This is a genomic window from Pseudomonas sp. W15Feb34 (assembly GCF_023127765.1).
GTDB lineage: Bacteria > Pseudomonadota > Gammaproteobacteria > Pseudomonadales > Pseudomonadaceae > Aquipseudomonas > Aquipseudomonas synxantha_A.
Genome location: NZ_SPKN01000029.1, coordinates 367,303 through 417,707 on the forward strand (window position 1 = coordinate 367,303; position 50,405 = coordinate 417,707).

43 protein-coding genes and 2 tRNA genes (1 of these 45 running past the window's edge) are annotated in these 50,405 nt (G+C 59.1%); 28 read left to right on the forward strand and 17 right to left on the reverse strand.

The window, feature by feature from the left end:
* From folP to E4O97_RS15450, 14 genes are all read left to right on the forward strand, one after another.
* A protein-coding gene (gene folP, locus E4O97_RS15385) for a dihydropteroate synthase (RefSeq protein WP_032879443.1) crosses the window boundary here: on the forward strand, positions 1–758 show its 3' portion. It extends 94 nt beyond the left edge of the window; 758 of the gene's 852 nt are visible here — the last part of the coding sequence; its start codon lies beyond the left edge, outside the window; it ends in the stop codon at positions 756–758.
* A 16-nt stretch (positions 759–774) separates the two neighbouring features.
* On the forward strand, positions 775–2,112 hold the full coding sequence (gene glmM / locus E4O97_RS15390; RefSeq protein ID WP_005791485.1) for a phosphoglucosamine mutase: 1,338 nt from the start codon (positions 775–777) through the stop codon (positions 2,110–2,112).
* 66 nt (positions 2,113–2,178) lie between these two features.
* Positions 2,179–2,934 (forward strand): triose-phosphate isomerase, encoded by a 756-nt coding sequence (tpiA, locus tag E4O97_RS15395; RefSeq protein WP_005791483.1) that lies wholly within the window; start codon positions 2,179–2,181, stop codon positions 2,932–2,934.
* Positions 2,935–2,938: 4 nt separating this feature from the next.
* A complete protein-coding gene (gene secG, locus E4O97_RS15400; protein WP_003194191.1) occupies positions 2,939–3,322 on the forward strand; it encodes a preprotein translocase subunit SecG in 384 nt (127 codons plus the stop codon).
* A gap of 22 nt (positions 3,323–3,344) precedes the next feature.
* Positions 3,345–3,430: transfer RNA gene (locus E4O97_RS15405), tRNA-Leu, on the forward strand.
* Between the two features lie 96 nt (positions 3,431–3,526).
* Positions 3,527–3,603, forward strand: a tRNA-Met gene (locus E4O97_RS15410).
* A gap of 140 nt (positions 3,604–3,743) precedes the next feature.
* Positions 3,744–4,202, forward strand: coding sequence for a ribosome maturation factor RimP (rimP, locus tag E4O97_RS15415; RefSeq protein WP_003235029.1), 459 nt, complete (start codon positions 3,744–3,746; stop codon positions 4,200–4,202).
* Positions 4,203–4,249: 47 nt separating this feature from the next.
* Complete coding sequence (gene nusA / locus E4O97_RS15420; protein ID WP_005791481.1) at positions 4,250–5,731, forward strand: transcription termination factor NusA; 1,482 nt, start codon at positions 4,250–4,252, stop codon at positions 5,729–5,731.
* Positions 5,732–5,758: 27 nt separating this feature from the next.
* Positions 5,759–8,275: a translation initiation factor IF-2 gene (gene infB / locus E4O97_RS15425; protein ID WP_005791478.1), complete on the forward strand. Its 2,517-nt coding sequence runs from the start codon at positions 5,759–5,761 to the stop codon at positions 8,273–8,275.
* A 159-nt stretch (positions 8,276–8,434) separates the two neighbouring features.
* Entirely contained in the window at positions 8,435–8,830 is a 396-nt protein-coding gene (rbfA, locus tag E4O97_RS15430) for a 30S ribosome-binding factor RbfA (RefSeq protein WP_003176137.1), read from the forward strand.
* Positions 8,831–8,833: 3 nt separating this feature from the next.
* A complete protein-coding gene (gene truB, locus E4O97_RS15435; RefSeq protein WP_005791476.1) occupies positions 8,834–9,751 on the forward strand; it encodes a tRNA pseudouridine(55) synthase TruB in 918 nt (305 codons plus the stop codon).
* A gap of 115 nt (positions 9,752–9,866) precedes the next feature.
* Positions 9,867–10,136, forward strand: coding sequence for a 30S ribosomal protein S15 (gene rpsO / locus E4O97_RS15440; RefSeq protein WP_003177875.1), 270 nt, complete (start codon positions 9,867–9,869; stop codon positions 10,134–10,136).
* 195 nt (positions 10,137–10,331) lie between these two features.
* Positions 10,332–12,437, forward strand: a complete 2,106-nt coding sequence (gene pnp / locus E4O97_RS15445; RefSeq protein WP_005791474.1) for a polyribonucleotide nucleotidyltransferase — start codon at positions 10,332–10,334, stop codon at positions 12,435–12,437.
* Between the two features lie 295 nt (positions 12,438–12,732).
* Complete coding sequence (locus E4O97_RS15450) at positions 12,733–13,353, forward strand: BON domain-containing protein (RefSeq protein WP_032879445.1); 621 nt, start codon at positions 12,733–12,735, stop codon at positions 13,351–13,353.
* Between the two features lie 293 nt (positions 13,354–13,646).
* On the opposite strand, the gene E4O97_RS15455 is transcribed toward E4O97_RS15450, so the two are convergent.
* From E4O97_RS15455 to dksA, 13 genes are all read right to left on the reverse strand, one after another.
* The gene (locus E4O97_RS15455; RefSeq protein WP_216092108.1) at positions 13,647–16,574 is read right to left on the reverse strand and encodes a DUF748 domain-containing protein; all 2,928 of its coding nucleotides are present in this window, start codon (positions 16,572–16,574) and stop codon (positions 13,647–13,649) included.
* Between the two features lie 87 nt (positions 16,575–16,661).
* Positions 16,662–17,678, reverse strand: coding sequence for a class I SAM-dependent methyltransferase (locus tag E4O97_RS15460; protein WP_078822319.1), 1,017 nt, complete (start codon positions 17,676–17,678; stop codon positions 16,662–16,664).
* Between the two features lie 93 nt (positions 17,679–17,771).
* Entirely contained in the window at positions 17,772–19,709 is a 1,938-nt protein-coding gene (gene acs, locus E4O97_RS15465; RefSeq protein ID WP_248161639.1) for an acetate--CoA ligase, read from the reverse strand.
* Between the two features lie 105 nt (positions 19,710–19,814).
* Positions 19,815–21,479 carry a glucose-6-phosphate isomerase gene (pgi, locus tag E4O97_RS15470; RefSeq protein WP_032879450.1) on the reverse strand — a complete coding sequence of 555 codons (1,665 nt, stop codon included), beginning with the start codon at positions 21,477–21,479 and terminating at the stop codon, positions 19,815–19,817.
* A 223-nt stretch (positions 21,480–21,702) separates the two neighbouring features.
* On the reverse strand, positions 21,703–22,554 hold the full coding sequence (panC, locus tag E4O97_RS15475; RefSeq protein WP_248161641.1) for a pantoate--beta-alanine ligase: 852 nt from the start codon (positions 22,552–22,554) through the stop codon (positions 21,703–21,705).
* The gene (panB, locus tag E4O97_RS15480) at positions 22,551–23,351 is read right to left on the reverse strand and encodes a 3-methyl-2-oxobutanoate hydroxymethyltransferase (RefSeq protein ID WP_032879452.1); all 801 of its coding nucleotides are present in this window, start codon (positions 23,349–23,351) and stop codon (positions 22,551–22,553) included. The genes panC and panB overlap by 4 nt, the downstream gene beginning before the upstream one ends.
* A 362-nt stretch (positions 23,352–23,713) precedes the next feature.
* Positions 23,714–24,199, reverse strand: coding sequence for a 2-amino-4-hydroxy-6-hydroxymethyldihydropteridine diphosphokinase (gene folK / locus E4O97_RS15485; RefSeq protein ID WP_032879453.1), 486 nt, complete (start codon positions 24,197–24,199; stop codon positions 23,714–23,716).
* Between the two features lie 2 nt (positions 24,200–24,201).
* Entirely contained in the window at positions 24,202–25,605 is a 1,404-nt protein-coding gene (locus E4O97_RS15490; RefSeq protein ID WP_032879455.1) for a polynucleotide adenylyltransferase PcnB, read from the reverse strand.
* Between the two features lie 696 nt (positions 25,606–26,301).
* Positions 26,302–27,741, reverse strand: a complete 1,440-nt coding sequence (locus E4O97_RS15495) for a sigma-54 dependent transcriptional regulator (protein WP_005791455.1) — start codon at positions 27,739–27,741, stop codon at positions 26,302–26,304.
* A 22-nt stretch (positions 27,742–27,763) separates the two neighbouring features.
* Positions 27,764–30,718 carry a sensor histidine kinase gene (locus tag E4O97_RS15500; protein WP_005791453.1) on the reverse strand — a complete coding sequence of 985 codons (2,955 nt, stop codon included), beginning with the start codon at positions 30,716–30,718 and terminating at the stop codon, positions 27,764–27,766.
* The gene (locus E4O97_RS15505) at positions 30,702–30,878 is read right to left on the reverse strand and encodes a hypothetical protein (RefSeq protein WP_003176118.1); all 177 of its coding nucleotides are present in this window, start codon (positions 30,876–30,878) and stop codon (positions 30,702–30,704) included. The genes E4O97_RS15500 and E4O97_RS15505 overlap by 17 nt, the downstream gene beginning before the upstream one ends.
* Positions 30,879–30,940: 62 nt before the next feature.
* Positions 30,941–31,828 (reverse strand): tRNA glutamyl-Q(34) synthetase GluQRS, encoded by an 888-nt coding sequence (gene gluQRS / locus E4O97_RS15510; protein ID WP_248161643.1) that lies wholly within the window; start codon positions 31,826–31,828, stop codon positions 30,941–30,943.
* 82 nt (positions 31,829–31,910) lie between these two features.
* Positions 31,911–32,345 (reverse strand): RNA polymerase-binding protein DksA, encoded by a 435-nt coding sequence (gene dksA, locus E4O97_RS15515; protein ID WP_005791430.1) that lies wholly within the window; start codon positions 32,343–32,345, stop codon positions 31,911–31,913.
* A gap of 319 nt (positions 32,346–32,664) precedes the next feature.
* Between dksA and E4O97_RS15520 the strand changes: the two genes are divergently transcribed.
* Positions 32,665–33,837, forward strand: coding sequence for a pyridoxal phosphate-dependent aminotransferase (locus E4O97_RS15520; RefSeq protein ID WP_005791428.1), 1,173 nt, complete (start codon positions 32,665–32,667; stop codon positions 33,835–33,837).
* Positions 33,837–34,550 carry a DNA/RNA nuclease SfsA gene (gene sfsA / locus E4O97_RS15525; RefSeq protein WP_248161645.1) on the forward strand — a complete coding sequence of 238 codons (714 nt, stop codon included), beginning with the start codon at positions 33,837–33,839 and terminating at the stop codon, positions 34,548–34,550. Before E4O97_RS15520 ends, sfsA begins: the two co-directional genes overlap by 1 nt.
* Here the strand turns inward: sfsA and E4O97_RS15530 are convergent.
* Positions 34,547–34,864: a Rieske (2Fe-2S) protein gene (locus E4O97_RS15530; protein WP_005791425.1), complete on the reverse strand. Its 318-nt coding sequence runs from the start codon at positions 34,862–34,864 to the stop codon at positions 34,547–34,549. The two genes, sfsA and E4O97_RS15530, sit on opposite strands and share 4 nt — an antisense overlap.
* Before the next feature lie 156 nt (positions 34,865–35,020).
* On the opposite strand from E4O97_RS15530, the gene E4O97_RS15535 reads away from it, so the two are divergent.
* From E4O97_RS15535 to E4O97_RS15545, 3 genes are read left to right on the forward strand one after another with little or no spacing between them, the layout of a single operon-like run.
* The gene (locus E4O97_RS15535; protein ID WP_103734794.1) at positions 35,021–35,899 is read left to right on the forward strand and encodes an ABC transporter substrate-binding protein; all 879 of its coding nucleotides are present in this window, start codon (positions 35,021–35,023) and stop codon (positions 35,897–35,899) included.
* A 50-nt stretch (positions 35,900–35,949) separates the two neighbouring features.
* A complete protein-coding gene (locus tag E4O97_RS15540) occupies positions 35,950–36,933 on the forward strand; it encodes an iron ABC transporter permease (RefSeq protein ID WP_177327434.1) in 984 nt (327 codons plus the stop codon).
* Positions 36,933–37,700: a heme ABC transporter ATP-binding protein gene (locus tag E4O97_RS15545; RefSeq protein ID WP_078822315.1), complete on the forward strand. Its 768-nt coding sequence runs from the start codon at positions 36,933–36,935 to the stop codon at positions 37,698–37,700. Before E4O97_RS15540 ends, E4O97_RS15545 begins: the two co-directional genes overlap by 1 nt.
* A 243-nt stretch (positions 37,701–37,943) precedes the next feature.
* On the opposite strand, the gene E4O97_RS15550 is transcribed toward E4O97_RS15545, so the two are convergent.
* The 3 genes from E4O97_RS15550 to E4O97_RS15560 form a co-directional block, all read right to left on the reverse strand.
* Positions 37,944–38,216, reverse strand: coding sequence for a TfoX/Sxy family protein (locus E4O97_RS15550; RefSeq protein WP_005791418.1), 273 nt, complete (start codon positions 38,214–38,216; stop codon positions 37,944–37,946).
* A 202-nt stretch (positions 38,217–38,418) separates the two neighbouring features.
* Positions 38,419–38,763, reverse strand: a complete 345-nt coding sequence (locus tag E4O97_RS15555) for a pentapeptide repeat-containing protein (protein ID WP_032879466.1) — start codon at positions 38,761–38,763, stop codon at positions 38,419–38,421.
* Between the two features lie 90 nt (positions 38,764–38,853).
* Positions 38,854–40,410, reverse strand: coding sequence for a bifunctional aminoglycoside phosphotransferase/ATP-binding protein (locus E4O97_RS15560; RefSeq protein WP_078822314.1), 1,557 nt, complete (start codon positions 40,408–40,410; stop codon positions 38,854–38,856).
* 118 nt (positions 40,411–40,528) lie between these two features.
* On the opposite strand from E4O97_RS15560, the gene mrcB reads away from it, so the two are divergent.
* From mrcB to msrQ, 9 genes are all read left to right on the forward strand, one after another.
* Complete coding sequence (gene mrcB, locus E4O97_RS15565; protein ID WP_005791412.1) at positions 40,529–42,853, forward strand: penicillin-binding protein 1B; 2,325 nt, start codon at positions 40,529–40,531, stop codon at positions 42,851–42,853.
* Between the two features lie 16 nt (positions 42,854–42,869).
* On the forward strand, positions 42,870–43,604 hold the full coding sequence (locus tag E4O97_RS15570; protein ID WP_005791411.1) for a tetratricopeptide repeat protein: 735 nt from the start codon (positions 42,870–42,872) through the stop codon (positions 43,602–43,604).
* Positions 43,604–43,933, forward strand: coding sequence for a YqcC family protein (locus E4O97_RS15575; RefSeq protein WP_248161647.1), 330 nt, complete (start codon positions 43,604–43,606; stop codon positions 43,931–43,933). Before E4O97_RS15570 ends, E4O97_RS15575 begins: the two co-directional genes overlap by 1 nt.
* Before the next feature lie 431 nt (positions 43,934–44,364).
* Entirely contained in the window at positions 44,365–46,089 is a 1,725-nt protein-coding gene (locus E4O97_RS15580; RefSeq protein WP_005791407.1) for an acetolactate synthase 3 large subunit, read from the forward strand.
* Positions 46,090–46,091: 2 nt separating this feature from the next.
* Complete coding sequence (gene ilvN / locus E4O97_RS15585; protein ID WP_003176102.1) at positions 46,092–46,583, forward strand: acetolactate synthase small subunit; 492 nt, start codon at positions 46,092–46,094, stop codon at positions 46,581–46,583.
* A 47-nt stretch (positions 46,584–46,630) separates the two neighbouring features.
* Positions 46,631–47,647, forward strand: a complete 1,017-nt coding sequence (gene ilvC / locus E4O97_RS15590) for a ketol-acid reductoisomerase (protein ID WP_003194132.1) — start codon at positions 46,631–46,633, stop codon at positions 47,645–47,647.
* A 144-nt stretch (positions 47,648–47,791) separates the two neighbouring features.
* A complete protein-coding gene (pssA, locus tag E4O97_RS15595) occupies positions 47,792–48,649 on the forward strand; it encodes a CDP-diacylglycerol--serine O-phosphatidyltransferase (protein WP_005791399.1) in 858 nt (285 codons plus the stop codon).
* Between the two features lie 63 nt (positions 48,650–48,712).
* A complete protein-coding gene (msrP, locus tag E4O97_RS15600; RefSeq protein WP_248161649.1) occupies positions 48,713–49,726 on the forward strand; it encodes a protein-methionine-sulfoxide reductase catalytic subunit MsrP in 1,014 nt (337 codons plus the stop codon).
* Positions 49,726–50,346: a protein-methionine-sulfoxide reductase heme-binding subunit MsrQ gene (msrQ, locus tag E4O97_RS15605; protein WP_032879472.1), complete on the forward strand. Its 621-nt coding sequence runs from the start codon at positions 49,726–49,728 to the stop codon at positions 50,344–50,346. The genes msrP and msrQ overlap by 1 nt, the downstream gene beginning before the upstream one ends.
* Positions 50,347–50,405: the final 59 nt, after the last annotated feature.

Below are 50,405 nucleotides of genomic sequence, written 5' to 3' on the forward strand. Positions count from 1 at the left end.
CTGATTCCTTTTCCGATGGTGGCCGTTTCAGCCAGCTGGATGCCGCGTTGCGTCATGCCGAGGCGATGGTGGCTGCCGGCGCGACCTTGATTGATGTGGGCGGCGAGTCCACTCGGCCTGGGGCTCGTGTGGTATCCCCGTTGGAAGAGCTTGAGCGGGTAGCGCCCATTGTCGAGCGTATCGCCCGTGAGCTGGATGTGATCATTTCTGTGGACACTTCAACTCCCGCGGTAATGCGTGAAACCGCGCGTCTGGGGGCGGGGCTCATCAATGATGTGCGTTCGTTGCGGCGTGACGGTGCTCTCGATGCAGCTGCAGCGACCGGCCTGCCGGTGTGCCTGATGCACATGCTGGGTGAGCCCGGTAACATGCAGGACAGTCCTCACTACGACAACCTGGTCGGTGAGGTCACTGGGTTCCTGGCAGACAGGATCGCTCAGTGTGTCGAGGTGGGCATCGCGTGCGAAAAGATCATCCTTGACCCGGGGTTTGGCTTTGCCAAGACCCTGCAACATAATTTAAGCCTGTTCAAGCATATGGAGGCGCTGCATGCCCTTGGTCGGCCGCTGCTGGTCGGTGTGTCGCGCAAGAGCATGATAGGGCTGGCCTTGAATCGCCCGGTGGGTGAGCGCTTGTACGGCGGCCTCGCCCTTGCAGCGCTTGCCGTGACCAAGGGCGCTCGTATTTTGCGTGTGCATGATGTCGCCGAGACGGTGGATGTGGTGCGCATGATTGCCGCTGTAGAATCAGCCGAATAAGAATGATGGAGCACTTATGACTAAAAAATACTTTGGCACCGACGGCATCCGTGGTCGGGTTGGCGAGTTTCCGATTACCCCTGATTTCATGCTCAAGTTGGGTTGGGCGGCAGGCATGGCGTTCCGCAGCATGGGGGCGTGCCGGATCCTGGTTGGCAAGGACACCCGTATTTCGGGTTATATGTTTGAATCCGCGCTTGAGGCAGGCTTATCTGCTGCCGGCGCCGACGTAATGCTGTTGGGGCCCATGCCGACGCCAGCGATCGCTTACCTGACGCGTACCTTTCACGCTGAAGCCGGTATTGTGATCAGTGCGTCGCACAACCCGCATGACGACAATGGCATCAAGTTCTTCTCGGGGCAGGGCACCAAGTTGCCTGACGAGATCGAGTTGATGATCGAAGAGCTGCTGGATGCGCCGATGACGGTGGTCGAATCCAGCAAGCTGGGCAAGGTGTCGCGTATCAATGATGCGTCCGGCCGTTATATCGAATTCTGCAAAAGCAGCGTGCCGAGCAGTACCAATTTTGCCGGGCTGAAGATCGTTGTCGATTGCGCCCATGGTGCGACCTACAAGGTAGCGCCAAGTGTTTTCAAGGAGCTGGGAGCGCAGGTCACTGTACTATCGGCTCAGCCTAACGGCTTGAACATCAACGACAACTGCGGCTCCACGCATATGGAGCAACTGCAGGCGGCGGTTCTGGCCGAACATGCGGACCTGGGTATCGCGTTCGATGGCGACGGTGATCGTGTGCTGATGGTGGATCACACCGGCATGATTGTGGATGGTGATGATTTGCTGTTCATCATTGCCCGTGATCTGCATGAGCGTAACAAGCTGCAGGGCGGCGTCGTGGGTACCCTCATGAGCAACCTGGGGCTTGAGTTGGCATTGGCGGAGTTGGGTATTCCGTTTATCCGCGCCAATGTCGGCGACCGTTATGTGATCGCCGAGCTTCTGGAGCGTAACTGGCTGGTAGGCGGCGAGAACTCGGGACACGTCGTATGCTTCCAGCATACGACTACGGGCGACGCCATCATCGCTGCGCTGCAGGTGCTTCTGGCCTTGCGTCGTCGTGACGAGAGCCTGGCGCAGGCGCGTCAGGCCCTGCGCAAGTGTCCGCAGGTGCTGCTCAATGTGCGTTTTGCCGGTGGTGAAAATCCGATCGAGCACCCTGCCGTCAAAGAGGCTTGTGAGCGTGTTACCCAGGCAATGGCTGGGCGTGGGCGTGTGTTGTTGCGCAAGTCGGGCACTGAGCCTCTGGTGCGTGTCATGGTCGAAGGCGAGGACGAAACCCAGGTTCGCGGCCATGCCGAAGACCTGGCAAAACTGGTAACTGAAGTTTGCGCCTGAATTCGGCTTGCCAGTGATGGTGTGGTTGGGTAACATCTGCGCCCACTTTGACCGACGGGGTACAGCATGCGTCGCACTATGGTAGCTGGTAACTGGAAGATGCACGGTACCCGCGCCAGTGTCGCTGAGCTGATCAATGGCCTTCGTCACTTGGCCTTGCCTAGCGGTGTTGATGTCGCGGTTTTCCCACCTTGCTTGCATATCAACCAAGTGGTTGATGGCTTGAAGGGCAAGTCGATCCAGGTCGGCGCGCAGAATTCTGCGGTGGAGCCTATGCAAGGCGCATTGACCGGTGAGATTTCGCCGAGTCAGTTGGTTGATGCGGGTTGTGCCTATGTACTCGTTGGGCACTCCGAGCGCCGTCAGATGATGGGCGAGCGGGATGCGACGCTCAATCGCAAGTTCGCCGCGGCACAGGCTTGTGGCTTGGTTCCGGTGTTGTGCATAGGGGAGACCCTTGAGCAGCGCGAATCGGGCAAGACTCTTGAAGTTGTCTCGCGTCAGCTGGGCAGCATCATCGAGGAGCTGGGTGTTGGTGCGTTTGCAAAGGCGGTTATTGCTTACGAGCCGGTCTGGGCCATTGGCACCGGACTGACTGCTACACCGCAACAGGCGCAGGATGTGCATGCAGCCATCCGCGCGCAGTTGGCGGCAGAGAATTCTGAAGTCGCGCAAGGTGTGCGGCTTCTATACGGCGGCAGCGTGAAGGCGGCCAATGCGGTCGAACTGTTCGGCATGCCGGATATCGATGGGGGGCTCATTGGTGGAGCTTCCCTGAATGCAGATGAGTTCGGTGCGATCTGTCGCGCCGCGGGAAACTGAAAAAATGCTGGAAACAGTCGTAGTCGTTTTTCATCTGTTGGCTGCCCTGAGCGTAGTTGCTCTGGTTTTGTTGCAACAGGGTAAAGGTGCGGATGCTGGTGCGTCTTTCGGTGCAGGTGCTTCAAATACTGTGTTCGGAAGCCAAGGTTCCTCTACCTTTCTTAGTAAGTTTACTGCTATACTTGCCGCAGGTTTCTTCATAACCAGCTTAGGGTTAGGTTACTTTGCTAAAGAGAAAGCTCATGTGCTGACTCAGGTAGGTTTGCCAAACCCAGCAGTGTTGGAAGTTCCAAAAGCAAAACCGGCTTCTGATGATGTCCCGGTGCTTCAAGAGCAAAAGTCGGCTACTCCAGCGACTGACGTACCTCCAGCTCAAGAGCAGAAGTAAGAAGGGTTGTAAGCGCTGTATTGCCGAGGTGGTGGAATTGGTAGACACGCAACCTTGAGGTGGTTGTGCCCATAGGGTGTAGGGGTTCGAGTCCCCTTCTCGGTACCAATTATCAGGAGAGCCCGCTGTTGCGGGCTTTCTTGTAGGTGGAAGGTTACATTGACCCTGTAAGGGATCGGTCGTATACTTCCGCCCCAGCTTTGTCGCGGGGTGGAGCAGTCTGGTAGCTCGTCGGGCTCATAACCCGAAGGTCGTCGGTTCAAATCCGGCCCCCGCAACCAGTTTTAGCGGAGCCCCTTTTAAGGGGCTTTTTGTTAGCTGGACACTTTCAACGCCGCTGTTCGACGGCGTTTCAAGGATGGGCGTTTCGCCCATTTTTTTATTTTGCACAGCATGCACATACATGCACGAGGGGGTTCAGGTGTCGAGCAAGCTAGAAGAGTTGCAGGCCTTGCTGGCCCCGGTGGTCGTGGCCCTAGGCTATGAATGCTGGGGTATTGAGTTTTCGGCTCAAGGTCGCCACTCAATGTTGCGCGTTTATATCGATAAAGAGGGCGGCGTGCTGGTGGACGATTGTGCCATTGTCAGCCGTCAGATCAGCGGTGTGCTGGATGTTGAAGATCCGATTTCCGTTGAGTACACCCTTGAAGTTTCCTCGCCAGGCATGGAACGCCCACTGTTCACTATTGATCAGTTTGCAAAATTTGCCGGTGAACAAGTGAAGATCAAGCTGCGTTCGCCCTTCGAAGGGCGACGCAACTTTCAGGGCCTTCTGCGCGGTGTAGAAGAACAGGATGTCGTGGTGCAGGTAGAAGACCATGAGTTCCTGTTGCCGATCGATATGATCGACAAGGCCAACATTATTCCCAGTTTTGACTGAGACGCGGATCCCGCGGATCCAATGGCTTGCGAAAGGCGAGGCGTACGATGAGCAAAGAAGTACTGCTGGTTGTTGAGTCGGTATCCAATGAAAAGGGCGTACCGGCAAACGTGATTTTTGAAGCGCTGGAGCTGGCCCTGGCCACTGCTACCAAAAAGCGTTTTGAAGACGAAGTTGATCTGCGTGTGGAAATCAACCGCCACACCGGTGCCTATGAGACTTTCCGTCGCTGGACGGTCGTCGAAGAAGCCGATCTTGATGATCCGGCCATCGAAACCTGGCCGAGCAAGGTTGCGCAAACGCACCCGGGCGCCCAGGTCGGTGATGTCGTCGAAGAAAAGATCGAATCGATCGAATTCGGCCGTATTGCTGCACAGACCGCCAAGCAGGTCATCGTGCAGAAGGTTCGTGAAGCCGAGCGCGCTCAAGTCGTTGACGCTTATCGCGAGCGCCTGGGTGAAATCATCTCCGGCACCGTGAAAAAAGTTACCCGCGACAATGTGATCGTCGACCTGGGCAACAACGCCGAAGCGTTGCTGGCCCGCGAAGACATCATCTCTCGCGAAACCTTCCGTGTCGGCGTGCGTCTGCGTGCGCTGCTCAAGGAAATCCGCACCGAGAACCGCGGTCCTCAGCTGATCCTGTCGCGTACCGCGCCGGAAATGCTGATCGAGCTGTTCCGCATCGAAGTGCCGGAAATTGCCGAAGGTCTGATCGAAGTCATGGCTGCGTCCCGCGATCCGGGTTCGCGTGCCAAGATCGCGGTTCGCTCCAAGGACAAACGCATCGACCCGCAAGGCGCTTGCATCGGTATGCGCGGTTCGCGCGTCCAGGCAGTGTCGGGCGAATTGGGCGGTGAGCGTGTGGATATCGTCCTGTGGGACGATAACCCGGCGCAGTTCGTGATCAACGCCATGTCGCCGGCTGAAGTGGCGGCAATTATCGTTGACGAAGATGCCCATGCAATGGACATCGCCGTTGGCGCAGACAATCTGGCTCAGGCCATTGGTCGTGGTGGTCAGAACGTGCGTCTGGCCAGCCAACTGACCGGCTGGACCCTGAACGTGATGACCGAATCGGACATCCAGGCTAAGCAGCAAGCTGAAACCGGTGACATCCTGCGCAACTTCATCGAAGAGTTGGAAGTCGATGAAGACCTGGCACAGGTACTGGTAGATGAAGGCTTCACCAGCCTGGAAGAGATTGCCTACGTACCGTTGGAAGAAATGCTCAACATCGACGGCTTTGACGAAGACACCGTCAACGAGCTTCGCGCTCGGGCCAAGGATCGTTTGTTGACTAAAGCCATCGCTACTGAGGAAAAGCTGGCAGACGCCCATCCGGCCGAAGACCTGCTCTCGCTTGAGGGTATGGACAAGGATTTGGCGATGGAACTGGCGGTGCGCGGCGTAATTACCCGCGAAGACCTGGCCGAGCAGTCTATTGACGATCTGCTCGACATCGACGGCATTGACGAAGATCGTGCCGGCAAGTTGATCATGGCCGCCCGAGCCCATTGGTTCGAGTAATTAGGCGCGGCCTGAGGAGAGAAGTGCATGACGCAAGTCACGGTGAAACAACTGGCCGATGAGGTCAAAACACCGGTAGAGCGCCTGTTGCAGCAGATGCGTGAGGCAGGTCTGCCGCACACCGCCGCCGATGAAGGTGTGAGCGATAGTGAGAAGCAGTCTTTGCTGACTCACTTGAAGAGCAGCCACAAGGCGAAAGTGGAAGAACCGCGCAAGATTACATTGCAGCGCAAAACCACCAGCACCCTGCGTGTTGCGGGTAGCAAGAGCATCAGCGTAGAAGTACGCAAGAAGAAAGTCTTCGTACAGCGCAGCCCGGAAGAAATCGAAGCCGAGCGCAAACGCGAGCTGGATGAACGTCGCGCAGTAGAAAATGCTGCTCGCCAGAAGGCTGAAGAAGAAGCCAAGCGTCGCGCCGAAGAAGAAGCGCGTCGCCAGCCTGCTGCTGCGCAACCTGCCAACACTGAAGCGGTTGCCGCTCCTGTTGAAGCTGTGCGTGAGGCCGCCCCGGTTGCTGCTGCGCCTGCTCCTGCAGCTGACGCCCGCAAGCGCGACGAACCTCGTCGTCCGGACAAACCACGTGCCGACGATAACAATCGTCGCGGTGGTGGTGGCGATGGCGAGCGCAAAAACGCTCCGCATCGTGCCTCGGTCAAAGAGAAAGCGCCTGCTCCACGCGTTGCCCCACGTACTACCGACGAAGAAAGCGATGGCTTCCGTCGCGGTGGTCGCGGCAAGGCCAAGCTGAAAAAACGCAACGCTCACGGTTTCCAGAGCCCAACCGGCCCTGTCGTGCGTGAAGTGAAGATCGGCGAGACCATCACTGTGGGCGATCTGGCCCAGCAGATGTCGGTCAAGGCTGCTGAAATCATCAAGTTCATGTTCAAGCTGGGCACCCCGGCCACCATCAACCAGGTACTGGATCAGGAAACTGCCCAGTTGGTTGCTGAAGAGCTGGGCCACAAAGTGACCCTGGTCAGCGACACCGCCCTGGAAGATTCCCTGGCCGAGTCCCTGAAGTTTGAAGGCGAGGCAGTTTCCCGTGCACCGGTTGTGACCGTAATGGGCCACGTTGACCACGGTAAAACTTCCCTGCTCGACTACATCCGTCGTGCCAAGGTTGCCGCAGGCGAAGCCGGTGGTATTACCCAGCACATCGGTGCATACCACGTTGAAACCGAACGCGGCATGGTCACCTTCCTCGACACTCCAGGTCACGCCGCGTTTACCGCAATGCGTGCCCGTGGTGCCAAGGCGACCGACATCGTGATCCTGGTGGTTGCAGCGGACGACGGCGTAATGCCGCAGACCATTGAAGCTGTCCAGCACGCCAAGGCTGCCGGTGTTCCTCTGGTTGTAGCCGTGAACAAAATCGACAAGCCCGGCGCCGATCTCGATCGCATCCGTAGCGAACTGTCGGTTCACGGCGTGACATCCGAGGAATGGGGTGGCGAGACGCCATTCGTATCGGTCTCGGCGAAAATGGGTACCGGCGTTGACGAACTGCTCGAAGCGGTCCTGTTGCAAGCTGAAGTCCTGGAATTGACTGCTACGCCTTCGGCTCCTGGCCGTGGTGTGGTAGTTGAATCGCGCCTCGACAAGGGCCGTGGCCCGGTCGCGACCGTGCTGGTTCAAGACGGTACCCTGCGCCAAGGCGACATGGTGCTGGTCGGTTCGAACTACGGCCGTGTACGTGCCATGCTCGACGAGAACGGCAAGCCAATCAAGGAAGCAGGTCCTGCTATCCCGGTCGAGATTCTCGGCCTGGACGGTACGCCGGACGCTGGCGACGAGATGAGCGTAGTTGCCGACGAGAAGAAAGCCCGTGAAGTGGCTCTGTTCCGTCAAGGCAAGTTCCGCGAAGTCAAGCTGGCCCGTGCTCACGCCGGCAAGCTGGAAAACATCTTCGAGAACATGGGCCAGGAAGAGAAGAAGACGCTTAACATCGTCCTCAAATCCGACGTCCGTGGTTCCCTCGAAGCGTTGAACGGCGCCTTGAACGGCCTGGGTAACGACGAAGTGCAAGTGCGTGTTGTCGGTGGCGGTGTCGGTGGTATCACCGAGTCCGACGCCAACCTGGCACTGGCTTCCAACGCTGTACTGTTCGGCTTCAACGTGCGTGCCGATGCTGGCGCTCGCAAGATCGTCGAGCAGGAAGGCCTGGACATGCGTTACTACAACGTCATCTACGACATCATCGAAGACGTCAAGAAAGCCCTTACCGGTATGCTTGGCAGCGATGTCCGGGAGAACATCCTGGGTATCGCCGAGGTGCGTGACGTGTTCCGCTCGCCGAAATTCGGCGCGATCGCCGGTTGCATGGTTGTCGAAGGCACCGTGTACCGTAACCGTCCGATCCGTGTACTGCGTGAAGACATCGTTATCTTCGAAGGCGAGCTGGAATCCCTGCGCCGCTTCAAGGATGACGCTGCCGAAGTACGTGCCGGCATGGAATGCGGTATCGGCGTCAAGAGCTACAACGACGTCAAGGTTGGCGACAAGATCGAAGTCTTCGAGAAGGTTCAGGTTGCTCGCAGCCTCTAACTCGCGCACTTCAGGAGCCACACAGCGCGTGGGCATGTACTTGCCCCGCGCCGTGTCCGGACTCTAAACGCAACGCCCGGTCTGGCTTTTGTCAGGCCGGGCGTTTGCCGCTTTCAGACCCCACGGGTTTCACCGTGTGGCAGTAACAGGTAACAAGACATGGCAAAAGAATACAGCCGTACCCAGCGTATCGGTGATCAGATGCAGCGTGAGCTGGCTCAACTGATCCGTCGCGAAGTCAAAGACCCCCGCGTTGGCCTGGTCACCATCACCGCCGTTGAAGTGAGCCGTGACGTGGGTCATGCCAAAATCTTCATCACCGTGATGGGGCAGGACAACAGCGAAGAAATCGCGCAAAGCATCAAGGTGCTCAACTCCGCCGCAGGTTTCCTGCGGATGCAGTTGGCCCGCGAAATGAAGCTGCGCAGCGTTCCGCAGTTGCACTTCCATTACGACGAAAGCGTCGTGCGTGGCGCGCACCTCTCGGCCTTGATCGAGCGCGCCGTGGCTGAAGACAGTCAGCATCCGTCCACACCTGAAGACGCCAAGGAGTAAGCGGTGGCTCAGGTCAAACGTATCCGTCGCAACGTCAGTGGCATCATTCTGCTCGACAAACCCATTGGTTTTACCTCCAATGCGGCGCTGCAGAAGGTCCGCTGGCTGCTTAACGCCGAGAAGGCGGGACACACCGGCAGCCTGGATCCACTGGCCACCGGCGTTCTGCCGTTGTGCTTTGGTGAGGCCACCAAGTTCTCGCAGTACCTGCTTGATTCGGACAAGGGTTATGAAACCCTCATGCAACTGGGCAAGACAACCACCACGGCAGACGCCGAAGGTGATGTTTTGCAGGTTCGCGACGTGACCGTTGGTCGTGCGGATATCGAAGCTGCATTACCTGCTTTTCGTGGGCAAATCAGTCAGATACCGCCGATGTACTCGGCGCTCAAGCGGGATGGGCAACCTCTTTATAAGCTGGCACGTGCGGGCGAAGTGGTGGAGCGCGAACCGCGTTCTGTTACTATTGCCCGGCTGGAACTGCTCGCCTGTGAAGGTGACACTGCTCGATTGGCGGTGGACTGCAGCAAAGGCACCTATATCCGTACCCTCGTGGAAGATATTGGTGAGAAGCTGGGCTGCGGTGCTTATGTAGCTGAACTGCGACGTACCCAGGCAGGCCCTTTCACCCTGGCCCAGACGGTCACGCTGGAAGAGCTGGAAGCGGTGCACGCCGAAGGCGGCAACGAAGCGGTTGATCGCTTCCTGATGCCCTCGGACAGTGGTTTGCTGGATTGGCCATTGCTGCACTTCTCGGAGCACAGCGCGTTCTACTGGCTCAACGGCCAGCCGGTACGCGCCCCGGATGCCCCGAAGTTCGGCATGGTGCGAGTACAGGATCATAACGGTCGCTTTATCGGTATCGGTGAAGTGAGCGAAGACGGGCGCATCGCGCCGCGTCGACTGATTCGGTCAGAATGACCGAACGAGGGTGGCTGTTAATAGGCATGGTCACTTCTCATTTATAGATACGGGGGTATGCCCTCGGCCTATTGAGATCACCCCTTGGGTGGTTTCCTGAAAAAAGGATTGCCTCATGGCTCTCGACGTTCAAGAAAAAGCACAAATCGTAGCTGACTATCAGCAAGCTGTTGGTGACACTGGTTCGCCAGAAGTGCAAGTTGCACTGCTGACCCACAACATCAACAAACTGCAAGGTCACTTCAAGGCCAACGGTAAAGACCACCACTCCCGTCGTGGTCTGATCCGCATGGTAAACCAGCGCCGTAAGCTGCTGGACTACCTGAAAGGCAAGGATCTGGGTCGTTATCAGACTCTGATCGGTCGCCTGGGTCTGCGTCGCTAATCAGCGATTGCGCTAGAGGTTGGTTGTCTGCCGTGTGCCAGTGGGATTCCCGCTGGCCCATGGTAGGCTCCCAGCCTCAAGTTTTATCTGGATACACGTTTTACCCTGGACGAGGGTCGGGCCGATTCCCGACATTGCCCAAGAATTTCGCAAGAAGACAAGTTCCCCCAAGAGCCACAAAGAAGGTAGGACACCGTGAACCCGGTTATCAAAAAATTCCAGTTCGGTCAGTCGACCGTTACCCTCGAGACAGGCCGTATCGCCCGTCAAGCCTCCGGCGCAGTGCTGGTTACCGTTGACGACGACGTTACCGTACTGGTGACCGTGGTTGGCGCCAAGACCGCTGACCCGAGCAAGGGCTTCTTCCCTCTGTCCGTTCACTACCAGGAAAAGACTTACGCTGCCGGTAAGATCCCTGGCGGTTTCTTCAAGCGCGAAGGCCGTCCTTCCGAGAAAGAAACCCTGACATCCCGACTGATCGACCGTCCGATCCGTCCGCTGTTCCCAGAAGGCTTCATGAACGAAGTGCAGGTTGTCTGCACCGTCGTTTCCACCAGCAAAAAGACCGATCCGGACATCGCTGCGATGATCGGTACTTCGGCTGCGCTGGCGATCTCGGGCATTCCGTTCGATGGTCCTATCGGTGCCGCTCGCGTTGCTTTCCATGAAAGCACCGGTTACCTGCTGAACCCATCTTACGAGCAGCAGAAAGCTTCGAGCCTGGACATGGTCGTTGCCGGTACCTCCGAAGCCGTATTGATGGTTGAGTCGGAAGCCAAAGAGCTGACCGAAGACCAGATGCTGGGCGCCGTACTGTTTGCTCACGACGAGTTCCAGGTGGTAATCAACGCGGTCAAGGAATTGGCTGCCGAAGCTGCCAAGCCAACCTGGACCTGGGCTGCTGCCCCGGAGGCCACCGACCTGCTGGGCGCTATCCGCTCCGAGTTCGGCGCTGCCATCTCCGACGCCTACACCATCACCGTCAAGGCCGACCGTTACGCTCGCCTGGGCGAGTTGAAGGACCAGGTTGTCGCCAAGTTGTCCGGTGAAGAAGGCCAGCCTTCTGCCAGCGACGTCAAGGCTGCATTCGGCGAAATCGAATACCGCACCGTTCGCGAAAACATCGTTAACGGCAAGCCACGTATCGACGGTCGCGACACTCGCACCGTGCGCCCGCTGAACATCGAAGTCGGCGTGCTGCCCAAGACTCACGGTTCGGCGCTGTTCACCCGTGGTGAAACCCAGGCCCTGGTAGTCGCGACTCTGGGTACTGCCCGTGACGCACAACTGCTGGACACCCTGGAAGGCGAGAAAAAAGACCCGTTCATGCTGCACTACAACTTCCCTCCGTTCTCGGTGGGCGAGTGTGGCCGCATGGGTGGTGCTGGTCGTCGTGAAATCGGTCACGGCCGTTTGGCCCGTCGTTCGATTGCAGCGATGCTGCCGGCTGCCGATGTGTTCCCGTACACCATCCGTGTCGTATCGGAAATCACTGAGTCCAACGGTTCCAGCTCGATGGCTTCCGTTTGCGGTGCTTCCCTGGCGCTGATGGACGCTGGTGTGCCGATGAAGGCGCCGGTTGCCGGTATCGCCATGGGCCTGGTTAAAGAAGGCGAGAAGTTCGCCATCCTGACCGACATCCTGGGCGACGAAGACCACCTGGGCGACATGGACTTCAAAGTAGCCGGTACCGCTAAAGGCGTAACCGCGCTGCAGATGGACATCAAGATCAAGGGCATCACTGAAGAGATCATGGAAATCGCTCTGGGCCAAGCCCTGGAAGCGCGCCTGAACATCCTCGGCCAGATGAACCAGATCATTGGCCAGTCGCGTACCGAACTGTCGGAAAACGCTCCGACCATGATCGCGATGAAAATCGACACCGACAAAATCCGTGATGTTATCGGTAAAGGCGGCGCGACCATCCGTGCGATCTGTGAAGAAACCAAGGCTTCGATCGACATCGAAGACGACGGCTCGATCAAGATCTTCGGCGAAACCAAGGAAGCGGCTGAAGCTGCACGCCAACGCGTCCTGGGCATCACCGCTGAGGCCGAGATCGGCAAGATCTACGTCGGCAAGGTTGAGCGCATCGTCGACTTCGGCGCATTCGTCAACATCCTGCCGGGCAAAGACGGTCTGGTTCACATCTCCATGCTGAGCGACGCTCGTGTTGAGAAAGTGACCGACATTCTCAAAGAAGGCCAGGAAGTGGAAGTGCTGGTACTGGACGTGGACAACCGCGGCCGTATCAAGCTGTCCATCAAGGACGTAGCAGCAGCCAAGGCTTCGGGCGTTTAATCACCCCGCGTTCTAGCTGAAAAAAAGGGACTCTTCGGAGTCCCTTTTTTGTGGGAGAAGGAAATTCCCCTAAAATCAGTTATTTAGTCGCCTGCAAAAAACCGCAACTTGCACGCAGGCACGACCTGCTTCATGCAACTTGCACGATTTCGAAAATCGCTCTGTTTTTTAACTTGTTGTTTTATAAAGATTTTGTCCTGTTATCCCACTTGGCACGCCGCCTGCACTATCCCTGTTAGCGCTGCAGCATGAAGGTTTACGTCTGCAGACTTTTAATAAAACAGGAGTTATTCGTATGAAGAAGTTCGCTCTCGCTACTGCTACCGCTCTGACCCTGGCGATGGGTGCTAACGTAGCCTTTGCTCAGACTTCCCAAGCCCCTATGACTTTGGCGGCCGGTGAAGCGACCAAGGCTAAGGAAAGCGTTTCGGATACTTGGATCACCACCAAAGTCAAAGCCGACCTGCTGACCGAAAAAGGCATTCCGGGTTCGGACATCAAGGTTGAGACCAACAAAGGTGTGGTTTCCCTGTCCTCCGACGTAGCAGTCTCGGATTCGCAGAAAGCCACTGCTGTAGCCATCACCAAGAAAATCAAAGGTGTGAATGCTGTTTCGGCTGACGGTCTGCTGGCTGGCGGCGCTGTCAAAGCTGACGGCATCGACAAAACCAAAGGTGCGGCACACGACGCCAAAGAAACCACCAGCGACACTTGGATCACTACCAAAGTGAAGGCTGACCTGGTTACCGAGAAGGGCATTCCTGGCACTGACATCAAGGTTGAGACCAACAAGGGCGTAGTGTCCCTGTCGTCTCCGACTGCCGTGACTGCATCGCAGAAAGAAACTGCGGTTGCCATCACCAAGAAAATCAAAGGCGTTAAAGCTGTATCGGCCGACGGCCTGAAAGCAGAGTAACGTTAAAGGTTTCGTTTGAACGATATAGCGGCGGCTTAGGGTGAGCTAGTTATCCACCCGATGCACCTCTGGAGTTCATGCGACCGACCACACGGATGTGGTCATTACAGGCCCCGGCACTTGTGTCGGGGCCTGTTCTATTTTGGGGTTGAAACAAAACTGCCAGCCAACCCCCCAAAAAAATGTGGGAGCTGGCTTGCCAGCGATGTTGGCACCTCAGTCATTCAGTTGCACCGAGGTGATGCTATCGCAGGCAAGCCAGCTCCCACATTAGGATAGGCGTTGCTCAGAAGTTACTCGGCATCCAGATGCATTGGGGTGATGACCCGACCATCTTTCTCCGCCTGCCCCAGTTGCGCATCAATGAAGTACACCCGCTCATCTTCCAACTGGCCCTTGTCCACCAAGTAATCCTTGATGGTACTGGCGCGCTCCTGGCCCAGTTGGCGCAGCAGCACATCACTGCCGCTCCAGAACTTGATCACACCCTCTTTGAGCTTCGCCGAGCGCTCATCGCTGCCAAGGTTTTTCCATTCGGCGGGAGGTTGCTGTTTAAGACGGGTGCGGTAGATACCTTCCAGCAACGGTGCTTTTTCTTTCTCGGGCACTTCAAGCAACGAAGCTTGGGCCGGGACTTTGTCGCCACGGCGCTGGAGGATCTTGTAGTAGTTGTACTGGTATTCACGTTCCAGCCGCTGCGCCGCCAGGAACGGCCCATCGCTGCTGGCAGCAGCCGTGCCTTCGATTTCCAGGCGCAGGGTAGGGCGCTCTTTCAGTGCCTTGGCCAAGGTGTTCAGCGCGCCCTCGGCATCTTTGTTCAGCTCACTGGAGCCGGCGGCGAACGAAACATTACCCAGGTCTTCAGAGCCGCCACCCGTCACCAGCCCGCCAATAAACTTGAAGGGCGCGGTCGCTGCGCGGACGACGAGGTTACGCAGGGTCTGCCACACAATCGGCATCACGCTGAATTGCGGGTTGTTCAGGTCGCCACTGACCGGCAGTTCGATCGAGATCTTGCCGTCGCTGTCCTTGAGCAGGGCGATGGCCAGGCGAATCGGCAAGTCCACCGCATCGGAGCTGTCGACTTTCTCACCCAGTTGCAACTGTTCGACCACCACTTTGTTTTCGGCCTTCAACTGGCCCTTGGTGATCACGTAGTGCAAGTCGAGATTCAGCCGGCCCTTGCGGATACGGAAGCCTGCGAACTTGCCCGAGTAAGGTGTCAAGTTGGTCAACTCGACACGTTTGAAGCTGGTCGCGATATCCAGGGCTGCCATCGGATCAAACGGGTTCACGCTGCCCTTGATGGTCACTGGGGCGTAACGGTCTACCTTACCCTTGATATCGACGCTGGCCGGTTTGGCCTGGCGACTATCGATGGTGCCAATCTGGCCGTTGAGCTGTTGAATCGCGGTGGCGAAGTTGGGCGTGAGGCTGAAGTCGGCAAAGTTGGCCGAACCATCGTTAATTGCGATCTGCCCGATGTGGATGCCCAAGGGCTTGTCTTTGCTGGCCGCCGGCTTGGCGGCTGATTTGGCACCACTGTCGGCAGGCTGGGGAATCAGCAAGTCATCGATGTTGGTGGTGCGATCGTCGTTGATCATGAAGCGCGCATACGGCTGCAGCAGGTTGACCTTGTCGATCGACAGGCTCTGACCGTGCTGATAGTTCACACCCTCCAGTACCAGGCGCTGCCACTTGAGGAAGTCGCGGGTCTTGAGGGTGTCCAGGGTATGCAACTGATCGACCTGAGCGCGGCCGGTGATTTGCAGGGCCAACGGCTCGGTGCTCTTGAGGTTCACATCCAGGTTGCCGCCCAACATGCCGCTGCGCAGTTCCAGGCGAATAAACGGGCTGATATACGACTGGGCCACCCGCAGGTCGATGTCCTGGGTATTCACTTTCAGCTTGGCGCTGACCGGGTTGAGGTTAACCTCGCCGGTTGCCTGGATCTTGCCTTGCTTGCCCACGCCACTATCGACCTTCAAGGTGAAGGGGCTTTGGTTGAGGCTGTCGAAGTTCTGCATGTCGACATTCAACGGGCCCAGTTCCAGCGCCACCGCAGGTTTGGCCTGGCGGTCGGCCAGGTGTACCTGATAGTTACGCAGTTGCACATCCTTGAGCATCACTTGCCAGGGTTTGCTTGGCGCTGCCGGTTGGGCTTCAGGTGCGTCGGCGTCGGCGTCGGCGTTGGCCGGTGCCGGTGTTGGCTTGCTTGGCTGGCTGGCGAACAGTTTCTGCCAGTCGAGTTGGCCATCGGCTTCAAGAGCGGCCCAGGTTTCCAGCTTGTTGCTGCGGATTTTGCCGACGACTACCTGCTGCTTGGCCAGGTCTACCGTAGTTTCGCTGACATCCAGGCGTTCCAGGCGTACCAATGGCCGGCCATCCGGCGCCTTGATCGCGAAGGGCGCAATGCTGGCGGCGGTGTTGGTCAGGTTCAGCTCGGTCTCTTTGGCCAGGCTGAACTTATAGTCGGTGCTGAAGTTAAGCACGCCGTCTTCCAGCACCAGCGGCAAGGCGTCACGTACATACGGCCACCAAGCTTTCATCTTGCCGTCGGTGACCTTCAAGGTACCTTCGGAGGTGATCGGTACCAGGCTGACATTACCTTTCCAGTCGATCTGCCCGCCGTCAGGGCCAGCGGCCACCAGGGTCATGTCGGCGTTGTCTTCGGGCAAGGTGCTGAGGTTTTTCAGCTCGAAGTCGAGTTTGTCGTAGAGGAATTCGATAGGTTCGCTGGGGCGCAGGTCTCGGAAATGCAGATTGCCGCCCGCCAGTTTGATGCTGTCGATACGCAGCGGGAACGGTTTGGCATCGGGATCTGCGGGAGTCGGTTCGCTCGGCGGCAGTTTGAACAACTGCGCCAGGTTCAACTGGCCGGATTTGTCGAACAACAGTTCGGTCTTGGGCTGGTCCAGTTGCACATCAGCCAGGTGCAGGGCGCGGGTCCAGAGACTGTCGGCCTGCAGGTTGGCGTAAAAGCGCTGGAAGCCCACTTGTTCTTTGCCCGGCTCACCGATCTTCAGGCCCCACAGCGTGAGTTCCAGGCTGAACGGGTTGAGCTCGATGCGCTCGATTCGCGCCGGCACCGTGGCGTAATTCGCCAACTGTTGGTTGGCAATGCGAAGAGCGATGCCGGGTAAAATCAAAAAGCCCAGCAAGCTGTACAAAGCCAGGGCGGTCAACAAGGCGCCTGCGGCGCGGATCAATCCTTTGGGCATGGGTGACGCCATCTGTGTCGAACGAGAGTGCCTTGGAGTATGGCACGGTAATTCGGTTCCGAAGAACAGTGGCTGCTGGGAAACTTCCTACAAATGCAGGATCAAGGTCTTTAACGGAGGCTGCTGATCTGTGGAAGGAAAGTCTGCCCCGGGTGTCATGACCTGCCAGTCGCGCACTGGGCGGCCGGCTTTTTCTGCGCAACGCAGCACCTGTTCACGCCAGTCATCCATGCTGACTTTCGCCAGGTTGTTACAACAGATCAGTACCCCATTGTCAGCGGTGGTCAGCAGCGCGGGCTTGAGCAAGCTCTGATAGTCGCGCAGCAGGTCGACGGTGCCGAACGCGCTCTTGGCCCAGGCGGGCGGATCAAGCAGAACCAGGTCGTACTGGCGCTGCTCCAGGCGCGGATAGCTCGGCAGCTTTTGGCCGCGACGCTGGGTGATCGGCAGGCCCGCCAGTTGGCGAATGGCCGGGAAGTAATCGGACTGTACGAACTCCATGCTCGGCAATTGTGGGTTGAGCAGGCCGTTTTCACGCCCGACCGCCAGGTTGCCCTCGGCAAAATCCAGGTTGCACACTTCGCGTGCGCCGCCGGCGGCCGCGCTCAAGCCCACGCCGCAGGTGTAGGCGAACAGGTTCAGCACGCTTTTGCCGGCGCTGTGATCCTTCACCCAGCCACGGGTGTTACGCAGGTCGAGGAACAGCAACGGGTCCTGCCCGGCATGGCGCCCCCGCACACGGTAGCTGAGGCCCCACTCGTGGCCGACCAGGTCTTCGAGCGCCGCAGGCTCTGCGCGGTATACCGTGTCTTCACGATCGATACGCGAGTTGCCTCGGGCACGGTCGTTGTACACCAGCAGCAATTCCAGGCCCATGTATTGGTTGATCAGTTGATGCAGGTCCAGAAGGTCTGCGCTGTCCAGCGACTGATGGAAGCTCTGCACCAGCAATTGCGGGCCGTAGCGGTCGATGGTCAAGCCGCCGGCGCCTTCCTGGCTGCCGTGGAACAGCCGGTAGCAGTCTGTACCCTGGGCGTGCAGTTCGTTGATCAGGTCTTGGCGGTGATCGAGGGCGGCGCGCAGCGCCTGATTCAGGGGGGTCATGAAGCGCGCCTTGCTTGCAGAAAAATAAGAAAATCGGGGCGCGGAGTTTAACAGTTAACCCCGGCCTGCACAGGCCGGGGATTATCCTGAGCGCTATCGGTTCAGGCGTTTGTCGATCAACCCGTCTACGACGCTTGGGTCAGCCAGGGTTGAGGTATCGCCCAGGCTGTCCAGTTCGTTGCAGGCGATCTTGCGCAAGATGCGCCGCATGATCTTTCCGGAGCGGGTTTTCGGCAAGGCAGGCGCCCACTGGATCAGTTCCGGTTTGGCAAAGCTGCCAATTTCCTTGCTGACCAGGTCCAGCAAGTGCTTTTTCAGCGTATCGCTGGGCTCGACGCCGTTCATTGGCGTTACAAAGGCATAGATGCCCTGGCCCTTGACGTCATGGGGATAGCCGACCACAGCGGCTTCAGCGACCTGGTCATGCAGCACCAGGGCGCTTTCGACCTCGGCGGTGCCGATGCGATGGCCGGACACGTTGATCACATCATCGATGCGACCGGTGATCCAGTAGTCGCCGTCTTCATCGCGGCGTGCGCCGTCGCCGGTGAAGTAGTAGCCGGGATAGGGCTTGAAGTAAGTGTCGATCATGCGCTGCGGGTCGCCGTAGACGCTGCGAATCTGCCCCGGCCAGCTGGCCTTGATCGCCAGCACGCCACTGCCGGCGCCGCTGATTTCCTTGCCCTGCTCATCGAGCAGCACCGGTTGTACGCCGAACATCGGCTGTGTCGCGCAGCCCGGCTTGATGCGCTGGGCGCTGACCAGCGGGCTGAGCATGATGCCGCCGGTTTCGGTTTGCCACCAGGTATCGACGATGGGGCAGCGCTGTTCGCCCACCGCATTGAAGTACCAGTCCCAGGCCTCCGGGTTGATCGGCTCACCGACACTGCCCAGCAGGCGCAGGCTGGCGCGGGAGGTGCTCTCCAATGGGCCGTGGCCTTCACGCATCAGGGCGCGCAAAGCGGTGGGCGCGGTGTAGAAAATATTCACCTGATGTTTATCGATCACCTGCCAGAAGCGCGAGCTGTCCGGATAACTCGGCACGCCCTCGAACATCAGCGAAGTGGCGCCATTGGCCAGCGGACCGTAGACGATGTAGCTATGCCCGGTAACCCAGCCCACATCGGCGGTGCACCAGAACACTTCGCCCTCTTGGTAGTCGAGTACGTACTTGAAGGTCATCGCCGCTTGCAGCAGGTAGCCGCCAGTGGTGTGCAGCACGCCCTTGGGTTTGCCGGTGCTGCCGGAGGTGTAGAGGATGAACAGCGGATCCTCGGCGTCCATCGGCTCGGGTGGGCAGTTGTCGCTGGCGGCGTCCAGGGCCGCTTGATACTTGAGGTCGCGGCCCTCGTTCCAGTTCACGCTGGCTCCGGTGCGCTCGACCACCAGCACCGTGCTGACGTTCGGGCAACTGGCCAGGGCTTTATCGACATTCTGTTTCAGCGCCACGGGCTTGCCGCCGCGCACGCCTTCGTCGGCGGTGATCACGGTGCGGCAGTCGGCATCGAGAATACGGTCACGCAGGGCGTCAGGCGAAAACCCGCCAAACACCACTGAGTGCACCGCGCCAATTCGCGTGCAGGCCAGCATGGCGTAGGCCGCTTCCGGGATCATCGGCATGTAGATGCACACGCGGTCGCCTTTTTTCACGCCACGGTTTTTCAGCACATTGGCCAGGCGGCTGACGTTTTGATGCAGTTGGCGGTAAGTGATCGTGGAGGATTTTGACGGATCGTCGCCCTCCCAGATGAAGGCCGGCTGATCGGCGCGTTGCGCCAGGTGACGGTCAATGCAGTTGTGGCTGACGTTCAGTTGGCCGCCGGCAAACCATTGGGCGGCACCGGTATTGATGTCTGACTGCTGGACGGTGTGCCACGGTGTTATCCAGTCCAGAAAGCCCTTGGCCTGTTCGGCCCAGAAGGTCTCTGGCTGCTCGATGGATTGGCGATAGAGGCGCTGATAGTCTTCTTGACTGAGTTGCGCAGCCCGGCGGACGGCATCGGCGGTGGGAAACGTGCTGATATCGAACATGAGCGATCCTTATTCTTGTTTTTGCGACAAGTGATAAAGATGCACCCTGTGGTGGGAGGGTTCAAGGCCAACGTCCAAACAGACGTTGGCCTTGAGTGATCAGCATCAGCCGCGGTGACGACCGCGGAAGTAGTTGATCAGGCCCTGGGTCGAAGCGTCCTCGGCTGAGGTTTCTTCGGCGCCCGTCAGGCGGTTGTAAACGCCTTTGCCCAGTTCCTTGCCCAGTTCAACGCCCCATTGGTCAAAAGCGTTGATGCCCCAGACCACGCTCTGCACGAACACCTTGTGCTCATACATCGCCACCAACGCGCCGAGGCGACGAGGGCTGATGCGTTCGACCACGAGGGTGTTGCTCGGACGGTTGCCCGGGATCACCTTGTGCGGTGCCAGCTTCTGCACTTCCGCTTCCGGCAGGCCCTTCTCACGCAGCTCGGCTTCGGCTTCGCCGCGGGTCTTGCCGAGCATCAGTGCCTGGCTCTGGGACAGGCAGTTGGCGTATAGCCACTGGTGGTGATCGGAGACCGGGTTGAAGCTGACGATCGGCACGATGAAGTCGGCCGGGATCAGTTGCGTCCCTTGGTGCAGCAACTGGTGGTAAGCGTGCTGCCCGTTGCAGCCTACGCCACCCCAGATCACCGGGCCGGTATCGGTGGACACTGGCGTGCCGTCCTGGCGGACGCTCTTGCCGTTGGATTCCATGTCCAGCTGTTGCAAATGCTTGGTGATGTTACGCAGGTAATGGTCGTACGGCAGGATCGCATGGCTCTGCGCGCCCCAGAAGTTGCCGTACCACACGCCCAGCAAACCCAGCAGCACAGGCATGTTGGCTTCGAACGGCGCGTTCAGGAAGTGCTGGTCCATGGTGTAGGCACCCGACAGCAGTTCCTTGAAGTTGGACATGCCGATGGCCAGGGCGATTGGCAAGCCAATCGCCGACCACAGCGAGTAACGCCCACCTACCCAATCCCACATCGGGAAGATGTTCTCTTCACGAATACCAAAGGCTACGGCCGCCGCGTTGTTGCTCGAAACGGCGATGAAGTGGCGATACAGCTCAGCTTCCGAACCACCCTGGGCCAGGTACCAGGCGCGGGCGGCCTGGGCGTTCTTCAGGGTTTCAAGGGTGTTGAAGGATTTGGACGACACAATGAACAGCGTGGTCTCGGCGCGCAGCTTCATGGTCAGCTCGTGGAACTCGCTGCCGTCGATATTCGCCAGGTAGTGGCAACGCACGCCTTTGTGGGCGTAGGACAACAGCGCTTCGGAGACCAGTTCCGGACCGAGGAACGAACCACCGATGCCGATGTTCACCACGTCGGTGATCGGCTTTTCGGTGTAGCCACGCCACAGGCCGTCGTGGATGCGACCGACCAGGTCAGTGATCTGGTTCAGCACCTTGTGCACGTCCGGCATGATGTTCACGCCGTTGACCGACAGCTTGTCACCCACCGGGCGGCGCAGGGCGGTATGCAGCGCCGGGCGGCCTTCGGAAGAGTTGACGGGCTCGCCGGCGTACAGCGCATCAATCGCGCCTTTAAGGTTCACTTCCTTGGCCAGGTCCACCAGTAGGTCGCGGGTTTCGCTGGTGATCAGGTTTTTCGAGTAATCGAGGAAAAGTCCGCAGCTGCTCAAGGTAAATTGGGAAAAGCGCTGAGGGTCGGCATTGAACGCTTCGCGCATGCTGAAATCCTGCATGGCTTGGCGATGTTGAACAAGCGCTTGCCAGGCGGGCAGAGCGGTAACGTCATGAGGGGTGCGGTAGTACGCCATCGCTGCGGGTTTCCTTTTATTACAGGGACTGCCTTTAGGACACTTAAAAGCCCGGAACATCCATTCTTGTCTCAACGACTGGGTTCCAGACAGCGCTAACCATAGCGCAGGGCGATTACATTAAACCTAGCGTGTGGATATGTCTTGGCTTTGTCTGCGCTGTGGCCGGTACTTTTTTATACCGGCACAGCCGTCGGGGCAACAGGTGGAGGGTAAAGTAGGGTCAGGCGAGGTTCAGGTGCAGGTTATCGATCAGGCGTGTGGCGCCCAGATAAGCGGCGACCAGGATCACCACATCCCGATCTTCAGCCGTGGCCGGGCGCAGATGTACGCCCTGGCGCACTTCCAGGTAGTTCATGCGTAGCCCTGCGGCTTCAATCTGCTGGATTTGCTCGGCGCGAAGCTTGGCGAAATCATGATCACCGTCTTGGATGGCCGTGGCGATCTGGCTGAGCGCGCGGTACAGCACTGGCGCGACCGCACGTTGCTCCTCGGTGAGGTAACCGTTGCGTGATGACAGCGCGAGGCCGTCCGCTGCACGCACGGTGGGTTCGCCGATGATCTGGATCGGCATGTTCAGATCGCGGACCATGGCGCGAATGACCGCCAACTGCTGGTAGTCCTTCTGGCCAAATACGGCCATGTCGGGCTGGACCATGTTGAACAACTTGCTGACCACCGTGGCCACGCCTTCGAAATGCCCTGGGCGGCTGGCGCCGCACAAGCCTTCGGACAGTTGTGGCACGCTGACGCGGGTCTGGCCGTTCATGCCATGGGGGTACATTTCCTCGACAGTGGGGGCGAACAGCAGGTTGCAGCCCGCCTGCAGGAGTTTTTCCTGGTCGGCGGCCAAGGTGCGCGGGTATTTATCCAGATCTTCGCCGGCACCGAATTGCAGTGGGTTGACGAAGATGCTCGCCACCACGAAATCCGCCTGCTGCGCGGCCTTGGTCACCAGGGTGGCATGGCCGCTATGCAGGTTGCCCATGGTAGGCACAAAGCCGATGCGTTTGCCGGCGCTGCGGGCGTGGGTCACGGCAGCCCGCAGTTCGCGGACGGTTTTAACGGTGTTCATGCCGAGAATCCGTGTTCAGCGCCTGGGAAAGTCACATTCTTGACTGCGCTGACGTAAGCGCTCAGGGCTGCGTGGATGCTGTCCTGGCCGGCCATGAAGTTCTTCACGAACTTGGGTACGTGACCGCTAATCGACAGGCCGAGCATGTCGTGCAGGACCAGCACCTGACCATCGGTGGCGGAGCCGGCGCCAATGCCGATTACCGGCACTTTGACGGCCTGGGTGATTTCTGCGGCCAGTTCGCTGGGGACGCACTCCAGCACAATCATCGCGGCACCGGCTTGTTCCAGGGCGATGGCATCGGCGCGCATCTGGCGCGCCTGGGCTTCATTGCGACCCTGTACCTTGTAGCCGCCGAGGATGTTCACCGACTGCGGGGTCAGGCCCATGTGTGCACATACCGGTACACCGCGTTCAGCCAGCAGCCGGATCGACTCGGCCAGCCACACGGCGCCTTCGACTTTGACCATATGTGCGCCGGCCTGCATCAGCTTGCCGGCGTTCTGGAAGGTTTGCTCAAGCGTGGCGTACCCCATGAACGGCAGGTCGGCGATGATCAAGGCGCCGTCGTTGCCACGCTTGACGCTGGCGGTGTGGTAGGCCAGTTCATCCGTGGTCACGGGCAGGGTGCTGTCATTCCCTTGAAGAACCATGCCCAGGGAGTCGCCCACTAACAACACTTCAACCCCGGCCTGGCAACAGGCGTTGGCGAAGGTGGCGTCATAGCAGGTCAGCATGGTGATTTTTTCACCCTTGAGCTTGAGGCTCTGCAAGGTGGTCAGGGTAATGTCTGGCATGAAAAGGGTCCTCGTTCAGGCGCTTGGAAACAGCGAGTAACGCGCGTGAGTCTTCGTTTATACAGGCGCACTGTCTTGAAAGCAGTGCTTATAAGGCCTGGATTGCGCCCTGTAGCGCCGGGTTGGCGGCAGCGGGACGCCTATAGTCGTGAGGAGGACACGGGAAGTCAATTGGATGTGTTACCGCATTGTTACGATGGCGGTGTTACCGCTGTTACTGACGCCATTGCGCAACTTGTGCGCGGTTTACGGCAGCGCAGATCAGATGTGGGAGCTGGCTTGCCTGCGATGGCATCCACGCAGTGTGGCTGATACACCGAGTCGCTTGTATCGCAGGCAAGCCAGCTCCCACATTGACCGAGTCATTCTTGCGGTAAGCGTTCCAGGCCGACGAATGGGCAGGCTGTGAGCAGGGTGCTCAAGCGTTGGCCGTCAGGCAGTTGCAGGTCGGTTGACGCCAATTCAGCCAGTGGATACAGCACAAAGGCGCGCAGATGCATCTGGTAGTGCGGCACCTTGAGGCGCGGTTCGTCGATCAGGCGATCACCGAACAGCAAGATATCCAGATCCAGTGTGCGTGGGCCCCAGCGCTCAAGACGTTCGCGGCCCTGGTCATTCTCGATGGCTTGCAGTGCGTCGAGCAGGTCCAGCGGCGCCAGGCTGCTGTCCAGTGCCGCAACCGCGTTGGTGTAGCGCGGTTGGCCCGGGAGCAGGGAGTCACTTTGATAGAAGGCGGACACACCAGCGAGGTGGGTGCCAGGCAGTTGCGCCAGCGCCTCGATCGCGCTGCGCAATTGCTGTTGCGGGGCAGCCAGGTTGCTGCCCATGCCGATGTAGATACGTTCCACGTTTATTCGCCCGCGGCGCCCGAGGCATCGGCACTGCTGCGTTTACGCTTGCTGCCGCTGCGGCGACGCTTTTTCGGCCCTTCACCGGCACCATCGCCTTTGCTGCCAAGCTCACGAATCATTTCGCGACGCTGGCTGTCATTGGCATCCTGATAGTCAGTCCACCATTCGCCCAGGCCATCGGTCTGCTCACCGGCGCTTTCGCGCAGCAGCAGGAAGTCGTAGCCGGCACGGAAGCGTGGGTTGTCCAGCAGCAGGTCAGCACGCTTACCGCTGCGACGCGGCAAACGTTCCTGCATGTCCCAGATTTCGCGGATCGGCATGGTGAAGCGTTTCGGGATGGCGATGCGTTGGCACTGCTCGGCGATCAGTTCGTGGGCGGCTTCCTGCATGGCCGGGATCGGCGGCATGCCACGGTCCTGCAGGCGCAGTACGCGCTTGGGCAGCGCTGGCCACAGCAGGGCGGCAAACAGGAATGCCGGGGTTACCGGTTTGTTCTGCTTGATGCGCAGGTCGGTGTTGACCAACGCTTCGCTGATCAGCGTGTGGGTGTACGTGGGGTTGTATTCCAGCGCCTCGGCACTGGCCGGGAACAGCGGGTCGAACAACTGCAGGTCGACGAGCATTTCGAAGGTGTCGGCGGCATACCCCGAGAGGAACAACTTGAGCACCTCTTCGAACAGGCGTGCCGAGGGGATTTCCCGCAGCATGGGCGCCAGCTCGCGAATCGGCGCGGCAGTGTGCTTCTCGATACCGAAGTTGAGTTTGGCCGCGAACCGCACGGCGCGCAGCATACGCACCGGATCTTCCTGATAGCGCTGGGTCGGGTCACCGATCAGGCGGATCAGGTTATTGCGAATGTCGTGTACGCCATTGGCGTAATCGAGGATGCGCTCGCTGACCGGATCGTAATAAAGGGCATTGATGGTGAAGTCGCGACGTTGCGCGTCCTCCTCCAGGGTGCCGTAGACGTTATCGCGCAGGATGCGCCCGCTCTCGTTGCGGGAAGACTGATTGGTGTCTTCCTCTTCATCGTTTTGCGGGTGGCCGGCGCGGAAGGTCGCGACCTCGATGATTTCGCGACCAAAATGGATATGCACCAGCTTGAAGCGCCGGCCGATGATTCGTGCGTTACGAAACTCGGCGCGCACTTGTTCAGGCGTGGCACTGGTGGCTACGTCGAAATCCTTGGGCGTGATATTGAGCAGCATGTCGCGTACGCAACCACCCACCAGGTAAGCCTGGTAGCCGGCGTTCTGCAAACGTTCGACGATGTTCACTGCATAACGGCTGAATTGAGCGCGCTGCAACGAATGCTGGCTGCTGTTGAGCACTTCAGGCGTGCTGCGTTTGTGTTGCGTACGACGCAAGGGAGAACGGAATGACTGGAACAACTTCTTCAGCATGGGATGCACTGTTTGAAGGAATGTTCGGCCATAACGAAGAATGACCGCATGATGGGCGGGGATTCTAGCATTTAGTCAGGGGATGGTGTAGGAACAAGCTACAGGCATTGCGCCATAAGCGTTTTCGAGTCAAATCCCGGAAACTACAAGGGGAGCCGAAGCTCCCCCAGAAGTAGTTGCGTGCTCTATTTTTATTATTGATTTCGGGCTTCTTGTTTTTGTTGATCGCCCTCGCCATGAAGCTTCACCTTCATGACACTCCCAATCGAGAGTCAAGAGCAAACGGATTGCTTTGGTCGCTGTGTTGCTGATCTACGATCCAACCAGTTCAGGCTCTGCCTTAGGGCAGTTTTTGTTGTTCTCGGCCTGGTTGCGGGGCAAGCCCCAAATGCAACGCCTCTCCAAAAGAATCAGTTAGCTGCGCCTCCGCCGTGTTGTTTTTGTTATGCGTGAGTCGATTCGTCTTATTTTTATTGTCTTGTACATAGCTTGTTATTGTTTTTGTACTAAGCATATAGCAGGGTGCGTGCCAACTTTTGTGCCGGCCAGCAAAATCAGGGGGTTGAGGTGGTTTTGCAGTTTTCGAGGGCAAAAAAAGCCGGGGCTTCGTTACCGTAAGCCCCGGCTTTTGTTACGTGAAAAGTCAGCGGTAACAGTTTTTTCACATTAACAGGTGTTACCCATAGGGGCGCACCCTCAGCTCTCGCTGGCAACCCCGGTCTTGCGCCGCGGAATGCCCAGGCGCTGGCGCCGCTCCCACAGGCACTTGCGACTCACACCCAGTTTGCGGGCCAGTTCGGTCTCGGTCATATGGTCCTGATGTTCCAGGACGAAATGCTGGAAGTAGTCTTCCAGTGACAAATCCTCCGTCGGCTCATGACTGGTATTGCTACCGCCGCCCTGTTGTGGGGCCAGGCCGATGAAGTCATCGTCTTCCAGGTCACTGAGCTCGATATCGATGCCCAAAAGCTCGGCGGAAATCTCCGGGCTTTCCGACAGGATCACCGCGCGCTCCACGGCGTTCTCCAATTCCCGCACGTTACCCGGCCACGAGTAATGCCGGATTGCCTGCTCGGCGTCCGCGGCAAACTTCAGGTCGGTACGGTTGATGCGTGCGCTCTGGCGTAACAGGAACGCACTGGCGATCTCGTTGACGTCGGCGCCGCGCTCGCGCAGGGCTGGCAATTTGAGGGCGATCACGTGCAGGCGGTAATACAAGTCTTCACGGAACTGGCCGATCTTGGCCAGGCTCTTGAGGTCACGGTGCGTCGCTGCAATAAGCCGCACATCAACCTTTTGCGATTGCACCGAACCGACTCGGCGAATCTCGCCTTCCTGCAACACCCGCAACAAGCGCGCCTGGGCTTCCAGTGGCAGTTCGCCGATTTCATCGAGGAACAAGGTTCCGCCGTCCGCCGCTTCAACCAGGCCAGCACGCCCGGCGCTGGCGCCGGTGAACGCGCCTTTCTCGTGACCGAACAGTTCGGACTCGATCAGCGATTCAGGGATTGCCGCGCAGTTCACCGAGATCATCGGTGCCTTGGCGCGCTTGGACAGGTTGTGCAGGGCGCGGGCAACCAGCTCCTTGCCAGTGCCCGACTCGCCCTGGATCAATACATTGGAATCGGTCGGCGCCACTTTGCGGATCTTGCTGTACAGATCCTGCATCGGCGGGCAGGAGCCGATGATGCCGATCTCGCCATTGCTGTTGTCCACACCGGGCTTGTCGGCGCCGTTGGTCGCTTTACCGGCTGGACGCTGTTCGGCAGGCGCGCTGCTGGCCGACTGACGGTCACGCAGGATGCGGGCCACGGCTTGGAGCATCTCATCGTGATCGAAAGGCTTGGCGATATAGTCCACCGCGCCCATCTTCATCGAGTCGACCGCCGAGCGCAGGCTGGCGTAGCTGGTCATGATCAGCACCGGGGTGCCTTGGCCCAGCTTGATCAGCTCGGTGCCCGGAGCTCCAGGCAGGCGCAGGTCGCTGACAATCAGGTCGAACGTGGGGATGCTGAACCGCTCCTGGGCTTCCTGCACCGAGCCGGCTTCGCTGACCTGGTACTGATTTCGTTCAAGCAGGCGACGCAAGGCAGAGCGGATAATGGTTTCGTCTTCGACGATCAAAATGTGCGGCATTGATTCAATTCTCTCGACGGTCTCAGTTCACAGCGGACGTCGCTTCGACATGACGCGGCAAGGTCACCCGGATACGGGTGCCGCGTTGGCTTTCGGTGTCAGCCGGGCTGTCGATGGTGATTTGTCCATAATGCTCTTCAACGATGGAATAGACCAGTGCAAGGCCCAGACCGGTACCTTCACCGGGGTCCTTGGTGGTGAAGAAGGGTTCGAACAATCGGTCCATGATGTTTTGTGGGATGCCGCTGCCTTCGTCCTCCACGATCAGGTCGACCGTGTGCTCGAAAGCCTCGCTCTTGACGCGTACAGCGCTGCCGGCCGGCGATGCATCGCGTGCGTTGGACAGCAGGTTGATCAGCACTTGGGCCAGGCGTTGCGAGTCGCCATCGACCCAATGTTCCGGATCACACAGATTAAAGAACTGTACTTCGAAATTGCGCCGATTCAAGGCCAGAAGTCCAATGGCGTCCTGCGCGACCTCGGCCAGACACACCGCTTCGTCCTGGTTTTGATGCGCGCCGGAGTGGGCGAAGCTCATCAGCGACTGCACGATGCGCGAAACGCGCTTGGTCTGTTCAAGGATCTGCCCGCTGATTTCAGTGATTTCACCGTCTTCCTCGCGCTCTTCGCGCAGGTTCTGCGCCAGGCAGGCGATACCGGTGATCGGGTTGCCGATTTCGTGGGCCACGCCGGCTGCGAGACGACCAATACTGGCCAGGCGCTCGGAATGCACCAGCTTGTCTTCGAGCATCTGCGTGTCGGTGAGGTCTTCCACCAGCAAAACCAGGCCGCTGTTACCGGGAGCCAGGGGCTCATCAATGGCGGCTTTGTGCAGGTTGAGCCAGCGGGTCTGGCCGTCGAGGGCCAGGTGCTGCTTGTGCAAGTGCTCGTCGGGCAGGTTGATAAACCCCTGAAGCAGTTCTTTCCACGGATCGGCCAGGGTATTGAGGCGCGAACCCACTACCCGCTGCGCGGCGATGCCGGTGAGTTCTTCCATGGCCTTGTTCCACATCAGGATTTCCTGGTCCTTGGCCAGGGAACAGACACCCATCGGCAGTTCCTGCAAGGTCTGGCGGTGGTAACGGCGCAAGGCATCGAGTTCGGCGGCCAGGCCGGTGAGGCGTGAGTGGTAATCCTCCAGCCGGCTTTCGATGAAATGGATGTCTTCGGTCACGTAGTTTTCGCCGCCCGCCTTGTAGGGCAGGAAGGTTTCGACCATGTCCTGGGACACGCTGGGGCCCATCAGGCCGGAGAGGTTGGCCTCGATACGGTCACGCAGACGGCGCAGGGCATAGGGGCGACGCTCGTCGAACGGCAGGTAGAGGTCACGCAGCGCTTGCTCGACCTCCTTTTGCGCCGCCTTGGCGCCCAGAGGCTTGGCCAGTTGCGTGGCAAACTCCTGGGGCGAGGCTGCGTGCAGTTCGCGGCGTTGCGGGCGACGCACGTTGTCCACTGCGCAGGCTTCGGCGGCGCTGGTTTCTTCGGCGCTGGCGTTGGTGAACAGTGAGATCAGGGTGAACATCAGTACGTTGGCGGCCAGCGAGGCAATAGCCGCCATGTGCCAACTGGTGTCGTCGAGCACGTAAATCATGTTCAGCAACGGAATGTAGAAGCCCTGCAAGTTGCCGACCAGTGGTAGCAACATGGTGACGATCCACACCAGGATCCCCGCCAGCAGCCCGGCGATAAAACCACGGCGGTTGGCGGTCGGCCAGTACAGCACCGACAACACCCCCGGCAGGAACTGCAAGGTGGCGACAAACGCGACAATGCCAAGGTTGGCCAGGTCTTGCCCGGCGCCGAGCAGCAGGTAGAACCCGTAGCCGGCGGTAATGATCGCAACGATCAGCGCGCGGCGGGTCCATTTCAACCAGCGGTAGATATTGCCCTCAGCCGGCGGCTGGTACAGCGGCAGCACCAAGTGGTTGAGTGCCATGCCCGATAGCGCCAGCGTGGTGACAATGATCAATCCACTGGCCGCCGATAAACCGCCGACATACGCCAGCAGTGCCAACGCCGGGCTGTTGGCGGCAATGCCGATGCCCAGGGTGAAATACTCAGGGTTGGTGGTGGCCCCCAGTTTCAGGCCGGCCCACAGGATCAACGGCACCGCCAGGCTCATCAGTAACAGGAACAGCGGCAAGCCCCAGCTCGCACTCACCAGTGAGCGTGGGTTGAGGTTTTCGGTGAAGGTCATGTGGTACATGTGCGGCATTACGATCGCCGAGGCGAAGAACACCAACAGCAGCGTGCGCCATGGGCCTTCCTGCAAGGGGGTGTGCAGCGCGGCGAGGGCAGTCTGGTTTTGCAGCAGCCACAGCTCCAGCTGTTGCGGGCCGTCGAACACGCCGTAGAGCGCATACAGGCCGACGCCGCCGATGGCGATCAGCTTGATGACCGACTCAAAGGCAATTGCGAACACCAAACCTTCGTGTTTCTCGCGGGTAGCAATATGGCGCGAGCCGAAGAAAATTGTGAACAGGCTGATCAGTGCACAGAAAGCCAGGGCAACACGGTGTTGCACGGGTTCGCGGGTCAGGATGCTGATGGAGTCTGCCACTGCTTGAATCTGCAGGGCCAGCAACGGCAGTACGCCGATCAGCATGAAAATCGTGGTCAGCGCACCGGCCCAGGTACTGCGAAAGCGGAAGGCAAACAGGTCCGCCAGGGATGATAACTGGTAGGTACGAGTGATTTTCAGGATCGGGTACAGCAACACCGGCGCCAGCAGGAACGCACCGGACACCCCCAGGTAACTGGACAGAAAGCCGTAGCCGTACTGATAGGCCAGGCCCACCGTACCGTAGAACGCCCAGGCGCTGGCGTACACGCCCAGGGACAAGGTGTAGGTCAGCGGATGGCGAATGATCGCCCGCGGAATCATTCCGCGCTCACTGATCCAGGCCACGCCGAACAACGCAGCCAGGTAGGCGGCGCTGATCAGCAGCATCTGGGTGAGGCTAAAGCTCATCGGCATCTTTTTGGCTCTGCAGGATGAAGGTCACGACGATCAGGATCAGCCATAGCAGATAAGGGCGATACCAGGCGCCCGTGGCGTCGATCCACCAATCCATGATGGCGGGGGAGAACAGGTAGATCCCGACGACCAGCAACAGGACCAATCGATAGATGTACATATTGGCCTCTGATTAAAAATCTGCGGCGATGGTAACGGATGGCGGGCAACCTGCAAGCGCCTTCAACTCAATTGCGCTTCGGCCAGCGTGAGTGTGCTCGGGATCTGCGTCGCGTCCCAGTGCGTAATGCCCCAATCCAGCAGTTCCCGTGGGCTTGCGTAAAGCAGTTCGTTACCGGTTGGCTGGCCGAGGGCGCGCAGTGCGCGAAGCAGCAAGGGCGTGGCCTGGTCGGCGGTCAACGGTGGGGAGCGGTAGGATTTGCCCAGTTTGTTGCCGTCCGGCTGCACAATCAGTGGTACATGCAGGTAACGTGGCTGGCGCAGGCCGAGCAGCTCTTGCAAGTAAAGCTGGCGCGGCGTGGAGTCCAGCAGGTCGGCGCCGCGCACGATATCGGTAACCCCTTGCCAGGCATCGTCGAGGACCACGGCCAACTGATAGGCGTAGAGGCCGTCGCGGCGCCGGATGATGAAGTCGCCGGCGTCGCGGCCCAGATGCTGTCGGAACTCGCCCTGCACGCGGTCGGTAAAGTGGTATTCCAGTTCAGGCACACGCAGACGGATGGCAGCATCCTGCTGGTCGTGGCCGGCATTGCGGCACAAGCCTGGGTAAATCCCGTTGTAGGGTTCCAGTTGCTTGCGCGAGCATGTGCAGGCATAGGCCAGGCCATGGTTGAACAGGTCATTCAGCACTTTGGCGTAGGCGTCATGCCGCTCGCTCTGCCGTACCAGCTCGCCATCCCATTCAAAGCCGTAGCGTTCCAGGGCATGCAGGATCGCCGCCTGGGCGCCGGGCTCTTCACGGGGAGGGTCAAGGTCTTCCATGCGCATCAACCAGCGGCCATGTTGGGCGCGTGCGTCGAGGTAGGAGGCGAGGGCAGCAACCAGGGAGCCGAAGTGCAAATGGCCGCTGGGCGTGGGGGCGAAACGCCCGATATAGGTAGAGGCTGTCATGGGCGGATACTACTGCAAAACCGGTAAACGCCAGAAACAAAAATGGGGCGTTTGCACGCCCCATTCGTTCAGCTCGGCAAGGTTACTTGCCGACCTGTTTTTCCTTGATTTCAGCCAAGGTCTTGCAGTCTACGCACAGGTCCGCAGTCGGGCGGGCTTCGAGGCGGCGAATACCGATCTCGACGCCGCAGGATTCGCACCAGCCATACTCTTCGTCTTCGATCAATTGCAGGGTCTTGTCGATCTTCTTGATCAACTTGCGTTCGCGATCACGAGCGCGCAGTTCAAGGGCGAATTCCTCTTCCTGGCTGGCACGGTCTGCCGGGTCCGGGAAGTTGGCTGCTTCGTCCTTCATATGGTCAACCGTGCGGTCGACTTCCTGCATCAAGTCCTGCTTCCACTGCTTCAGGATTTTGGAGAAGTGCTCGCGCATGGGCTTGCCCATGTATTCCTCGCCCTTGGATTCAACGTAGGGCTGGAAACCGCTGATGCTCTGTTGCTTTGCTTGGGTGGACATGAATAGACCGCCTCTCACTCTTCTAATCCATTGCGCAGGATTGCAACGTCACCGACACCTGCCGGCCCTGCGGCTGCAAGCGGGCGAACTTACCAGATAGATTCAGGGTGCGCTACTCCCGGTTGTCGAGCTCCAGGGCAAAGGGGTTGCAAACTGCAGCAGCCCGCCATGACTGGGTATGTATCGCCTCGAATGTTGATTTTAGCTGTTTTACGAGCGTGCGCAGGGTGCACTTGCAGCCCCAATCAGGCAATAGAGCATGTTTTACCGCGAGGGTTCGGTAGAATCCTGATTTTGTCCTCACCGTTAAGGAAGGCTAATGGCTCAGCCCTACAGTGCGCGCAGTCGCGCCATCGAACCTTTTCATGTCATGGCGTTGCTGGCACGCGCCAATGAGCTGCAGGCTGCCGGCCACGACGTGATCCATCTGGAAATCGGCGAACCGGACTTTACCACCGCCGAGCCGATCATCCAGGCCGGCCAGGCTGCGCTGGCCAACGGCAAGACGCGCTACACGGCGGCCCGTGGGGTGCCCGAGTTGCGCGAGGCCATCAGCGGGTTTTACCAGCAGCGCTACGGCTTGAGTGTCGATCCCGAGCGTATCTTGATTACGCCCGGTGGCTCCGGCGCGTTGCTGTTGGCCAGCAGCTTGCTGGTCGACCCTGGCAAGCACTGGCTGCTGGCTGACCCAGGCTACCCCTGCAATCGACACTTTCTGCGGCTGGTAGAGGGCGCGGCGCAATTGGTGCCGGTAGGGCCTGAGGTCCGCTATCAGTTGACCGCCGATCTGGTCGCTAGGCATTGGGACCAGGACAGCGTGGGCGCGCTGGTTGCGTCACCGGCCAACCCTACCGGCACAGTCCTCACGAGGGACGAACTGGCAGGCTTGTCGAGTGCAGTCAAAGCGCGTAACGGCCACTTGGTAGTGGACGAGATCTACCACGGCCTCACCTACGGCACCGATGCCGCCAGCGTGCTGGAAGTCGACGATGACGCCTTCGTCTTGAATAGTTTTTCGAAGTATTTCGGCATGACCGGATGGCGCCTCGGTTGGCTGATAGCGCCTCCTGCTGCGATCAGCGAATTGGAAAAACTGGCGCAGAACCTCTACATCAGTGCGCCGAGCATGGCCCAGTACGCTGCCTTGGCCTGTTTTACCCCGCAGACCCTGAGCATTCTTGAAGAGCGCCGCGCCGAATTCGGCCGGCGTCGTGACTTTCTGCTGCCGGCGCTGCGCGAGCTTGGATTCGGTATCGCCGTGGAGCCGGAAGGGGCGTTTTATTTGTATGCCGATATCAGCGCGTTCGGCGGCGATGCCTTCGCGTTCTGCCGTCACTTTCTGGAGACCGAGCACGTGGCTTTTACACCCGGGCTGGATTTCGGTCGTTATCAAGCGGGCCACCATGTGCGTTTTGCCTACACGCAAAATATTGACCGACTGCAAGAAGCGGTGGAGCGCATCGCTCGTGGCCTGCGGAGCTGGCAAGGCTGATGCGCTTTCATCCTCCTCTTGAAGAAGGGCGGCTGATCCGCCGCTACAAGCGTTTTCTCACCGATATCGAAACCGTTACCGGCGAGTTGCTCACCATCCATTGCCCGAACACCGGCTCGATGCTCAATTGCATGGTCGAAGGTGGCCAGGTCTGGTTCAGCCGGGCCTCGGACCCCAAGCGCAAGTTGCCAGGCACCTGGGAAATTGCCGAAACGCCTCAGGGCCGGCTGGCGTGCGTCAACACCGCGCGAGCCAATCAGCTGGTTGAAGAGGCGCTGCTGGCTGGCGTGATCACTGAACTCAATGGCTTTACGGCGCTAAAGCGTGAAGTGCCTTACGGTCAGGAGAAGAGCCGCATTGACTTTCGCCTGGATTACCCACAGGGCGCCGCTTTCGTGGAGGTCAAAAGCGTCACCCTGGGTTTTGACGCAACCTCGGTGGCGGCTTTTCCTGATGCAGTGACGCAGCGCGGCGCCAAGCACTTGCGCGAACTGGCTCACCTGGCGCGTGAAGGCGTGCGGGCGGTGCAGTTGTATTGCGTGAATTTGTCGGGCATCGATGCGGTTCGCCCAGCGGTGGAAATTGATGCCGGTTACGCTGCGGCGTTACGCGAGGCCAAGGCCGCGGGTGTCGAGGTGCTGGCTTACGGCGTGCGGGTCACACCGCAAGAGATGTATGTCGAGCGTCGACTGAAGGTGTTGTTGGGCGACTAGAGTTCTACCCACAAGCCTTGTTCATCCTCATGGCCGGGCAGGGCGGTGAGACTCTGGCCTGCGCACGGGCCGGCGATGCACTCGCCGCTCTCGATCAGGAACAGGGCGCCATGGGTGGCGCATTGGATCAGGCTGGCGCTGGCGTCGAGGAAACGGTCGGGCTGCCATTCCAGCGGGATGCCGCGATGGGGGCAGCGGTTGCGATAGAAGTAGGCAATGCCATCCCGGCGCACGGCCAGCAGTTTATGGCCATCGATATCAAAACCGCGGCTGCTGTTGGGTGCGAGGTCGCTTGAGGGGCAGAGAAACTTCATTTCAATCCTTAAGTGCCTTGACGTTCAAATGCAAACAATTATCAAATGCCCGCTTCGCCCGTCAGCTGACTGGGTGCTCAATACGATGTCCGGCAGCAATGTTCTGTCACATTGATGAGTGCCTGAATGGCCCTGCTCTAGGAAGGAAACCCTGTTATGCGCCTGAGTACCAGCGCTATTGCGCTTGTTGCCTCATTGCTGGTCAACCACGGGGCACACGCCTCTGAACTGCCACAACGCTGGGTCAGTGCAGGAGGGGCGCTATCGGAATGGGTGACGGCTTTGGGCGGCGAATCCAAATTGGTCGGGGTCGACACCACCAGCCAGCATCCGCAGTCGCTCAAGGCGTTGCCGAGCATTGGCTACCAGCGGCAGCTGTCGGCTGAAGGCATTCTCAGCCTGCGCCCGCAAATCCTTGTGGGCACTGAGGAAATGGGGCCGCCGCCGGTACTGGCGCAGATTCGCAATGCCGGCGTGCAGGTCGAGATGTTTTCGGCCCAGCCGGATTTGCCGACATTGAAGGGCAACCTTGAACACTTGGGAAAACTGCTGGGCAGTGAGACCCGGGCAGACGCACTGTTTGCCAAATACGGGCAGGCGCTGGAGCAGCAAAAAAGCTGGGTGACCAAGGCCCAGGCGGCGCAAAAGGCTCCGGGCGTGCTGTTGTTGCTGGGCCATGCCGGTGGCAAGCCGCTGATCGCGGGCAAGGACACGGCCGCCGATTGGATATTGCAGCAGGCGGGCGGACGTAACCTGGCCACGCACTCGGGCTATAAGCCCTTTTCAGTCGAGTCTTTGGCGGGGTTGAGTCCTGATGTGCTGGTGTTTGCCGATCGCGCGCTGACCGGTGATGCGGCGCGCGCTGCCTTGTTCAAGGAAAACCCGATTCTCGCGTCGACACCGGCAGCCAAGCGTGGGCGAGTGTTTGAACTGGATCCGACCTTGCTGGTGGGTGGCCTGGGGCCGCGATTGCCAGAAAACCTGGTGAAACTGTCCGCTGGTTTTTATCCGTCCCAGGCTAAATCGGCTCCATGACCACTCTGCTTAAGCCCAAGACACTGTTTATTGGCCTGTCGCTGCTGTGTGTGTTGGCGATCTGGCTTTCATTGGCCCTCGGACCGGTCAGCTTGCCGTTGATTGATACGCTCAGAGCCGCGTTAAGGCTATTGGGCGTGCCGATTGAGGCGGCGGGGTTGGAGCAGGCTGAATTGATTCTGGGGCAGATTCGCCTGCCGCGGACCCTTTTGGGGCTGGCCGTCGGCGGTGTCCTTGCGTTGTCGGGCGTGGCGATGCAGGGGTTGTTTCGCAACCCGCTGGCCGATCCTGGGTTGGTGGGTGTGTCCAGCGGTGCGGCGTTGGGGGCAGCGGTGGCGATTGTCGGCGGTTCGTTCTTCGGTGGGCTGCCGGATGCGTTCGGTCCCTATTTGTTGTCGCTGTGCGCATTTCTGGGGGGGCTGGGCGTTACCGCACTGGTCTACCGGTTGGGGCGTCGCAATGGCCAGACCAATGTCGCGACGATGCTGCTTGCCGGTATCGCGCTGACGGCACTGGCCAGCTCAACGGTGGGGCTGTTTACCTATCTGGCCGACGATGCCACCTTGCGCACCCTGACGTTCTGGAACCTGGGCAGCCTCAATGGCGCGAGCTATTCGCGGTTGTGGCCCTTGCTGTTGGTAAGCGCGGGCGTGGCGCTGTGGTTGCCGCGCCGGGCGAAAGCGCTGAACGCATTGCTGCTGGGTGAGTCGGAGGCCAATCATCTGGGCATTGATGTTGAGGGGCTCAAGCGCGAGTTGGTGTTCTGCACGGCCCTGGGCGTTGGCGCAGCCGTGGCGGCTGCGGGCATGATTGGTTTTGTCGGTTTGGTGGTGCCACATCTGGTGCGGCTGCTGGCGGGGCCGGATCATCGGGTGCTGTTGCCGGCGTCAGTGCTGGCGGGCGCGAGCCTGCTGTTGTTTGCCGACCTGGTGGCGCGCTTGGCGTTGGCGCCGGCGGAACTGCCGATCGGTATTGTCACTGCATTTATCGGTGCGCCATTTTTCCTCTATTTATTGTTACGAGGGCGCGCCTGATGCTGCGGGTAGAAGCGTTGCAGATTCGGCGCGGTGGTAAAACCGTGTTGTCCGATGTCACCTTGGACCTGCTGCCGGGCGAAGTGCTGGGCGTGCTGGGGCCCAATGGTGCGGGCAAAAGTACCTTGCTCGGAGCGCTGTGCGGGGAGTTGTCGCCTGATGAGGGCAAGATCTGGTTGGACCAGCAAGAATTGAAGAGTCTGGGAGGGGCGCAACGTGCCCAGCGTCTGGCGGTGTTGCCACAGACGTCCACCCTGGACTTCGCCTTTCGTGTCGAAGAGGTGGTGGGCATGGGGCGCTTGCCTCATCAGACCGGGCGAGTGCGCGACGATCAAATCGTCCGCGCGGCGCTGCACGCGGCCGACGTGGGCCACCTGAGTGGCCGCAGTTACCTGGCCTTGTCGGGCGGCGAGCGACAAAGGGTGCACTTGGCGCGGGTGTTGGCGCAGTTATGGCCAGGTGAGGCGGGGCAAACGTTGTTGTTGGACGAGCCAACGTCGATGCTTGATCCCCTGCACCAGCACACCACCTTGCAGGCGATTCGCAGCTTTGCCGACAAGGGGGCTGCGGTGCTGGTGATCCTGCATGACTTGAACCTGGCGGCGCGTTACTGCGACCGGATCCTGCTGCTGGAAGGCGGGCGCCCCCATGCTCTGGATAGGCCCGCAACAGTCCTGCAACCTGAGCCACTCAAGGCTGTATTTGGTCTGGATGTGCTGGTACAACCGCATCCGGAGCGGGGGCATCCGCTGATCATTGCGCGCTGAAGTCAGTAATTTGCAGGCAAAAAAAGACCCGGCAAGAGCCGGGTCAAATAACCGTGATTAGCCTGATGAGGAGATAATCTGAGAGTCCGAACCAATGGTCTTTCAGTTATCGGCTGATCTCGCGACCAGTTGTGATAATCATAACGATTCTCATTTGAGAGTCAACTATTGTTTTATCTGCTCATCCAGTTTTTCTCAAACGCTCGTTTGTAATGCCTGTAAACATTGGGCTTGAGGGCCGATCTAGTTTTTCTGCCGCGCTGACAGGGCATCCAACTGGCGGTTCAGCGCCTCCTTGCGTTCAGAGGGGAGGTCGTTCCAGTGCACATCCATCAATGCGCCTTCAATGGCGTACAGCAGAACTTTCGAAGCTCGGAAGCCGCGAGTCCGTACGGCTCGGTAAGCATCGACCGCGCCCAGGCGGCGCAAGTCAGACGCGCTGTGGATACCCACCGCATGCAGCCACTGCGCTGATGTCTTGCCGAGGTTTTTCAGGTGTTGCAGCTCATCGTTCATCAAGCCTCCTTGCGACGGCCGAATGGTGCGGTGGGTATCGTGACCAGGCAGCCTGAAAATGAGTGTAGCGCTCAGTAGGAAAAACGCAGTTCTTTGGGCAGGAACGGCTGAAAAGCTTATAAGAATGTGGCGATGCTTTAGCTGACGGGCAGGCGTGAAACGCCCGGCACGCTTGAGGCGAAGCCGGGGTTCAGAAGGTGGATTACTTGGTGCGGTAGCGTAGGCGAGTGCCGAAGTTGACTGACATCAGGATCTCGTCAGCCGTGAGCTCGGGTGGGAAGTAAGTGCCGGAAATCTGCGCGTGGGCCAGGCTCGCGCCTTCCATCGAGCAGTCGCGTAAATCCAGGCCGCGCAAGTCGGCAGAGCGAAAATAGGCGTCGGTGAAGTCAACGCCTGCGGCGTTCAGATCTCGCAGGTCCAGCCCTCGGAAGTCGCCACCGCGCATATCGATGGTGCCGTCTTGAGGGCGCTGCTGGTTGAAGCCGCGGATGTCATCCTTGTGCAGGAGCGCATAGAGCGGGGTATCAAGAAGCTTGGGCTGACTCACGATAGCGACTCCTGTTAGGTGGTGATGTCATTATAGTGGCTATATTGCCGGGTCGTGCGCCATGTGGGCGACACGACCAGGAAATATTGCTTACAAGCCCGGGAGGCGCTGGCGAATATGCGCGACCAACGCATCCAGCGTTCCGCTTTCATTGGTTTCCACGCGCTTGCTCAGCAACAGCTCTTGCGCCGTCAACGGCTCACGACTGGCTTGCTGCTCTTGGATAACGCTCAGCGTTGCGTCGGACGGATCGTTTTGATCCGCCTGACGTTGTGCCAGCCAACTGCTGATAACCGCTTGAGGTGCGTTGCAATCGAGGATCAGGAATGGCGCGCCGGTGGCTTCGGCGATCTGGGCTGCCGCATCACGTTGAGCGCGTTTCAAGAAGGTCGCATCCAGCACCACCGGGTAACCTGCGCGTAGTACGGTCTCGGCAATTTCGTTCAAGCGTGTATAGGTGGCAATGCTGGCGTCCTGATTGTAGATGCCGGCCTGTGGCGCGTTTTCGACCTGCTGCTCGCCAAACAGACGCTTGCGCTCCACATCCGAACGCAGGCGTACGGCGCCCAGGGCCTCGACCAGGCGCATGGCTACATGGCTCTTGCCTACCGCTGAAACACCATGGGTGATTGCCAGAAAGCGCGACGGAATGGTGCTGTAGCTTTCCGCCAGGTTGGCGTAGTTGCGGTACTGGCGCAGGGTAGTGGCGCGCTGCACCGGGCTTGCCTCGCTCGGCATGCTGAACAGCGCAACCTTTGCACGTACCAGCGCACGGTAGGCTTTATAGAAATTCAGCACTTCCAGGCCTTGATAGTCGCCGGTCAGTTCCAGGTACTGGCTGATGAAGCGGCGCGCCAGAGACTTGAGCCCACGGTCTTCAAGGTCCATGGCGAGGAAGGCGGTATCGGCGTACACATCGGTAAAGCGGAAAGGCTCGTTGAACTCGATGCAGTCGAAGATCACGACGTGGCCGTCAATCAGGGTGGCGTTGCCCAGGTGGATGTCACCGTGGCATTCGCGAGTGAAACCATTGAGCTTGCGTTGTTCCAGCAGCGGCTTGAGGCGCTCGAAGCTGCTTTCGGCCCAGGCTTGCAGGGCCTCAAGTTGAGTCAGGTCAGCTTTGTCGCTCAGGAACGGGCGAATCTGGTCGAAGTTCTGGCGTACCGGCGCCATGACTTCATCCGGCGTGCCGGCCGGGTGCTCTTGCGGGACCTTGGGGGCAGTGAGGTGAAAGTGCGCAATCTGACTGGCCATCTCGTCGATGTGGGCGTTGGTCAGTTCGCTGTTGGCTTGCAGGGTGCTGAGCATCTGGCTTTGCGGGAACTGGCGCATTTTCAGTGCGTACTCGATGACCGGGCCGTCGCCGCCCAACTGCGGCGCGTCGGCCGTGCCGGTAATCGGCAACACTTCAAGATACAAATCTTTGGTCAAGCGCTGGTTGAGACGCAGCTCCTCATTGCAGAAGTGGCCACGTTTTTCCAGATCGGTGAAATCCAGAAATCCGAAGTTCATCGGTTTCTTCAATTTGTAAGCATAGGGACCTGTCAGAACCACCCAGGAAATATGGGTCTCGATGACTTGAAATGCTTCAACCGGATGAGGGTATAAAGCCGGGTTTTGCAGGGCAGCGATCAGGGACTGGCTCACGGGCGATCCTTCAAAGTCTGGGAGAAATCATCGTGGCCATTATGGCTGCTGATGCCAGTCGTGCAAACCGCTGTCCGGCTCATGTTGATCATCAATAAAGTGCGTATAATCCGCCGCCATGACTCGAACCCGATCTCCCCGTTCCCGTAAAAAACCTCCTTCCCGCAGCTTGCGCCCCTGGTTGGGCTGGGCGCTCAAGCTGGGCCTGGTTGGCCTTGTGGTGGTCGCCGGCTTTGCGGTGTACCTCGATGCCGTGGTGCAGGAAAAATTCTCTGGCAAGCGCTGGACGATTCCGGCCAAGGTGTATGCACGCCCGCTGGAACTGTTCTCCGGGCAGAAGCTGAGCAAGGAGGACTTCCTTACCGAGCTCGACGCACTGGGCTATCGCCGCGAACCTGTGAGCAATGGCCCCGGCGCCGCAGCCGTCAGCGGCAACACCGTCGACCTGAACACCCGTGGGTTCCAGTTCTACGAAGGCCTGGAAAAAGCTCAGCCGGTACGCGTGCGTTTCTCCGGCGATTATGTGGCTGAACTGTCCTCGCTCAATGGCTCCAAGCTGCCGGTAGTGCGCCTGGAACCGTTGATGATTGGCGGTATTTATCCGAAAAACCTAGAAGATCGCATCCTGATCAAGCTTGATCAGGTACCGCCTTATTTGCTGGAAACCCTGGTGGCGGTCGAAGACCGCGATTTCTACAGCCATTGGGGCGTCTCGCCGAAGTCGATTGCCCGCGCTGTCTGGGTCAACACCTCCGGTGGCAAGATGACCCAGGGCGGCAGTACGCTCACGCAACAATTGGTCAAGAACTTCTACCTGACCAACGAGCGCAGCCTCACCCGTAAACTCACCGAAGCCATGATGGCGATGTTGCTGGAGCTGCATTACAGCAAGCAGGAAATCCTTGAGGCGTACCTCAACGAGGTATTCGTCGGTCAGGATGGCCAGCGCGCGGTGCACGGTTTCGGTTTGGCCAGCCAGTTTTTCTTTGGGCAACCGTTATCCGAGTTGAAGTTGCATCAGGTCGCGCTGCTGGTGGGCATGGTCAAGGGGCCGTCCTATTACAATCCGCGTCGCAACCCGGAGCGTGCGCTCGAACGTCGCAACCTGGTACTCGATGTATTGGAGCAGCAGGGTGTCGCGACGGCTGAACAAGTGGCCGCCGCGAAGAAAATGCCGTTGGGTGTGACCACTCGCGGCAAGTTGGCCGATAGCTCGTTCCCCGGCTTTATCGATCTGGTCAAGCGCCAGTTGCGTGAAGACTACCGCGACGAAGACTTGACCGAAGAGGGCTTGCGGATTTTCACCAGCTTCGACCCGATCCTGCAGATGAAGGCCGAAGCGTCCGTCAACGACACCTTCAAACGCCTGACCGGCCGTAAAGGCTCGGATGAAGTCGAAGCCGCCATGGTCGTGACCAACCCGGAAACCGGTGAAGTCCAGGCCATGATCGGCAGCCGCCAGGCCAGTTTCGCCGGCTTCAACCGCGCACTGGACGCCGTGCGGCCGATTGGCTCGCTGGTCAAGCCTGCGGTCTACTTGAGTGCGTTGGAAAAACCCAGCAAGTACACGCTGACCAGTTGGCTGTCGGATGACCCGTTGTCGGTCAAAGGAGCGAATGGCCAGGTATGGACGCCGAAGAACTTCGATCGCCGTTCCCATGGCACGGTGTTCCTGTATCAGGGGCTGGCGCATTCCTACAATATTTCCACCTCGCGCCTGGGGCTTGAGGTCGGTGTGCCAAATGTCCTGAAAACCATCGCGCGACTGGGGGTGGAGCGTGAGTTCCCGGCATTCCCGTCCATGCTTCTGGGCGCTGCGGCCATGACCCCGATGGAAGTGGCGACCATGTACCAGACCCTCGCCAACGGTGGCTTCAATACACCGATGCGCGGGATCCGCAGTGTGCTGACCGCCGAAGGCGAACCGCTCAAGCGCTACCCGTTCCAGATCCAGCAGCGTTTTGACGCGGGCTCTATCTACCTGATCCAGAACGCCATGCAGCGTGTGATGCGTGAGGGTACAGGGCGCTCGGTGTACAGCGTGCTGCCGTCGAACCTGACGCTGGCGGGCAAGACCGGTACCAGTAACGACTCGCGTGACAGCTGGTTTGCGGGTTTCGGCCAGGATGTATTGGCCGTGGTGTGGCTGGGGCGTGACGATAACGGCAAGACGCCGTTCACCGGTGCGACCGGCGCGCTGCAGGTATGGACCAGTTTCATGCGCAAGGCTGACCCGTTGCCGCTCAACATGCCCCAGCCGGACAATATCGTGCAGGCCTGGATTGATCCGCACACCGGCCAGGGCTCTGATGCCAACTGTCCGGGGGCGGTGCAGATGCCGTATATTCGCGGCAGCGAACCACCACCCGGCCCTGCGTGCGGTGGCAGTGCCCCTGCTGACGCGGATTCGGTGATGGATTGGGTCAAGGGCTGGATGAATTAAGCAAAGAGGGTTTCAAGTGAACAAGTTGTGGATTCCAGCAATTACGGCTCTGGCTTTGCTCGGCGGTTGCTCCAGCGTGCAGCGCGGCTCCATCCCTGTGGTGGACTCAAGCACGTCCGTCTCCAATAACGACCGCATTTCGGCCAATGGCGGCTTCCGTCAGACGGTAGTCAAGCGGCCTGCCCAGGCTGCAACCCAGGCAATTCCCCAGGACTCCGGCGTCGTGGTGATGGTGCCTGGCAGTGGTGCTGCAACCTCGGCGCCTATCAGCGCCGAGCCATGGACCCCAGGCCCTAGCACTTCCGGGCCGGTTAACGCCACGCCGATTCAAACCGCGCCGGTCAACCAGGGCACCTACAACATGCCTTCGACGCCGAGCGGTATTCCGTCATCGTCCAATGCGGGCGGGTTGTCGGCTGACGAACAACTCGATGGCCCGGTGCTGGCGCTGCTCACCACCGCTCAGCAGCAGCAGGCGGGTGGCGATTTGAATGGCGCCTCGTCGAGCCTTGAACGTGCCCAGCGCGTGGCGCCGCGTGAGCCACAAGTGCTGTATCGCCTGGCCCAGGTGCGCATGGCCCAGGGCGATGCGCCCCAGGCCGAGCAATTCGCTCGCCGTGGCCTGAGCCTGGCCAATGGCCGCCCAGACCTGCAAGCCAGCCTGTGGGCCTTGATCGGCGATGCGCGCGCCGCCCAGGGCGATGCAGCGGGTGCCGCCCAGGCGCGACAGAAAGCCAAGGTCAGCCTCTGATGGATGCACGTTTCCCTGCGATTGCCGAACAGCTGTTGCTGATCGAGCGAGAACTGCGCGTGCAGGGCTGGTGGGATGAAGAGTCCCCCGGTGCTGAAGCGCTCAGCAGTGTCGAACCCTTTTCAGTCGATACCCTGGACTTTCACCAGTGGCTGCAATGGATCTTCCTCGCGCGTATGAAGCACATCCTGGAGCAGGACCTGCCCTTGCCGAATGCATCGGGGATCCTGGAAATGGCCGAGATGGTCTATGCCGACCGACCGCGGGAGAGCCTCGGCTTGCGTAACGCGCTGAAAAAGTTCGATCAATTGATCGTCGACGCTCGTTAATTGCCTGACTGCCGGGTTTTCCGGCAGTCTTGCGCACATTTCTACCGCTTGACGACATTCAGGCGAGTTTTATCCCTCCTCAAAGCCCTTTCTTCTACGTTCTCATGCGCTTAGTTGGAAAAAAGCGCAATTATTGCTTGACTTGAAGGGCCTGAAACAGAAGAATCCAAAGTCCGCTGTATCGGGACTGCCAGAAGCAGGCCCGCTCAGCAGATCATGAGGCGCACACCCGCGCCGACCTGTAACACCCGCAACGCGTTACCTCGCGCTGGGTGGGAAAAGCCCGCAACACTTGGGACGATCCCAATACTTGCTCAGTCAGTGCTGACGTAGTCGGCGACCACCGTCGCTCATGCTCTGTTGAGAAGTAAACCTATTAAGACCCGTCGGTTTTTAACGGACGGTATTCTGGCGTTTTAGAGGTGAACAACGTGGAGCTTTTATCTGGCGGTGAGATGCTCGTCCGCTTTTTGCGTGACGAAGGCGTCGACTATATCTACGGGTACCCAGGTGGTGCTCTGCTGCATGTCTACGACGCACTGTTCAAGGAACCGGCTGTTACCCACATCCTGGTTCGCCACGAACAGGCCGCGACCCATATGGCTGACGGTTACGCCCGTGCCACCGGTAAAGCCGGCGTGGTACTGGTAACGTCTGGCCCAGGCGCAACCAATGCCATTACCGGTATTGCGACTGCGTATATGGACTCCATCCCGATGGTGATCATTTCTGGCCAGGTGCCAAGCACCATGGTCGGCACCGACGCTTTCCAGGAAACCGACATGATCGGTATTTCCCGCCCGATCGTGAAACACAGCTTCATGATCAAGCACGCGTCGGAAATCCCGGAAGTCATGAAGAAGGCGTTCTACCTCGCACAGTCCGGTCGTCCGGGCCCTGTGGTGGTGGATATCCCGAAAGACATGACCAACCCGGCCGAAAAATTCGAATACATCTTCCCCAAGAAAGCCAAGCTGCGTTCCTACAGCCCGGCCGTCCGCGGGCACTCGGGGCAAATCCGCAAGGCGGCAGAAATGCTCCTGGCAGCCAAGCGCCCCGTGTTGTACTCCGGCGGTGGCGTGATTCTGGGCGGCGGTTCCGCTCCGCTGACCGAACTGGCCAAGCTGCTCAACCTGCCGGTGACCAACACCCTGATGGGCCTCGGCGCATTCCCGGGTACGGACCGCCAGTTCGTCGGTATGCTCGGTATGCACGGCAGCTACACCGCCAACCTGACCATGCACCACGCTGACGTGATCCTGGCCGTGGGCGCGCGGTTCGATGACCGTGTGATCAATGGTGCGAGCAAGTTCTGCCCGAATGCCAAGATCATCCATATCGACATCGACCCGGCGTCCATCTCCAAGACCATCAAGGCCGATGTGCCGATCGTGGGGCCGGTGGAGAGCGTGTTGACCGAAATGGTCGCAGCGCTCAAGGACATCGGCGAGGCACCGAACAAGGAGTCCGTTGCCAGCTGGTGGAAGCAGATTGACGAATGGCGTGGTGATCGCGGCCTGTTCCCTTATGACAAGGGCGACGGCAGCATCATCAAGCCACAAACCGTGATCGAAACCCTGTGCGAAGTGACCAAGGGCGACGCCTTTGTAACCTCCGACGTGGGCCAGCACCAGATGTTCGCGGCGCAGTACTACAAGTTCGACAAGCCTAACCGCTGGATCAACTCCGGTGGCCTGGGCACGATGGGCTTTGGTTTCCCTGCGGCCATGGGTGTGAAACTGAGCTTCCCGGATGCCGACGTTGCCTGCGTCACCGGCGAAGGCAGCATCCAGATGAACATCCAGGAGCTGTCGACGTGCCTGCAATATGGTCTTCCAGTGAAGATCGTCTGCTTGAACAACGGCGTGCTCGGCATGGTTCGTCAATGGCAGGACATGAGCTACGGTAGCCGTCACTCCCACTCCTACATGGAATCGTTGCCGGATTTCATCAAGTTGGTTGAAGCCTATGGCCACGTCGGCATTCGCATCACTGATTTGAAAGATCTGAAGCCGAAGATGGAAGAAGCGTTCGCCATGAAAGACCGCCTGGTGTTCATCGATATTCAGGTCGATACCAGCGAGCACGTCTATCCGATGCAAATCAAAGACGGCTCCATGCGCGACATGTGGCTGAACAAGACGGAGCGTACTTAATCATGCGGCATATTATCTCCCTGCTTCTGGAGAACGAGCCCGGCGCCTTGTCCCGTGTTGTCGGCCTGTTTTCGCAACGCAACTACAACATCGAAAGCCTGACCGTGGCGCCGACCGAAGACCCGACCCTGTCGCGCCTGACGTTGACCACTGTTGGCCACGATGAGGTGATCGAGCAGATCACCAAGAACCTCAACAAGCTGATCGAAGTGGTCAAGCTGGTCGACCTGTCGGAAAGCGCCCACATCGAGCGCGAACTGATGCTCGTCAAGGTCAAGGCCACGGGTGCCCAGCGTGCCGAGATCAAGCGCACTACCGATATTTATCGCGGGCAGATCGTCGATGTGAGCGCCAGCGTTTATACCGTTCAACTGACCGGTACAAGCGACAAGCTGGACAGCTTCATCCAGTCGATCGGGACAGCCTCGATTCTGGAAACCGTACGCAGTGGTGTCACCGGGATTGCCCGTGGCGACAAAGTACTCAGCATCTAACCCAAATTAGCGAATGGCCTTACGGCCTGGATATATAGAGGAACCTCATGAAAGTTTATTACGATAAAGATTGTGACCTGTCGATCATCCAGGGCAAGAAAGTCGCCATCATCGGCTACGGTTCCCAGGGCCACGCACAAGCGTGCAACCTGAAAGATTCCGGCGTGGACGTCACCGTTGGCCTGCGCAAAGGTTCGGCTACTGTTGCCAAGGCTGAAGCCCACGGCCTGAAAGTGACCGACGTTGCTTCCGCCGTAGCGGCTGCCGACCTGGTCATGATCCTGACCCCGGACGAGTTCCAGTCCTCGCTGTACAAGAACGAAATCGAGCCGAACATCAAGAAGGGCGCCACCCTGGCCTTCTCCCACGGCTTCGCGATTCACTACAACCAGGTTGTGCCGCGCGCTGACCTCGACGTGATCATGATCGCGCCGAAAGCGCCGGGCCACACCGTGCGTTCCGAGTTCGTCAAAGGCGGTGGTATCCCTGACCTGATCGCGATCTACCAGGACGCGTCGGGCAACGCCAAAAACGTTGCACTGTCCTACGCTGCTGGCGTTGGTGGTGGTCGCACCGGCATTATCGAAACCACCTTCAAGGACGAGACTGAAACCGACCTGTTCGGCGAACAAGCCGTTCTGTGCGGCGGTACCGTTGAGCTGGTCAAAGCCGGTTTCGAAACCCTGGTTGAAGCTGGCTACGCGCCGGAAATGGCCTACTTCGAATGCCTGCACGAACTGAAGCTGATCGTTGACCTCATGTACGAAGGCGGTATCGCCAACATGAACTATTCGATCTCCAACAACGCCGAGTACGGTGAGTACGTGACTGGTCCGGAAGTGATCAACGCCGAGTCCCGCCAGGCCATGCGCAACGCCCTGAAACGTATTCAGGACGGCGAATACGCCAAAATGTTCATCAGCGAAGGCGCTACCGGCTACCCTTCGATGACCGCCAAGCGCCGTAACAACGCCGCTCACGGTATCGAAGTCATCGGCGAGCAACTGCGCTCCATGATGCCGTGGATCGGTGCCAACAAGATCGTCGACAAAGCCAAGAACTAAGTCGTACGCATCAAGGGAAAACGCGGCTTAGGCCGCGTTTTTTCGTTTGAGGGGCCGGTTCTGGTATAAAGCTGCATCGTTTGCGGGCGAACACTCGCCGCAAGTATCTGTCGAATTTTTTCACACCGTTGCAAGGTAAAGTCCATGAGCGAACGTCCCGAAGAGCCAAACCAGGCTTCCGACGCCGAAAGCATGCTGCCGATCGATGAACATGTCGAAGAAGGGCATGACGCCGAAGGCCGTAAGGTCCGGCATCGTGGCATCTATCTTCTGCCCAATCTGTTTACGACGGCGAACCTGTTTGCCGGCTTTTATTCCATCATCAACTCCATGAGTGCCCAAAGTGCGCTGGCGGCAGGTGATGCGGCGAGTGCCAGCAAGTACTTTGGTTTTGCTGCCATCGCAATCTTCGTGGCCATGGTGCTCGACGGCCTGGATGGGCGCGTAGCGCGGATGACCAACACCCAAAGTGCTTTTGGCGCCGAGTACGACTCGCTGTCGGACATGGTTGCCTTTGGTGTCGCCCCTGCGCTGCTGGCTTTTGCTTGGGCATTGGGTGACATGGGCAAGGTCGGCTGGATGGTTGCCTTCATCTATGTCGCCGGTGCCGCGTTGCGACTGGCGCGTTTCAATACGCAGGTGGGCACTGCCGACAAGCGTTACTTCATCGGGCTTGCCAGCCCGGCAGCCGCCGGCGTCGTGGCGGGTATCGTCTGGGCGTTCAGTGATTACGGCATCCAGGGGTCGAAGATGTCGTTCCTGGTAGCGTTGATGGTTGCAGCGGCCGGGATGCTGATGGTCAGCAATATCAAGTACAACAGCTTCAAGGAGCTGGACCTCAAAGGGCGCGTGCCTTTCGTGGCGATCCTTGTGGTGGTGCTTGTGTTTGCAGTGGTGTTCAGTGATCCGCCGCGGATTCTGCTGCTGGCGTTCCTGGTTTACGCCGCGTCTGGTCCGATTCAGTATTTGCTGCATCTGCGCCGGGACAAAACATTGCCTTAATGTAATTTCCCCCATACTCCGCAGTCTATTGGTGCATCAGTTCTCCAATGCTGCGGAGTTGCCATGTTAATCAAACTACCCAAAGCGTCCGATTGCCATGAATCGGATGTCACGCCTGAATCCCTCTATTTCTCTCGTCGCAGTTTGCTCGGTGGTGCGCTGGCCGGTATTGCCGCCAGTAGCTTGCCGCGTTGGGCCAGTGCGGGCGATGCGGCGCGTTATGCCGATGTCGAAGCGGGCAGGGCGCCCAACTGGGTTGCCGAGAAGCTTCCTGGTACGAAATGGCAGGCGGTGACGGTCAAGGACGAGGCGATCACGCCGTTCAAGGATGCAACCCACTACAACAACTTTTATGAGTTCGGTACCGACAAGGGCGACCCGGCGGCGAATGCAGGTGCGCTCAAGACCGAGCCGTGGAGTGTTGTGATCGATGGTGAGGTGGCCAAGCCTGGGCGTTATGCCTTGGAAGACTTCATGAAACCCTATGAGCTGGAAGAACGGATCTATCGATTGCGCTGCGTTGAAGCCTGGTCGATGGTGATTCCGTGGATCGGTTTCCCGATCTCGGCCTTGCTCAAGCAGGTTGAACCTACCTCCAAAGCGAAGTACATCCGTTTTGAAACCCTCCAGGACCCGAAGAGCATGCCTGGGCAGCGCTCCAGTTTCGGCTTGATCGACTGGCCTTATGTAGAAGGGCTGCGTCTGGACGAAGCGATGAACCCGCTGGCGATTCTCGCCGTAGGTATGTATGGGCGCGAGCTGCCTAATCAGAATGGTGCGCCGTTGCGCTTGGTGGTGCCGTGGAAGTACGGCTTCAAAAGTGTCAAATCCATCGTGCGGATCAGCCTTGTCAGCGAGCAGCCGAAAACCACCTGGCAGAGCATTGCGGCTGATGAGTATGGGTTCTACGCAAATGTGAACCCTACGGTCGATCATCCGCGGTGGACCCAGGCGCGGGAGCGACGTCTACCCAGTGGCCTGTTCAGCCCGAACGTGCGCGATACGCAGATGTTCAATGGCTACGCGGATGAGGTCGCGTCTTTATATACAGGTCTCGATCTGCGGAAGAACTACTGATGCGCTTTCCAATCTGGCGCATTGGAGTCTTTATAGCTGCGGCGGTTTGGCCATTGCTCTGGTTGTATGAAGCATGGAGTTTTGCCCTGGGGCCTGATCCGGGCAAAGTGCTGGTCGATCGCTTGGGGCTGGGTACGTTGATCCTGCTGCTGATCACGCTCGGGATGACGCCGCTGCAGAAGTTGAGCGGTTGGGCAGGGTGGATCGCGGTACGCCGGCAGTTGGGGCTGTGGTGCTTCGCCTATGTAGTACTGCATTTGGCGGCATACTGCGTGTTCGTCCTTGGGCTCGATTGGTCGCAGCTCGGCGTAGAACTGCGCAAGCGGCCCTACATAATTGTGGGGGCGCTGGGGTTTATGGCTCTATTGGTGCTGGCTGTCACATCCAACCGCTATAGCCAGCGTCGATTGGGTAGCCGCTGGAAGAAGTTGCATCGCTTGACCTATGTGATCCTGGGCCTGGGTTTGCTGCACATGCTCTGGATAGTTCGGGCTGATCTGAAGGAATGGGCTGTCTACGCTTCCATTGGTGCACTGCTTCTTTTGTTGCGGGTGCCACCGGTGATGCGCCGAATCCCTCGCCTTATTGCTAAAAAGACACCTTCTGCCACAAAAGTGTAATTAACCCTTGACGGCAGATTCTGGAAGCCTATAATTCGCCCCACTTCCGGCGCAGTCGA

What these genes read in the sequence shown, in the direction of transcription:
- glmM (WP_005791485.1), top strand. Translation starts at nt 775, where the DNA reads ATGACTAAAAAATACTTTGGCACCGACGGCATCCGTGGTCGGGTTGGC.
- panC (WP_248161641.1), bottom strand. Translation starts at nt 22,554, where the DNA reads ATGAACACCGTTAAAACCGTCCGCGAACTGCGGGCTGCCGTGACCCAC.
- E4O97_RS15500 (WP_005791453.1), bottom strand. Translation starts at nt 30,718, where the DNA reads ATGCCGATGAGCTTTAGCCTCACCCAGATGCTGCTGATCAGCGCCGCC.
- secG (WP_003194191.1), top strand. Translation starts at nt 2,939, where the DNA reads ATGCTGGAAACAGTCGTAGTCGTTTTTCATCTGTTGGCTGCCCTGAGC.
- E4O97_RS15545 (WP_078822315.1), top strand. Translation starts at nt 36,933, where the DNA reads ATGCTGCGGGTAGAAGCGTTGCAGATTCGGCGCGGTGGTAAAACCGTG.
- E4O97_RS15505 (WP_003176118.1), bottom strand. Translation starts at nt 30,878, where the DNA reads ATGTACATCTATCGATTGGTCCTGTTGCTGGTCGTCGGGATCTACCTG.
- msrP (WP_248161649.1), top strand. Translation starts at nt 48,713, where the DNA reads ATGTTAATCAAACTACCCAAAGCGTCCGATTGCCATGAATCGGATGTC.
- E4O97_RS15495 (WP_005791455.1), bottom strand. Translation starts at nt 27,741, where the DNA reads ATGCCGCACATTTTGATCGTCGAAGACGAAACCATTATCCGCTCTGCC.
- infB (WP_005791478.1), top strand. Translation starts at nt 5,759, where the DNA reads ATGACGCAAGTCACGGTGAAACAACTGGCCGATGAGGTCAAAACACCG.
- pgi (WP_032879450.1), bottom strand. Translation starts at nt 21,479, where the DNA reads ATGGCGTACTACCGCACCCCTCATGACGTTACCGCTCTGCCCGCCTGG.
- rpsO (WP_003177875.1), top strand. Translation starts at nt 9,867, where the DNA reads ATGGCTCTCGACGTTCAAGAAAAAGCACAAATCGTAGCTGACTATCAG.
- E4O97_RS15520 (WP_005791428.1), top strand. Translation starts at nt 32,665, where the DNA reads ATGGCTCAGCCCTACAGTGCGCGCAGTCGCGCCATCGAACCTTTTCAT.
- nusA (WP_005791481.1), top strand. Translation starts at nt 4,250, where the DNA reads ATGAGCAAAGAAGTACTGCTGGTTGTTGAGTCGGTATCCAATGAAAAG.
- E4O97_RS15490 (WP_032879455.1), bottom strand. Translation starts at nt 25,605, where the DNA reads ATGCTGAAGAAGTTGTTCCAGTCATTCCGTTCTCCCTTGCGTCGTACG.
- ilvN (WP_003176102.1), top strand. Translation starts at nt 46,092, where the DNA reads ATGCGGCATATTATCTCCCTGCTTCTGGAGAACGAGCCCGGCGCCTTG.
- E4O97_RS15575 (WP_248161647.1), top strand. Translation starts at nt 43,604, where the DNA reads ATGGATGCACGTTTCCCTGCGATTGCCGAACAGCTGTTGCTGATCGAG.
- ilvC (WP_003194132.1), top strand. Translation starts at nt 46,631, where the DNA reads ATGAAAGTTTATTACGATAAAGATTGTGACCTGTCGATCATCCAGGGC.
- E4O97_RS15460 (WP_078822319.1), bottom strand. Translation starts at nt 17,678, where the DNA reads ATGACCCCCCTGAATCAGGCGCTGCGCGCCGCCCTCGATCACCGCCAA.
- tpiA (WP_005791483.1), top strand. Translation starts at nt 2,179, where the DNA reads ATGCGTCGCACTATGGTAGCTGGTAACTGGAAGATGCACGGTACCCGC.
- E4O97_RS15455 (WP_216092108.1), bottom strand. Translation starts at nt 16,574, where the DNA reads ATGCCCAAAGGATTGATCCGCGCCGCAGGCGCCTTGTTGACCGCCCTG.
- E4O97_RS15535 (WP_103734794.1), top strand. Translation starts at nt 35,021, where the DNA reads ATGCGCCTGAGTACCAGCGCTATTGCGCTTGTTGCCTCATTGCTGGTC.
- mrcB (WP_005791412.1), top strand. Translation starts at nt 40,529, where the DNA reads ATGACTCGAACCCGATCTCCCCGTTCCCGTAAAAAACCTCCTTCCCGC.
- sfsA (WP_248161645.1), top strand. Translation starts at nt 33,837, where the DNA reads ATGCGCTTTCATCCTCCTCTTGAAGAAGGGCGGCTGATCCGCCGCTAC.
- E4O97_RS15450 (WP_032879445.1), top strand. Translation starts at nt 12,733, where the DNA reads ATGAAGAAGTTCGCTCTCGCTACTGCTACCGCTCTGACCCTGGCGATG.
- E4O97_RS15530 (WP_005791425.1), bottom strand. Translation starts at nt 34,864, where the DNA reads ATGAAGTTTCTCTGCCCCTCAAGCGACCTCGCACCCAACAGCAGCCGC.
- E4O97_RS15550 (WP_005791418.1), bottom strand. Translation starts at nt 38,216, where the DNA reads ATGAACGATGAGCTGCAACACCTGAAAAACCTCGGCAAGACATCAGCG.
- acs (WP_248161639.1), bottom strand. Translation starts at nt 19,709, where the DNA reads ATGTTCGATATCAGCACGTTTCCCACCGCCGATGCCGTCCGCCGGGCT.
- rbfA (WP_003176137.1), top strand. Translation starts at nt 8,435, where the DNA reads ATGGCAAAAGAATACAGCCGTACCCAGCGTATCGGTGATCAGATGCAG.
- gluQRS (WP_248161643.1), bottom strand. Translation starts at nt 31,828, where the DNA reads ATGACAGCCTCTACCTATATCGGGCGTTTCGCCCCCACGCCCAGCGGC.
- dksA (WP_005791430.1), bottom strand. Translation starts at nt 32,345, where the DNA reads ATGTCCACCCAAGCAAAGCAACAGAGCATCAGCGGTTTCCAGCCCTAC.
- panB (WP_032879452.1), bottom strand. Translation starts at nt 23,351, where the DNA reads ATGCCAGACATTACCCTGACCACCTTGCAGAGCCTCAAGCTCAAGGGT.
- pssA (WP_005791399.1), top strand. Translation starts at nt 47,792, where the DNA reads ATGAGCGAACGTCCCGAAGAGCCAAACCAGGCTTCCGACGCCGAAAGC.
- msrQ (WP_032879472.1), top strand. Translation starts at nt 49,726, where the DNA reads ATGCGCTTTCCAATCTGGCGCATTGGAGTCTTTATAGCTGCGGCGGTT.